We start from the raw sequence: 56222 nt of genomic DNA on the forward strand, positions 1-56222 counted from the left end.
CGTGCCCGACGTGGCCGCCTCCTTCCAGGAGGCCGTGGTCGACGTGCTCACCCGCAAGGCGCTGCAGGCGTGCAAGAAGTACGAGGTGCACGACCTGCTCATCGGCGGCGGCGTGGCGGCCAACTCACGGTTGCGCGCGCTGGCCCAGGAGCGGTGCGACGCGGCGGGCGTCCGGCTGCGGGTGCCCCGGCCCGGCCTGTGCACCGACAACGGCGCCATGGTCGCCGCGCTCGGCTCCGACCTGGTGGCGGCCGGGGTGACGCCGTCGACGCTGGAGATCCCGGCCGACTCCTCGCTGCCGATCACCACCGTCCACGTGTGAGGCTGCACTAGTGCAACTCGGGGGAATTCCCCTGCTGGGAAGGCTTTTCCGGGCCCTCTGCGTACGTTGTCAGCATGAAGTACACAGAGGGCCCGTTCGCGCCCGTCACCGAGGAAGTCACGGCCTACGACCTGCCGGTCACCGGGCGCGTGCCGGCCGAGCTCAACGGCCGCTACCTGCGCAACGGCCCCAACCCGCTGGGCATCGAGGACCCCGCCGTGCACATCTGGGGCATGGGCCAGGGCATGGTGCACGGGGTGCGGCTGCGCGACGGCCGGGCCGAGTGGTACCGCAACCGCTGGGTCCGCACGCCCGGCCACGGGCCGATGGTGCACGTGATCGAGCACGCCGCCCGCACGTTCGCGCTGGCGGAGGGCGGGCTGCCGCCGGCCGAGCTGGACGCCGAGCTCGGCACGGTGGGCGTGTGCGCGCTCGGCGGCACCCCCGAGGGCTTCACGGCCGGCGCCCACTCCAAGCACGACCCGCTCACCGGCGCGCTGCACTCGCTGTCGTACCAGGTGGGCCAGAGCTTCGTGCAGTACATTGTGACCGGCCCCGACGCCGCCGTGATGGCGAGCACGTCGATCCCGCTCACGCGGACGCCGTTCATGCACGACTTCGCGCTCACCGAGAACCACGTCGTCCTGTGGGACACGCCGCTCGGGTTCGACGGGTTCGAGTGCCGCTGGCTGCCCGGGCACCCCACCCGGGTGGGCGTCATGCCGCGCGCCGGAGGCGAGGTGCGCTGGCTGGAGATCGATCCGGTGCACGTCAGCCACACGCTCAACGCCTACGAGGACGGCGGCGCGATCGTCGTGGACCTGGTCACCGCCGACGGGCCGTTCGACCCGGCCGACCCCGGCGGCATCCGCCCCGCCCTTGACCGGTGGACGATCGAGACCGACCGGGTCGTCCAGCGGCGCCTCGACGACCGGCCGCAGGACTTCCCGCGCCTGAACGAGTCACGCACCTCCCGCCGCCACCGCTACGGCTACGCGGCGGCCACGGACCTGTACGGCATCCCGTTCACGCCCGCGGGCGCGCCTCCCGACGACGCCTTCACCAACGCCCTGGTCAAGCACGACCTGGACCGCGGCACCACCGAGGTGCACGGCTTCGGCCGGGGCGAGTCGGTCGGGGAGGCCGTGTTCGCCGCCACGGGGACCGGCGAGGACGACGGGTACCTGCTCACGTACGTGTCCGACCCGGAGCGCGGCGCGAGCGACCTGGTGATCCTGTCGGCGCAGGACTTCACCGGCGCCCCCGTCGCCAGGATCCACCTTCCCGTACGGGTGCCGCTCGGGCTGCACGGCAGCTGGCTGCCCGAGCCCGTGTGACACTGTTGGATCGTGACCGACCCCCGTCCGCCCTACCAGCGGATCGTCGCCGACATCGAGCGGCGCGTCGCCGAGGGCGAGCTGCGACCCGGTGATCCGGTCCCCACGACCCGGGCGATCATGCGGGAGTGGGGCGTGGCGATGGCGACCGCCACCAAGGCGCTGACCGCGCTCAAGCAGGCGGGCGTCATCGAGTCGGCGCCCCGGGTGGGCTCCGTGGTCGCCGCCCAGGCCGCCCCCAGGCGCTCCGCCGAGACGCTCGAACGCGACCGGATCGTCCGCGCCGCCATCGAGATCGCCGACGTCGACGGGCTGGCCTCGCTGTCCATGCGCTCGGTCGGCTCCCGGCTCGGCGTGGCGACCATGTCGCTCTACCGCCACGTCGAGTCGAAGGGCGAGCTGGCCCGGCTGATGGCCGACGCGGCGTTCGCCGAGATCGACTATCCCGAGCCGCCGCCGGGCTGGCGCTCCCACCTGCGGGTGGCCGCCCGGTTGCAGTGGGCGGCCTACCAGCGTCACCCGTGGCTGCCCCGGGTGGTGTCGGTCACCAGGCCGATCGTGCTGCCCGGCATGGTGGCCTACGCCCAGTGGTCGCTGCGGGCGCTGGACGACCTCGGGCTGCCCGCCGACACGCGGCTGCTCGTCTACGCCACCCTGGTCAACTACGTGCGCGGCACGGCGGTCAACATCGAGAGCGAGACCGACGCCGAGCGCGACACCGGGCTGACCAGCACGCAGTGGATGTCGCGGCGCCTGACGGTCGAGGGACGGCTCATCAAGCAGGTGACCGACCCCAGGGTGGCGATCGACCTGGAGACGATCTTCGCGTTCGGTCTCGAACGGGTGCTGGACGGGCTGTCGACCGTCATCACGCCGCGGCGCTGAGCGGCCGCGTCAGTCCTTGGCGCGGGTCGGCCGCAGCAGGGCCTCGGCCAGGGCCAGCATGGTCTCCTCCAGGGCTCCCAGGCGCTTGTTGAGGTCGGCTGTGGCGGGCTCGACGATGCCGGAGACCGTCTCGGCCAGCGCGTCGCGGTCGGGGCGGGAGCGGACGACCTCGGTGAGCGACGTCGCGGCCTCGGTCAGCCGCCGCAGGTGCTCGTCGCGGTGGGTGTCGAGCAGCTCGCCGATGCGCTCGTCGATGGCCAGCGCGGCCGGGAGCCTGCCGATGGTCTCGCCGACGCTCTCCAAGGCCTCGCTGGCCTGCTCGGAGCGGGTGGTGAGGCCGCTGAGGTGGGCGTCGAGGCCGTCGACCCGGGTGACCAGGTGCTCCTCGGCCGCGGCCAGGCGCTCGGCCAGCGCGTCGAACCGGTCGCCCTGGCCGCCGAGGCGCTCGGCGAGCGCGTCGAAGTGCTCGTCGTGCTCGCCGAGCCGGCTGTCGAGGCGGTCGAAGCGCTCGTCGTGGCCGCCGAGCTGCTTGGCCAGGGTGTCGAAGTGGCCGTCGTGGCCGTGGAGGCGGTCGGTGAGGGCGTCGAGGCGCTTGTCGTGGCCGGTGAGGCTCTGCGCGAGGGCGTCGAAGCGGGCGGCGTGGCCGGTGAGCTCGCCGTTCATCGAGCTGAGGCGGCCGTCGACGGAGGCCAGGCGGGTGCCGAAGCCGTCGAGGCGCGTGTCGGTGGCGGCGGCGCGGCCGTCGAGGCTCTGCAGGCGGCCCTCGATCCCGGCCAGCGTCTCGTCGGTGCTCTCGAAGCGCACGTCGACGCTCTCCAGGCGCGAGTCGATCGCGACGAGCCGCCCGTCGACCCGGTCGATCCGGCCGTCGACGCCGTCGAAGCGTCCGCCGAGCCGCTGCTCGGCGTCGTCGAGGCGGCCGAGCAGCCGCTCCTCCAGCGCGTCGACCTTGGCCGTGACCTGCTCGGTCGTGGTGGTGAGCTGCTGGGCGGCGAGGGCCAGGCGCTCGTCGAGGCTGTCGGACAGGTCGAGCATCACGCCCTCGACCCGCTCGGTGCGCGAGTGGAGCTCGGCCAGCGACTTGTCGATGCGGGTGAAGCGCCCGGCGGCGACCTCCATGCCGGCGCTGACCTGCGCCAGCTTGCTGGTGACCTCGCCCATCCGCTGGGTCACCCCGTCGGTGACCTCCAGCACCGACTGCAGCCGGCTCAGCGCCTCCTCGACGCTCTCGGACACGGTGCCGAGGTCGGCGCGCAGCTTGGGCAGCTCCAGGATCGGGTGGACCCGCTGGCTGACCGCGTCCACCCGGGTGTCGACGCCGCCGACCTGCTCGCCGACGGCGTCGACGTGGTCGCGCACCGCCTCGACGTGCTGGGCCAGCCCTTCGGCCCACATGGGCGGTTTGGCGGCGATGTCGTCGAGCCGTCCGGAGACGGTCTCCAGGGTGCCGCTCAGCCCGCCGAGCTCACGCTCGCGCACCTCGCGGAGGAGCCATTCCATGCCCTCCAGCCGCTGCCGGATCTCGTCGAGGACGGCTCCCTGCGTGCGCTGTTCGTACACGTGATCCTGGGCGGCACGCGCCAGCAGCTCCCGCATCCTGTCGGAGATGGCGGTCTGGCCGCCTGCCTGCAGAAGGGTGGTGGTGTGGTTGGAATGGTCCACCGAAAGGCTCCTTCGCTGTCGACGGTCTGCCGCGTGGCGGTGGGTTGGGTCCGATGTGCAAGTGAAAGAAGGAGAACGCGGCTCACCGCAATAGGGGGGAGAACTCCCGCCCGGCTACCTTAGCCTTTCGATCAAGGTCCGTCATCGGCGAAGGAGAAGATCGCTCTTATGATGGAATCGTCCAGATTTGTCATTCACGCAGGTCGTGACGGGCGGCAGATCAGAACGGATGGTTTATTCATAATCCTCGTCAGAATGACGACGGCGGATTCTTCACCGGAAAGCCGGAGGTCGCCGCGCAGCCGCTCGATATCCACAGCCGATCCGCGCTTTTTAATGGTGACATTTCCGACGCGGCGTGCCCGCAGCGCCGCTCTGAGCCGTTTGAGCGAGAACGGCAGCGTCTCGACCACCTCGTACCGCGCGGCCCACGGCGTGTCGACCGGCTCGTCCCCCGAGATGTAGGCGATCATCGGGTCGGCCAGCCACCCGCCCACCAGCTCGGCCACCTCGCCCACCAGATGCGCCCGCACCGCGGCCCCGTCCGGCTCGTACACATAGCGCCCCACCGGCCCGGTGCCGGCCTCGACCCCGGTGGCGGTCAGCGTGTGACCGCCCGGCAGGAGCGTCGCCCGCCGCCCGGGCTCGCCGGCGCCCGTCCAGAGCGCGGCCTCCTTCACCTCGCCCTTGTACGAGACCCACTCGGCCTGCGCCTGCGCGGGGATGAACTCGTACGGGATGCCGGGGGCGACCTTGAGGCAGGCCAGGCGCGCCCGGGAGAGCAGGTCGAGGACGACGGGCCAGGGCGGCGAGTAGGACATCGGGTCGAACGTGCGGCCCCGCGAGCCGCGCCTGGCCGGGTCGGCGAACAGCACGTCGTGGTCCTCGGGCCGCACGGTCGCGGCGTCGGCCACCCGCACGGTGACGCGCTCGCCCAGGCCGAGCGCGTCGGCGTTGGCGCGGGCGACGGCGGCGGTCAGCGGGTCGGCGTCGACGGCCTCGACCGTGCGACCGGCGCGGGCCAGCGCCAGGAAGTCGCCGCCGATGCCGCAGCAGGCGTCGGCGACGCGCGGCCCGGCGCCGCACTCGGCCAGGCGGCGGGCCCGGTGCTCGGCGACCTCGGCGCGGGTGGACTGTTCGAGGCCGTGCGGGGTGAAGAACATGCGCGCCGCGTCGGCGCCGAACTTGGCGGCGGCCCGCTCGCGCAGCCCCGCCTGGGTGAGCGCCGCCGAGGTCAGGGCGGCGTCGTAGGTGCGGCGCAGCCGGGTGGCCGCCGCGACCGGGTCGGCGCCGGCGAGCTCCTCCGCCTCGGCCAGCGCCCGCAGGCCGCGCGGTGTCAGCAGCTCGGTGAAGGCGTCCAGGTCCACGACGTACGACGGTAGTGCACGCGGCGGGCCGGCTCAGAGATCGGTGTCGCGCAGGGAGACGAGCAGCTTGCGCAGCAGCCCGGCCAGGGCGGCGCGCTCGTCGTCGTCGAGCCCGGCCAGCAGGTCGCGCTCGTTGTCGAGGTGCCCCTGCAGCACGTCGTCGACCAGGCGCAGCCCCTCGGGGGTGAGCGAGACCAGGATCATGCGGCGGTTTCCCGGCGCCGGCCGGCGGTCGACCAGGCCGCGCTCGACCAGGCGGTCCATGCGGTTGGTGAGCGCGCCGGGGCTGACCATGGCGGAGGAGGACAGGTCCTTCATGCACATGGTGTGGCTCTCGCCGCTGCGCAGCAGCGTGGCCAGCATGTCGAACTCCCAGGGCTCCAGGCCGCGCCCGGCCAGGAACTCCTTGACGCCGCGTTCGAGCAGGCGCGAGAGGCGGGAGACCCGGCCGACGACGCCCATGGGCGAGGCGTCCAGGCCGGGGCGGGCCCGCGCCCACTGTCCGAGGATCACGTCGACGGCGTCTTCCATACGCCCGACGATATCAAAAATTTCGACGTTGAAATTTCTGGGGAGCCGCGCTAGTTTCCGGAGTGTCGAAGTGTTCAATGTCGAAGTGTTCGAGGTGGAAGGCATGAAGGTGCTGGTGCTGGGCGCGACGGGCTACATCGGCGGAGTGCTGGTCGAGCGGCTGATCGAGCGCGGCCACGAGGTCGCGGCGCTGGTGCGGCCGTCGGCCGACGGGAGCAGGCGGGTGCCCGGGGCGGCCGACGAGCGCCACGGCGACCTGGCGGACCCGGCGTCGGTCGCCGCCGCGCTGACCGCCGACGTCGACGCCGTGGTGCACGCCGCCGAGCTGACCGGCGACCGGGAGACCGACCTGGCCTCCGTCGGCGCGCTCGCCGCCTCCGGGAAGCGGGTGACGTACGTGAGCGGGGTCTGGGTGCTCGGCGAGGTGGACGGCGGGGACGAGGAGAGCCCGGCCGACCCCGTCCCGCTGGTCGCCTACCGCGACCAGGTCGAGCGGCTCGTGCTCGACGGCGGCGGGGCGGTGGTCCGGCCGGGCGTCGTCCACGGCCGGGGCGGCGGCATCCCCGCGCTGCTGCGCGAGCAGGCGGCCCGGCGCGATAAGGGCGTGTACGTGACCGCCGGGGGAGTGCCCGCCTGGACGGCCGTGCACGTGGACGACCTGGCGGACCTGCTCGTCGCGGTCGTGGAGAAGGGGGAGGCGCGGATCTACCACGCCATCGCCGAGGAGGGCGTGCCCGTGGACGCCGTCGCCGAGGCGGCCGGTGTGGCGGCCGGTGTGGGCGCCGTCGCGGAGCCGTGGCCGCTCGCGGAGGCCGCCGGAGTGCTGGGCGAGGGATTCGCCCAGGCCCTCGCGCTCAGCCAGCGCATCGGCGCGTCGCGCACCCGGGCGGCCCTGGGCTGGAACCCCGGCCGGGCCGGGATCGTGGCCGACCTGGCGGAAGGCTCCTACGCCTGATCGCCCAGAGCTGACGCGTTCGTGTTGACTGTCAAGCCCCTCTTGCATATGTTTCCTGTTGGCACTCTCCCCTTGAGAGTGCCAACTGTGCGACGAGGCAGGTCTGGCACCCGCGACGGCAGGCCCCGCTGGTCGCCTCTTCTGATCATTCAAATCTGAAGGGGAGGTCCGATCGTGACGACCGCCACCAAGGTTCCCGTTAAGCCGCTCGGCGACCGCATCGTGGTTCAGCCGCTTGAGGCAGAGCAGACCACCGCTTCCGGCCTGGTCATCCCGGACACCGCCAAGGAGAAGCCGCAGGAGGGCAAGGTCCTCGCGGTGGGCCCGGGCAACTGGGACGAGGACGGCGACAAGCGGATTCCGCTCGACGTCTCCGAGGGCGACATCGTCCTCTACAGCAAGTACGGCGGCACCGAGGTCAAGTACGGCGGCGAGGAGTACCTCGTGCTCTCCGCCCGCGACGTTCTCGCGATCATCGAGAAGTAAGCCGGTCGTGTCGGGCCCCGGGCGCTCCCAAGGCGGCCGGGGCTTTCGACGCTAGGAGAGGACTTTCAGCAAAATGGCGAAGATTCTGGAGTTCGACGAGGACGCCCGCCGCGCGCTTGAGCGCGGAGTCAACGCCCTCGCGGACGCCGTGAAGGTTACCCTCGGCCCGCGTGGCCGCAACGTCGTCATCGACAAGAAGTTCGGTGCTCCGACGATCACCAACGACGGTGTCACCATCGCTCGCGAGGTCGAGCTGGAGGACCGTTACGAGAACCTCGGCGCCCAGCTCGCCAAGGAAGTTGCCACCAAGACCAACGACATCGCGGGTGACGGCACCACCACCGCGACCGTCCTGGCCCAGGCCATGGTCCGCGAGGGCCTGCGCAACGTGGCGGCCGGCGCCTCGCCGCTGTCGCTCAAGCGCGGCATCGACAAGGCCGCCAAGGACGTCAGCGACAGGCTGCTCGCCTCGGCCATCCCGGTCGAGGACAAGAAGGCCATCGCCGACGTGGCGACGATCTCCGCCCAGGACGCCAAGATCGGTGACCTGATCGCCGAGGCGTTCGACAAGGTCGGCAAGGACGGCGTGCTGACCGTCGAAGAGTCCAACGCCATGGGCATGGAGCTCGAGTTCACCGAGGGCCTGCAGTTCGACAAGGGTTACCTGTCGGCCTACATGGTGACCGACTCCGAGCGGATGGAGTCCGTCCTGGAGGACGCCTACATCCTGCTCACCCAGGGCAAGGTCTCCTCCATCGCGGACTTCCTGCCGCTGCTGGAGCAGATCGCCCAGACGAAGAAGCCGCTGCTCGTGGTCGCCGAGGACGTCGAGGGCGAGGCCCTGGCCGTCCTGGTCACCAACAAGATCCGCGGCACCTTCACCTCCGTCGCCGTCAAGGCTCCGGGCTTCGGCGACCGCCGCAAGGCGATGCTGCAGGACATGGCCATCCTCACCGGCGGCCAGGTCGTCAGCGAGGAGGTCGGCCTCAAGCTGGAGAACGTCGGCCTGGAGGTGCTCGGCACCGCCCGCCGCATCGTCGTCACCAAGGACGCCACGACCATCGTCGACGGCGCCGGCGACCCTGCCGCGATCGAGGACCGGGTCAAGGAGATCAAGCTCGCCATCGAGCAGTCCGACTCCGACTGGGACCGCGAGAAGCTCCAGGAGCGCCTGGCCAAGCTCGCGGGCGGCGTGTGCGTGCTGCGCGTCGGCGCGGCCACCGAGGTGGAGCTCAAGGAGAAGAAGCACCGCCTCGAGGACGCGATCTCCGCGACGCGCGCCGCGATCGAGGAGGGCATCGTCTCCGGCGGCGGCTCCGCGCTGATCCACGTCTCCAAGGACCTCGACGACCTCGGCCTGACGGGCGACGAGGCGACCGGTGTCAACATCGTGCGCCGCGCGCTGGTCGAGCCGGCCCGCTGGATCGCCGAGAACGCCGGCCTGGAGGGCTACGTCGTCACCCACAAGGTGGCGGAGCTGCCTGCGGGCCACGGCCTCAACGCGGCAACCGGCGAGTACGGCGACCTGCTCGCGCAGGGCGTCAACGACCCGGTCAAGGTCACCCGCTCGGCGGTGCAGAACGCGGCGTCGATCGCGGGCATGCTGCTGACCACCGAGGCCCTCGTGGTGGACAAGCCCGAGGAGGAGGCCCCGGCCGGCGGCCAGGGTCACGGCCACGGGCACGGCCACTAGGGTTCGCTGTAACGCGCTTCGGCCCGCACCGGGATTCCGGTGCGGGCCGTTTCGTTGTTTGTAGCGCTATGTCACATTTTTCTGTGAAATATTGTTTATCTGAGTAAACCTGGAGTGCGGGTTAAGCGTCCGTGGTCTGACGAATGTCGTGCCATTTGGCTTATAACGTGAAACAATCTGCCAGGCATAAAGGCTTAGTGTTGTCACTCGATTACTATCGGTTATCGTCGCTTCAATGTGACCAATCCGTAGCCGTTCGCCATGACGACAGGCCGGAGCGGGCCGGGCATCATGCCTAACGTGAGCGAGGGAAGCGTCGCCGACGCCAAAATTGGGGTAAGGCTCGCGTCGAGACTTCCGGCACGGACGGATGACTCCGACCTAAGAGAACTGACGAGCCTCGCGGTGCAGGGAGATCGCAGTGCGATCGAATCCTTGCTCGGCGAGTTGCGTCCGATGGTGGTGCGCTATTGCCGCGCCAGGCTGGGCCGCGTTTCGGGGCAATATCACATTGCCGATGACGTGGCCCAGGAGGTGTGCATCGCGGTCCTGTCCGCGCTGCCGCGATACCGCGACATGGGGCGGCCGTTCGCGTCGTTCGTCTTCGGGATCGCCTCGCACAAGGTGGCCGACGCGCTGCGCAGCTCCGTGCGCTCGGCCGTGCCGACCCAGGATCTCCCCGACGGGCCCGACGACGGGCCGGGGCCGGAGGAGACCGTCGTCCGCTACATCGAGGTCGAGCACGCCCGCAGGCTGCTCGCCCGGCTGCCGCCCAACCAGCGCGAGCTGCTGCTGTTGCGGGTGGTGTCGGGGCTGTCGGCCGAGGAGACCGGTAATGTACTCGGCATGTCACCAGGTGCCGTACGCGTCGCCCAGCACCGGGCGCTGGCCAGGCTGAGGCAGATGGCCGAGCTGGAGTCGGCTTGACCCCTGAGGAAGAGAGCGACGCGCTGCTCGACGCGCTCGCGGCCGGTGAGCTGCCCGACAGCGGCGACCCGGCCGCCCGGGTGCTCGCGGCCCTGGTCGGCGACGTGCTCGATCAGCGGCGTTCCTCCGTGTCGATGACGCCGTCGACGTAGCCTCGCGCGTACTCCCAGGTGACGTAGGCGGCCGGATCGGGCTGGAAGGCCGGCTCGTGCATCTGGGGCTGGCCCAGCTCGATCATCTGGCGCAGGTTGCCGCGCAGCAGGTCCCAGTCGAAGAAGTGCTGCTCGCCGCACTCCGGGCAGTCGAGCACCAGGCCCAGCACCCCCTGCTGCTCCAGCAGGGAGCGGAAGACCTCGACGTCGGCCAGGTCGGTGATGGCCTCGTCGCGCTCGGCGGCGGTCAGCGGCTCGGCCTCGCCGAGCTCGCCCATCGCAGCGGAAGGGTCGTTGGGGTCGTCCGCGAACGGGTCGCGGGGGACGTCTTCCAGCACCTTCCCACCATATGACCGATGCGGCGCGAGCGGTGGGCATTGACCGACCCGGCCACGCCGCACACCCTCAGCCCCGCCCTCACGGTCGCCTCGGGCCGGCCTTGGGTCAGGTCAGCCAGCCGCGGCGGGCGGCCTCCACGCCGGCGTGGAAGCGGGACTGGGCGCCGAGCTCGGCCATCGCGTCGGCGAACCTGGCCCGTACGGTGCGGACCGACAGGCCGAGCTGCCGGGCGATGGACTCGTCGCACAGGCCCTGCGCGGCCAGCCGCAGCACCTGCGCCATGCCGCCGCCGCGCTCCCAGGGCAGCGGCACGGCCCGCCCCCACCACTCCTCGAACAGCGAGCGGAGCATGCCCGCCACGATGGGGGTGCGCATCAGGTAGAAGTTGTAGGCGTGGTCGGGCAGGTTGCCGCCCCAGGTGGCGGGCAGCCCGGCGGTGTCGCTGCCGGCCGTCATGAACCAGCTGGGCACCCGGTCCAGCGTGCGCACCTGGCCGCCGGTCGCGAGCAGCCGGGTGAGCTGGTCGCGCACCCCGGGCAGGGTGAGGGTGGCGACGGGCAGCACGGCGCGCACCACGAGCAGGCCGCGGCGCTGGGCGTCGATCCACGGCTCGACGAACTTGGCGGCGAAGTCGGCCATCGTCCGCTCGTCGGGGATCGCGGTCAGCAGCGTCATCGGGGGAGCCTGCACGGCCATGCCCATGACGCTCTCGTACAGCACGTCCGCGCCGCTGGCGGACTCGACGGGGAACGGGCCGCTGCGGTGGTCGCGGCCGGCGTCGTAGTCGCGGATGAGGCCGCGGATCGAGCCGAGCACGGTGTCGATGCGGCGGCTCTCCTCGGCCAGCCGGTCGAGCCGTTCGGCCACGAGCCGCCCGAGCGCGGCCGCCGGGTGGCGGGCCAGGTACTCGCCGGACTGCTCGTCGACGACGCCGAGCCTGACGAGGTCGTCGAGCTGGTCGGCGACCTGGTCGACGGGCCCGTCGGTGGCCTCGGCCAGCTCGGTGCGGGTGGCGCGGTGGAGGCGCAGCACTGCCGTGTAAAGGGCCGTTTGCGTGGGATCGAGGCCTAGCGTTTCGAGCGGATCTGGCACAGTTTGGTGCTCGTTGCGCATGTGTCGGGCTCCGTAGGGGGGAACGCGCGGCGTGCCGCGAGGATAACCCGGCATTCCTTACTTGTCCGCTGGTTGCGCCGACTGCCCCGGCGGGGGGTGCAACTTCGTGCAATTGCACGTTTTCACATTGCGCTGTGCCGTTCCGTAACCCACGCTTAACTCAGCGTCGGCATTCCGTTACAGGGCCCGGCGCCGCCGGCCATCAGGACGCGGAGGGGGGTTCGGTGGCGTGCGCGGCGTCAGGCCCGGATGCCGGTGGCCGGGGGACGGCGCGGCTCACCGACCGCTCCGTCCCCCGGCACTTCTGCTGGATGCCGGGAGTACGACGGACCGTGGGGGTCATCGTCCTCCCGGCATCCATGCGTTTTGGAGGCAGGCCCTAGACTTGCTGCATCAGCGCAACGGCAGGAGGGGCCGCAGCATGTCCAAGTTCACACAGACGGGTCTGACGTTCGACGACGTGCTGTTGGTGCCGGCCTATTCCGACCTGCAGCCGGGCGAGGCCGAAACCGCCACCAGGCTGTCACGCCGCATCACGCTGTCGATCCCGCTCGTCTCGGCGGCGATGGACACTGTCACCGAGGCGCGCATGGCGGTCGCGATGGCCCGGCAGGGCGGCATCGGCATCCTGCACCGCAACCTGTCGGTCGAGGAGCAGGCCCAGCAGGTCGACCTGGTGAAACGGTCCGAGGCCGGCATGGTGACCAACCCGGTGACCTGCAGCCCCGACGACACCCTGGCCGACGTCGAGCGCCTGTGCGCCACGTACCGGATCTCCGGGGTGCCCGTCACCGACGCCTCCGGCATCCTCGTCGGCATCGTCACCAACCGCGACATGCGCTTCGAGACCGACCAGGCGCGGCCGGTGCGCGAGGTCATGACCAAGATGCCGCTCGTCACCGCCCCCGTGGGGGTCTCGCGTGACGACGCCTACGCGCTGCTGCGCAAGAACAAGATCGAGAAGCTGCCGCTGGTCGACCCGGACGGCAGGCTGCGCGGCCTGATCACGGTCAAGGACTTCACCAAGAGCGAGCAGTATCCGCTCGCCACCAAGGACGCCGACGGCCGCCTGGTGGTGGGCGCGGCCGTGGGCGTCGGCGGCGACGCCGAGGTGCGCGCCAAGGCGCTCATCGAGGCGGGCGTCGACACCATCGTGGTCGACGTCGCGCACGGCCACTCCAAGGGCCTGGCCGACATGATCGCCAAGGTCAAGGCCAACAGCAAGGTCGACGTCATCGGCGGCAACATCGCCACCAGGGCCGGCGCCCAGATGCTCGTCGACGCGGGCGCCGACGCGGTCAAGGTCGGCGTCGGGCCGGGCTCGATCTGCACCACCCGGGTCGTCGCCGGTGTCGGCGCGCCGCAGGTCACCGCCATCTACGAGGCGTCGCTGGCGTGCGCCCCGGCCGGCGTCCCGGTGATCGGCGACGGCGGCCTGCAGTATTCGGGCGACATCGTCAAGGCCATCGCGGCCGGCGCCGACAGCGTCATGCTCGGCTCCCTGCTGGCCGGCTGCGAGGAGTCGCCCGGCGAGCTGATCTTCATCAACGGCAAGCAGTTCAAGTCCTACCGGGGCATGGGCTCGCTCGGCGCGGTGCGCAACCGCGAGCGGGGCGGCACCTCGTTCAGCAAGGACCGCTACGCCCAGGCCGAGGTCGGCGGCGAGGACAAGTACATCCCCGAGGGCATCGAGGGTCAGGTGCCCTACCGAGGCCCGGTCGCGGCGGTCGCCCACCAGCTCGTCGGCGGTCTGCGCCAGGGCATGTGGTATTCCGGCTGCCGCACGATCCCCCAGATGCACACCGACTGCGAGCTCATGCCGATCACGGCAGCGGGCCTCAAGGAGAGCCATCCCCACGACATCCAGATGACCGTGGAAGCTCCTAACTATCACAGAAGGTAAAACCGCATGACTCAGCAGGTGGAGATCGGCCGGGGCAAGGCAGGCCGCCGGGCTTACTCGCTCGACGAGATCGGCCTCGTCCCGTCGCGGCGCACCCGCGATCCGGAAGAGGTCTCGATCGCCTGGCAGATCGACGCGTACCGGTTCGAACTGCCCGTCGTCGTCGCGCCCATGGACAGCGTCGTCTCGCCCGCCACCGCGATCGAGATCGGCCGGCTCGGCGGGCTCGCGCCGCTCGACCTCGAAGGGCTGTGGACGCGCTACGAGGACCCGTCCCCGCTGCTGGAGGAGTGCGCCTCGCTCGACGCCGAGGCGGCCACCCGCAGGCTTCAGGAGATCTACGCGGCGCCGATCAAGGAAGAGCTGATCGGCCGCCGCATCGAGGAGATCCGCGCCTCCGGCGTGACCACGGCCGTCCGGCTGTCGCCGCAGCGCACGGTGCAGTATCACAAGGCGGTCATCGACGCCGGGGTCGACATGTTCGTCATCCGGGGCACCACGGTCTCCGCCGAGCACGTCTCGGGGCGGGCCGAGCCGCTCAACCTCAAGCAGTTCATCTACGAGCTCGACGTCCCGGTGATCGTGGGCGGCTGCGCCACCTACACGGCGGCGCTCCACCTGATGCGCACCGGCGCGGCCGGCGTGCTGGTCGGCTTCGGCGGCGGCGCCTCCCACACCACCCGCAACGTGCTGGGCGTGGCGGTGCCGATGGCGACCGCGATCTCCGACGTGGCCGCGGCCCGCCGCGACTACATGGACGAGTCCGGCGGACGCTACGTGCACGTGATCGCCGACGGCGGCATGGGCACCTCCGGCGACATCGCCAAGGCCATCGCGTGCGGCGCCGACGCCGTCATGGTGGGCTCGCCGCTGGCCCGCGCCTCCGAGGCGCCCGGCCACGGCTTCCACTGGGGCTCCGAGGCGCACCACCCCGACCTGCCGCGCGGGCGGCGGGTCGAGTTCGGCACGGTGGGCACGCTGGAGCAGATCCTGCACGGCCCGTCCAGCGTGGCCGACGGCTCGATGAACCTGATGGGCGCGCTCAAGCGCACGATGGCGTCGACCGGCTATTCGGACATCAAGGAGTTCCAGCGCGTCGAGGTCGTCGTCGCGCCGATCCAGCGCTGATCTCGGGATGAGGATTTCTCCACCGCGTAGAAAGAATTTTGCTCGCGGTGGAGAATCCTCCACCCGGCCGCCAGTGTCGCCCGCGCATGATCGTCAAGATTTCCCTGGGCGGTCCCTGCCTGGTGGGAGCAGGCGAGGGCCGCCTCTCAGCCGATCACCCGCGTCGCCTCGTCCAGCCACACCCGCTGCTCCTCCGGGGTGACGGTCATGCCGAACCGCTCGTGACCGGGCTCTCCCCAACTCACCCAGGTGAAGTAGGCGTTGACCGCCTCCGCCCACACGTCGCGGTCGCCGAACCTGTAGACCTCGTAGTCGTCGCGGTGCGGCTGCCAGCTCGCGGCCGCCCACTCGTCCGGGCCGCCGATCACCCACATCCGGTAGAAGTCGTCCTCCTGGTAGACGCTGGTGCGCAGCCCGGTGAGCGCGGAGACGGCCAGGTCGGCGCCGAGCGGGGCGTAGGCCAGGGTGCGCGGGTCGACCGGGGTCCTGAACTCCAGCGCGTCCTCGCGCCGCCACGGCCCGAGCTCGGCGGGGCGCTGGGAGCGCATCATCATGTAGTGGGCGCCGCCGGAGAAGCGCCCGGCCGCCGTGCCGCCCGGCATGACCGTCAGGCGCAGCGCGTGGCCCGCCCCGAAGCCGGGGCAGTAGGGTGCGACGATCGCGCCGCCGGGCCGGGTCTGCTCGATCCACGCGTACGGCACCGTACGGACTCCGCAGGTGACGTGGACGCGGTCGTACGGGGCCCGCTCCGGGCAGCCGTAGGCGCCGTCGCCGACGATCAGGCGCGGGCCGTCGCCCAGGCGTCGCGCGGCGTCGGCGGCCACGGCGGGGTCGATCTCGATGCTCGTCACGTTCGCCGCGCCGACCAGGTGTGACAGCAGCGCGGCCGTCCACCCGGTGCCCGTGCCGATCTCCAGCACCCGGTTGCCGGGGGCGGCGTCGAGCAGGCGGAGCAGGTGCGCGACCGTCGCGGGCGCCGAGCACGACGAGGTGTAGCCGCCCTTGGCGGTCCGGAGGTCGGCGCGCCCGTCGTCGAGCTGCGTGACGATGGGGGACGCGGAGCGTACGGCCTGCCACCAGCCCTCCGGGTCGGCTTTGCGGTCGATCAGGAGTGGCGGCCCCTCCGGCTCCGGGACGTGTAAGGCCACGTCGGGCACGAACCGGTGGCGCGGCACCGCCTCCATCGCCCGCGCCACGGCGGTGGCGCTCACCTCGCGCCGCCTGCCTTCTGACGCTCGCCCACGGGACCTCCTTCGGCTCGACGGTGACGGACCGTGATCGTAGGCAGGCGGTACGGGCCGGGCAAGGGATTCGCCGAAGAGCGCTGACGGCAGGTGGAGAACTTTGTGCATCGGTGGAGAATCGTCATCCCCCGGGAGAAAGTCAGGGGCGTACGGCACGGATGTAGTAGAGCAGCGACGGCAGCGGCCCCTCCGCCTCGACCCGGAAGCCCGCGTCGGGGATCAGGGTGCCGAGCAGCTCCTGCGGGGTGTGGTCCATGGCGGGGCCCGAGATCATGGCCATGAGCCGCTTGAGCAGCGGGTGCTCCGGCGGCCTGAATTCGGCGACGAGCAGCCGCCCGCCGGGCCGCAGCACCCGGAACATCTCGCGCGCCGCCGCCGGCCGGGCCTCCGACGGGATGTGGTGCACGGCCAGCGTGGAGACGACCAGGTCGAACGAGCCGTCGGGGAAGGGCAGGTCCTCCCCTCCGGCGACGACGTACTCGCAGTTGCCCGGGGCGCGGTCGCGGGCGTAGCCGATCATCGCGGGGGACGGGTCGACGCCCGTGACCTGCCCGCCGGGGCCCGCGACGGGCGACAGGATGCGGCTGAGGTAGCCGGTGCCGCAGCCGACGTCGAGGATCCGGTCGCCGGGCCGCGGCTTGGCCTGGGTGGCGACGCGGGTGAAGGCGGCGCGGCGGCCGCCGGGGTAGCCGAGCGAGGCGACGACCTCGTAGGCGCGCGGGTGGTCGATGGTGCCGCCCGCGTCGGCGTGCTCGGCGTGGTCGTGCAGGAGCCTGCCCAATCCCATGACGTCCTCTTCTCGGTACGGAACAAGGTGTTCGGTATTGAATGGTGCGTTCACCAGCCTGAGGAGTCCAGGACAGGCGGGTGCGGCGGACCCGCCGGGCCGTGCAGGAGCGGCGGCGGCTGGTGGAGGCGCTGCTGGGCCGCCGCGGGCGCGCGGCCGTCGCCGGAGCTGGACCGGCTGGTGGTGTGCGTGGTGGGGGGCGTTCATGGCGCTGGTTCAGGGGCGGAAGAGCCGCCAGAACGCCAGGGCCAGCTCGCCGGCCGGGGTTTCGCGAGGCCCGGTCACCCAGTGGGCGATCACGCCGACGAGCGCGCCCGACAGGTAGGCGGCGTGCACTTCGGGCGGCACGTCGTCGAAGCCGGCCGGCCGGGAGCCTTGCCGGAAGCGGGCCGACAGCTCGCCGGTGAGGCGTTCGCGCAGGCGGGAGGTGCAGCGGGGGCTGCCGAGCAGGCACGCGTAGAGGGCGGCGCTGGCGGAGATGTGCGCGAACAGGGCGGTGAGCGGCTCGGGGGCGCGGTCGCGGGGCGCGTCGAGCGGGCAGAGCGCGGCGGCGCGGGCGACCTCGGCGACCGCGTCCTCCAGCGCGTCGGCGGCCAGCGCGTCGACGTCGGGATAGTGCAGGTAGACGGTGGCCCGGTTGACCTCGGCGCGCTTGGCGACCTCGGAGATCGTGATCGAGCCGGGCTCGCGTTCGGCCGCCAGGTCGAGGAGGGCGGCGTGCAGCCTGGCCCGGGTGCGCTGGGCGCGTGGGTCGTCGGGGTTCATGCCGCCCACTATACGACATGTGTTGCTTAATTGACAGTTGTCGCATAGTCTCGGTGTCATGCGAATCGAGATCTGGGCCGACGTGGTCTGCGGCTGGGCGTACATCGGCAAGCGGCGCCTGGAGAAGGCCCTCGAAGGGCTGGACGCCGAGGTGGTCTGGAGGCCGTTCCGGATCGACCCGACGGCCCCCGCCCAGGCGATCCCCTACGAGGAGGCGATGGCCGACCCCCTGGTCGACGCCGCGGTGGAGCGCTGCGCCCCCGGCCTGACCCCGGGGGAGAACCGGGTGCGGATGTCGCTCATCGCCGCCGAGGAGGGCTTCGGCTGGCGCTGGGGCCCCGCCTGGCGCGCCAGCAGCCACGACGCCCACCGGCTGATCGCGCTGGCCGCCGAGCATGGCGCCGACCAGGACGCCGTGGCCGAGCTGGTGATGAAGGCCCACTTCATCGACGGCCTCGACATCAGCGACCGCCAGGTCCTGCACCGGATCGCCGCCGAGGCCGGCTTCCCCGAGGGCGCCGCGCTGCTCGACGACGGCGCCGGGGAGCGGCTCGTCCGCGAGCTCCTGCTCCGGGGCAAGGCCATGGGCGTCGCCACCTCGCCCACGCTGGTCGTCGGCGGCCGGGCGCTGGCCGGGGCCCAGTCGCCCGAGGTCATCAGGGACTTCGTGCTGGCCGGCGACGGCCCCGGGCGGCGGCTGCCCGAGGAGGTCGAGCGCTACCGGCACGCCGAGTCGCTGCTGGACCAGCGCGACCCGCTCGGCGCGCTGGTGCTGCTCGGGCCGCTGCTCGGCGAGCACGGCGACGACCGCAACGTGCTCATGCTCGCCGGCCGGGCCTACTACGCCTCGGCGCAGCTCGGGCGCGCCCGCGCCACGCTGGAGCGCCTGGTCGAGCTGTCGCCCGACGACGCGTACGTCCACCAGCTGCTTGGACGCACGCTCCAGCGGCAGGGACGGCCCGACGAGGCCGCGCCGCACCTGCGGCTGGCCGGCGCCATGGTGCCGGACTACGCCTGACCACCTAGCATGCGAAGATGGCCGATCTCCAGGGGACGCACGCGGTCGAGGTGCGGGGCGACGTCGTCACCAAGCGCTACAAGGAGGAGAAGCCGGGCGCGGCCGAGCGCGAGTGGCGGGCACTGACCCTGCTGGCCCGCTACGCGCCCGGGCTCGCGCCCCGGCCCATCTCCAACGAGGGCGGCGTGACCATGTCCCGCATCGACGGCGTCCCGCTGCGCGGCCTGGCCGACGCGCCCGCGCACGCCGCCGACCTGGCCACCGCGCTCGCCGAGCTGCACGCCGCCGTCCCGCCGCAGGTCCTCGCCGGCGTGCCCGTACGCCGCTGGGGCCCGCAGGCGCTGGCCGGTCAGGTCGGGCAGTGGTGCGAGCAGTGGCAGCCCAGGGACCCGGCGGCCGACCGCGCCGTGAGCGAGGGCCGCCGGTGGCTGGAGCGGTGGCGGCCGAGCGAGGGCGACCCGCCGGTGCTCGGCGCCGGTGACGGCAACCTGGCCAACTTCCTGTGGGACGGCGAACGGGTGCGGATCGTCGACTTCGAGGACTCCGGCCGCAGCGACCGCGTCTACGAGCTGGCAGAGCTGTCGCAGCACGTCTCCATGTGGGTCGACGGCGAGGTCGACGTCCTGCGGCACGTCGAGCTCACCGCCGCCGAGCGGGCCCGGCTGCGCGAGTGCAGCAGGCTCCACGCGCTCACCTGGCTGTTCCTGCTGTCGGGTGAGGGCCCGCGCAACCCGCCCGGCACCTTCCGCCGCCAGGTCGAGCGGGTCCTCGCCGTGCTGGAGGCGTGAGGCGGCTCAGCCCGCGAGCACCCCGAGCAGGTGGCTGACCTCGCGCGACACCGCGTCGCGGCCGGCCTTGACGTACTTGCGCGGGTCGACGACCTTGCCGTCGTGGTCCAGGTAGTCGCGGATCGCGCCGGTGAACGCCTTGTTCAGGTGGGTGGCGATGTTGACCTTCTTCATGCCCTGGCGCACCGCCTCGCGCAGGATCTCGTCGGGCACGCCGGACGAGCCGTGCAGCACCAGCGGCACCGGCAGGGCCGCCCGCAGCTCGCCGATGAGGCCCAGGTCGAGCACGGCGTCCTTGGTGGTCATCGCATGCGAGGTGCCGACGGCCACGGCCAGCGCGTCGACGCCGGTCCTGGCCACGTAGTCGGCCGCCTCGTGCGGCTTGGTGCGGGCGCCGGGGGCGTGCACGCCGTCCTTGCCGCCGACCTCGCCGAGCTCGGCCTCCACCCAGACGCCGCGCTCGTGGCACCAGGCGGTCACCTCGGCGGTGGCGGCCACGTTCGCCTCGTCGGGCAGCGCGGAGGCGTCGTACATGACCGAGCCGATCCCCAGCGTGACGGCCTCCTCGACGAGCGTGCGGTCGGTGGCGTGGTCGAGGTGCACCGCGACCGGGACCTCCGCGCGGCGGGCGACCGCGAGCGAGGCGAGCGCGATCGGCTCCAGCGCGCCGTGGTAGCGGACGCAGTTCTCGCTGATCTGGAGCACCACCGGCAGGCCGAGGGCCTCCGCGCCCGCGACGATGGCGGTGGCGTGCTCCAGCTGGATGACGTTGAACGCGCCCACCCCGGCGGGTGACTCACGGACGATGTCGCCGATTCCGGCGAGCGGCATGACGGGCTCCTTCTACACGATCTCGATGAGGGGGTGGACGTGCGCGTACACGTCGCGGTCGAAGTCGCCCGCGACGGGCGCGGCCACGGCTGCGGCGCCCAGCGCCGCCGCCCGCCGCAGCCGCTCGGGCCACGGCGACCGTTCCACCAGGCCGAGCGCGAGCCCGGCCACCAGCGCGTCGCCGGCCCCCGTGGGGTTGCCTTCGACCTTGTACGGCATGCGCGCCCGCAGGACGCCCTCGGCGGTGACCGCCAGCAGGCCCGCCTCGCCCTGGGAGACGACGACGGCCTCGGCGCCCCGCTCGCGCAGCGCCTGGGCGCCTTCCTCGGGGGTGCCGTGCGGGACGGCCCTGGCCAGCTCCTCGGCGTTGGGCTTGACGACGGCGGGCCGGCCGCCGGGCGCGTGCCTGAGCGGCTCGCCGTCGGCGTCGACGATCGCCGGCACGCCCCGGTCGGCGGCGACGGCGGCGAGCCTGGCGTAGACGTCGGCGGGGACGCCCTGCGGCAGGCTCCCGGAGATGACCACCGCCCGCGCGCCGTCGAGCAGCGACTCATAGTGAGTCAGGAAATCTCCCAGCTCGTCCTCGGAGACCCGGGGCCCGGGCTCGTTGAACAGCGTCGCGCCGGAGGGCTGCGACACCGCGAGCGTGGTGCGCGACTCCCCGGCGATCGGCGCCAGCGCGGCGGGCAGCCCCGCCGCGCCCAGGTCGGCCTCGATCGCCCGGCCGGTCGGCCCGCCCGCCAGCCCGGTGACCAGCACCTCCTGCCCGAGCGCCGCGAGCACGCGGGCCACGTTGACGCCCTTGCCGCCCGCCCGCCGGTGCACGGCGGCCACCCGGTTGACCCCGTCCCACTCGACGGCGGGCACCTGGTAGGTCACGTCGAGGGCGGCGTTGAGCGTCACGGTGAGGATCATCGAGGCTCCGTGATCCAGACGCCGCGCTTCATCACTCCGGCCACCTCCAGCTCGTCGGTCAGCACCACCAGGTCGGCCGACTTGCCGACGGCGATCGAGCCGGCCCGGTCGGCCAGGCCGAGCACCCGGGCCGGCGTCAGCGAGGCGATCTGCGCCGCGTCGGGCAGCGACAGCCCCATGTCCTGGACGGCCCGCCGGAACGCCACGTCCATGGTCAGCGTGGAACCCGCGATCGAGCCGCCCTCGACGAGGCGGGCGACGCCGTCGAGGACGCGGACGCCCATCGGCCCGAGCCCGTACTCGCCGTCGCCGAGCCCGGCCGCCATCATCGCGTCGGTCACCAGCGCCGTGCGCCCCGGCCCGGCCACCTCGCAGGCCAGCCTCAGCATCGCCGGGTGCACGTGGACGCCGTCGTTGATCAGCTCGACCGTGACCCGCTCGTCCTCCAGCAGGGCCGCGATCGGGCCCGGGTCGCGGTGGCCGAGCTGCGGCATCGCGTTGTAGAGGTGGGTGGCGACGGTGACGCCGGCCTCGATCGTCTCGCGGGTCAGGTCGTAGTCGGCGCTGGTGTGGCCGAGCGCCGCGATCACGCCCTCGGAGACGGCCAGCCTGATCGTGTCGAGCGCGCCGGGCAGCTCGGCGGCGATGGTCAGCATGCGCACGTGCCCGCGCCCGGCCTTGAGCAGCCCGGAGAACTCCTGCGGCGAGGGCTCGCGCAGCAGCGCCGGGTTGTGCGCGCCGCAGCGCGATTTGGCGATGTAGGGGCCCTCGAAGTGGATGCCGGCCAGCAGGCCGTCGTCGCACAGGTCGGCCAGCGACGAGGCGGCGGCGGACAGCCGGTCGATCGAGTCGGTGACCAGGCTGGCCACCAGGGTCGTGGTGCCGTGGCGCTCGTGCAGCGCCACCGCCTCACGTGCTTCTTCCTGCTCGCCGGTCGGGAACGACCCGCCCGCGCCGCCGTGGTTGTGCATGTCGACGAAGCCGGGCACGACGTGCCGCCCTCCCAGGCTGTGACCCGGGCGGGGGGCGCTTCCGTGACCGACGTGCGTGATGCTGCCGTCTTCGATGGTCAGCCACCCCTCGTGCACTCCCTCGGGGGTCACGATGCGGGCGTCGGCGAGAGTAAGGCTCATGGAGAAAGGATCACAGATCGCGTGAGGTGCATGGGCTCGTCGGGGTTCAGTCCGCGGGCGAACGCGCGGGCCACCGCGACCCGCTGGGCCCGGATCAGCTCGGCCATCGGGTCGAGCCCGCTCTCCACGAACGTGCCGCCGGTGGCCTCGACCTGCGCGCGCAGGCCCTCGGGGGCGGTGCCGAGCATCCAGGTGACGCGGCCGGGCCCGGCGATGCTGATGGGGCCGTGGCGGTATTCCATCGCCGGGTACGCCTCCGTCCACGAGCGGGACGCCTCGCGCATCTTCAGCGCGGCCTCCTGCGCCAGGCCGACCGACCAGCCGGAGCCCAGGAACGTGAACTGCTCGGCGGCGACCAGCTCGTCCGGCAGCGGCTCGGCCAGGGCGAGCTCGGCGTCGGCGACGGCCTGGCTCAGGTCCTCGCCGAGGCTGGCGCGCAGCAGCGCGAGCTGGGTGGTGGCGAATCGGGTCTGCACGACCGACCGCTCGTCGGCGTAGTCGAGCACGACAAGCTCGTCCGCGGCGGTCCTGATCGGCGTCTCGGGGTCGGCGGTGATGGCCGTGGCCGGGATGTCGATCCGGTTGAGCAGGTCGAGCACCTCGGTGGTGGTGCCCGACCGGGTGAGCGCGAGCACGCGGTCGTAGCGCCGCCCGGCGGGGACCTCGGACGCGGCGAACGCGTCGGTCTCGCCCTGCCCGGCGCCTTCGCGCAGCGCGGCGTAGGCCATCGCGATGAACCAGGAGGTGCCGCAGCCGACGACGGCGACCCGCTCGCCCGGCTGGGGCAGCGCGCCCGCCGGGACGGCGGCGACGGCACGGCGCCAGCACTCGGGCTGGGACGCGATCTCGGCCTCGGTATGGGTGGACAACGCTTACCTCCGGATGTTCGTTTCTGCGTTGTTTATAGCAGAATAGAGCAGTAATGGACACCGGTGGCTCGGATCTCGCGGCTGTGCCACGCTTGCCCCCTGACGGATCTGGCGAAGGGAGGCTGATCGTGTCCCGTTACGATCGGTGGAACGCGATTCTCGAGCTGCTCAGCCAGGAAGGCCGCCTGACCGTCGAGGAGGCGGCCCAGGCGCTCGACGTCTCCACCGCGACGATCCGCCGCGACTTCGACCAGCTCGCGCAGCAGCAGATGCTCATGCGCACGCGCGGCGGCGCGGTCGCCCAGAGCGTCAGCTACGACCTCCCGCTGCGCTACAAGACGGCCAGGCACGCCGACGAGAAACAGCGCATCGCCGCTGCCGCCGCCGAGCTCGTCCGGCCAGGCGCGGTCGTCGGCATGAACGGCGGCACCACCACCTCCGAGCTGGCCCGCACCCTCGCCACGCAGGCCACGCTGGAGTCGGGCTTCACGATCGTCACCAACGCGCTCAACATCGCCGCCGAGCTGACCGTGCGCCGCCACGTCAAGATCGTCGTCACGGGCGGGGTGGCCAGGCAGCAGTCCTACGAGCTGATCGGCCCGCTCGCCTCCGGGGTGCTCGACCAGGTGACGATGGACGTGGCCTTCCTCGGCGTCGACGGCCTGGACGTGACGCTGGGCGCGTCGGCGCATCACGAGGGTGAGGCGGCGGTCAACCATCAGCTCATCAGCCGGGCCGGGCACGTCGTGGTGGTGGCGGATTCCTCGAAAATCGGAAAGAGGGCATTTTCCCGTATCTGCCCCATCGAGCAGATCGACACGCTCGTCACCGACGCCCTGCTCCCCGACGACTCCGCCGCCGCCCTCACCGAAGCCGGCGTCAAGGTGATCCGCGCCTGACCACTGACCACCCCGGGGGCAGGTGATCCGGGGTTGAACGGGTAAGTATGGGATCAATGCAGCCCATACCCAGGGGGAGTCATGGCGGCGGGAAGGGGCGTGGCCCGGCTGGGGCCCGCCGAGCGCGGCGCGGCGCTGGAGACGATGGCCGCGCGCGAGCTGGACGTGGTCGTGGTCGGCGGCGGCGTGGTCGGCGCGGGCATCGCGCTCGACGCCGCCACGCGCGGCCTGGAGGTGGGCCTGGTCGAGGCCCGCGACTTCGCCTCGGGCACCTCCTCACGCTCGTCCAAGCTGATCCACGGCGGCCTGCGCTATCTCGAACAGCTCAACTTCGAGCTGGTCAGGGAGGCCCTTCAGGAGCGCGCCCTGCTGCTCCAGCGGATCGCCCCCCACCTGGTGCGGCCGGTGCCGTTCCTGTTCCCGATGACCCACTTCGGCTGGGAGCGCCCGTACGTGGGGGCCGGGGTGGCGCTCTACGACACGCTCGGGTTCGCCACCGGGCTGACCAGGGGCGTGCCGGGACACCGGCACCTGTCGAGGAGCCGGGCGCTGCGGCTGGCCCCGGCGCTCAAGCGCACCGCGTTCACCGGCGCCGTGCAGTACTGGGACGCGCAGGTCGACGACGCCCGGTACGTGATGACGATGCTGCGCACCGCCGCCACCTACGGCGCGCAGGTGGCGCCGCGCGCCCAGGCGGTCGGGTTCCTGCGCGAGGGCGAGCGGGTGACCGGGGTGCGGGTGCGCGACCTGGAGACCGGCGACGAGCTGGACGTGCGGGCGCAGCAGGTGGTCAACGCCACCGGCGTGTGGACCGACGACATCCAGGAGCTGGTGGGCGGGCGCGGGCAGATCCACGTGCGCGCGTCCAAGGGCATCCACCTGGTGGTGCCGCGTGACCGCATCCACTCCCTGACGGGGCTCATCCTGCGTACGGAGAAGTCCGTGCTGTTCGTGATCCCGTGGGGCAGGCACTGGATCATCGGCACCACCGACACCGAGTGGACGCTCGACAAGGCGCACCCGGCGGCGTCCCGGGCCGACATCGACTATCTGCTCGACCACGTCAACGCCGTCCTGTCGGTGCCGCTGACCAGGGACGACGTGGAGGGCGTCTATGCGGGGCTGCGCCCGCTGCTGTCGGGCGAGTCGGACGAGACGTCCAAGCTGTCGCGCGAGCACGTGGTGGCGCACCCGGTGCCGGGGCTGGTGATGATCGCGGGCGGCAAGTACACGACGTACCGGGTCATGGCCAAGGACGCCGTCGACGCCGTGGCGCACGGGCTGGACCAGCGGGTGCCGCGCTCGTGCACGGACCGGATCCCGCTGGCCGGGGCGGAGGGCTACCAGGCGCTGTGGAACGCCAGGCACCGGCTCGCGCACGAGTCGGGGCTGCACGTGGCCAGGATCGAGCACCTGCTCCAGCGCTACGGCTCGCTCATCGACGAGGTGCTGGAGCTGATCGACGAGGACCCGTCGCTGGCCAGGCCGCTGTCCGGGGCCGACGACTACCTGCGCGCCGAGGTGGTGCACGCCGCCACCCACGAGGGCGCCCGGCATCTCAACGACGTGCTGACACGCCGTACGCACATCTCGATCGAGACCTTCCACCGCGGCCTGGCGGTGGCGCAGGAGGCCGCCGAGCTGCTCGCCGGGCCGCTGGGCTGGGACGGCGAGCAGGTCAAGCGGGAGGTCGAGTACTTCACCAAGCGAGTGGAGGCCGAGCGGCTGTCGCAGGAGCAGGACACCGACCACGCGGCCGACGCGATCAGGCTGGGCGCGCCCGAGATCGTGCCGGTGGCCGCGCCCGAGCGGTCATGACCCGAGCGGGATCCAGCCTCGTTCGGCGAGCGTGGCGGCGTCGTTGACCTGGACTCCCGTGGCGGAGAACGTCCAGATGGCGTCACCGATGATCATCGAGCGCTGGATGCCCGGCTGGTAGGACTCGCCGCGCGGGGCCGGGTGCTCGATCAGGCCCACCTTGGCGATCTCCGTGTCGGTGATCTTCAGCACCATCGCGCCCGACCGCTGGTCGCCCTCGGTGTAGCTGCTGAGCGGGATGACCGCGGTGCCGGTCTTGGGCCAGTAGAGGAACGCGTGCGGGTCCCATTCGGCCTCGGAGCCGGAGTTCTTCTGGAAGAACTGCGACAGCCTGGCCGGCTTGGCGGGGTCGGCCACGTCGAACAGCGAAACCTGGGTGCCGCGCGTGCGGCCCTCCTCGCTCGCCTCCTGGCCGATGCCGATCAGCCGGCCGTCGCCCGCCGGGTGCAGGTACGCCGAGTAGCCGGTGATCTTCAGCTCGCCGGTGACCTTGGGGGCGGCCGGGTCGCGCAGGTCCAGCGTGTAGAGCGGGTCCACCTGGCGGAAGGTGACGACGTAGCCGACCGGGCCGATGAACCTGACGGAGTAGATGCGCTCGCCGCCGCCCAGGCCGCCGACCTTGCCGACCTCGGCCAGGGTCGCGGCGTCGAGCACGTGCACGCTGCTGGAGCTCGTCCTGGCGTCGGCCGAGTTGAGCGTGGTGGCCACGCGCAGGCGGCCCTCGTGCTCGGAGAGTGAATACTGGTTGAGCAGCCGGCCGGGCACCTTCCCGGAGGCCACGTACGCGGGGGCGCCGGGGCCGCCGGTGTCGAAGCGGTGCACCTCGGTCTCCTCCGGCGGCAGCTTCGGCTCCGCGGGCGTCGGCTCATCGGCGGGCGGCACCGGGGTGTCGCTGAGGGCGACGGCGATGGGCGACCACCAGCGCGGGTTGCTGGCCACGTACAGGCTGCGGCCGGTGCCGTACACGATGTCGCCGTCGGCGGCGAGGCTGATCGGGTCGGTGCCGGCGGCGGTGAGCCCCTGCGCGAGGTCGAGCGTGTGCACGGTCAGCAGCGAGGTGCCGGTGTAGTCGTCCGGGTGGCTGACCCGCTCGCACGGCACCCGCTTCTTGGTCGTGGCCCCGGCGGCGTCGGTGATCTCGATCTCGGGCAGCCAGGCGTCGGCCGGGGCCTGTCGGATCGCCTGCTGGTTGACCTTGGTCCGCTCGGCCTCCGGCATGGTGTCCTTGGGCTGCGGGAACGTGATGTCGGGCTGGCTGCGGGTGATCAGCCGGACGGTCGAGCCGACCATGCGGGCGTCGACGTGGGAGCCCTCCGGCGTGACCGAGCCGAGGACCTTCGGCTGCCCGGCCAGGTCCACGAGCACGTAGCGGGTGTCGCCGACGGGGGCGAAGCCGCGGTAGAGGGCTGGGCCGCCCTGGAACATCACCAGCGCCCGGTCGCCGGAGACGAGCAGGCTGCTGGGCGCGTAGCCGCGGTCCTCGGTGTCGGCCAGGTCGAGCGTGGCGGTGACCTTCCTGGTCGCGGTGTCGATGACGCGCAGGGTGCCGCCGTTGACGGTGAAGACGCGATCGCCGTCGGTCTTGACCAGGTCCGGCTCGTCCACGCCCGCCTCGTGCACGTTCGTGGTGGAGTGGTCGGGGGTCTGGGCGACGTCGCTCTCCTGGGTGACCGCCGCCCGGTCCTCCGCCTTGAACATGACGGGACCGCCGCCGAAGCCCCACGGGCCGACGTTCTCGGCGGCCTTCTCGCGCAGGCCGGCGAGCAGGTCGTCGCAGCCGCTGTAGGCGACCAGGCGGACGGCTCCCAGCCGCGTCTTCTCGACGGTCGGCGGGCCGGCCGGGGTGGGGGTGGTGCAGGCGGCCAGGGCCGTCGCGAGGGCCGCGACGGCGATGACCGGGCGGATCGGGGTCTTCATGACCTCCTTCACGGATCGGACGCCCTGCCGGTTCACGGGTCAGCGGGGATTGACCGTGTAGATCGGGCTGAAATCGACGTCTTCGGCGATGTCGAGCAGCTTGCGCACCAGCTTGCCCCGGAAGTCGACCACCTGGACCGCGTCCCTGGCCTCGTTGTCCTGCTCCCAGCAGTAGAGGTGCTTCTCGTCGTACCAGCCGAGGACCTTGTCGCAGTCGGAGGTGAAGGCGCGCGAGCGCTTGCCCGTCTTGGAGTCCCACACGCAGTGGTCGCCGTCGCCGCCGCCGGGGCAGTTGGTGACGAACAGCGCGCCCGAGGGGGAGAACATGGCCGACGTGCCCGACGCGAGCTCGCCGATGCGGGGGACGTCGCGCAGCTTCCTGCCGGCGGCGTCGTAGAAGCGCAGGCCCTTGTTCTTGCCGCCGTAGACGTTGACCGCGCCCTGCTCCTCGCCGTCCCAGCCGAAGCCGGTCTCGCGGACCTGCCTGTCACGCACCAGCGACAGCTTGGGGAACCGGCCGGCGACGTCGACGACGGCGAAGCCGATGTAGTACCACTCGTCGCCGGTCTCCTCCTCGATGTTGAGCAGGATCTTGGTGCCGTCCTGGGACCACGACCGGATCGTGCTCTCCAGTGGCGCCTTCACCGTCGTGACCGTGGTCTTCTCGCCGGTCTTCTGGTCGATGATGTCGATGTAGTCGTAGTCGTCGGAGTTGAACTCCTTGCCGCGCGCCGCCAGGTAGCGGCCGTCGGGGGAGACCATCGACTCCTTGTTGCGCGGATATTTGGCGAATTTTCCGCGTAACGACTTTCTTGCGTAGTCCGTCCACTCCTTGCCCGACTCGTTGTAGACCTCGTACGAGGTGAGCGTGATCGCGTCGGACGGGTGCTCGTAGACCGTCGCCGAGGCGCCCGGCAGCGCCCTGGCCGTGCCCCTGGCCGGGACCGCCGTGACCGCCGTGCGCTCCGGTGTCGGCGGGTCGGTGGTCCGGGCGGAGCCGGACCGGCCGGGGGAGGGCGACTGCGTGGCGGCCACCGTGGCCCGGTCGAGCCGGATGATCGTCACGATGCCGGCCAGCAGCAGCAGCGCGCAGCCCAGCGTCACCCCCATGATCAGCGCCGTCCTGGACGAGCGGCGGCGCGGCTGCGGACGGCCGCTCGGATGGGTGACCGGCTGGTAGGGGCCCGGCGGCGCCCACGGCTGCGCATGCTGAGGGGCGGGAGCGGGGGAGGGGGCGTGGACCGGGCCGGCGGCCGAGGCCGCCGAGCCCTGCGCGAGGATGCCGGACCCCGGCGCCATCGGCCGCTGGAGCAGCCGCATGATCACCTGCTCGGCGGTGGGCCGCTGCGCCGGGTCCTTGCTCAGGCAGGCCAGCACGACCTCGCGCAGCGTGCCGTCGAGCTCGATGAGGTCGGGCGGCTGGTTGAGCACCCGATTGATCACCGCGGGCATGGTGTCGCTGCCGAACGGGGCCCGCCCCGACGCGGCGTAGGCCATCGTGCCCGCCCACGAGAACATGTCGGCCGCCGGGCCCACCTGGTGTCCCAGGACCTGCTCCGGCGGCATGTAGGACGGCGTGCCGACCGGCATGTTGCTGATCGTCGAGGTCGCGTCGAGCGCCCGCGCGATGCCGAAGTCGATCACCCGCGGCCCGTCGGCGCCCAGGATGACGTTGGCCGGCTTGAAGTCGCGGTGCACGATCCCGGCCTGGTGGATCGCGGCCAGCGCGGTCGCGGTGCCGATGGCCAGCCGGTGCAGCGCCGACCCGGCGCGCGGCCCCTCCTGCTGGACGACCCGCTGGAGCGACGGGCCCTCGATGAACTCGCTGACGATGTAGGGCCTGTCGTGCTCGACGCCGGTGCCGAGGACCGCCGCGGTGCAGAACGGCGCCACCTGCTGGGCCACCTGGACCTCGCGCAGGAACCGCCCGACGCTCACCTCGTCGCCGGCGGACTCGGGGCGCAGCCACTTGACCGCGACCTGGGTGCCCGAGGGGTCCCTGGCCAGGAAGACCTCGCCCTGCCCGCCCTCGCCCAGACGGCCCAGCAGCTCCAGTCCGCCGATTCTGGGCGGGTCTCCGGCTCTGAGCGGCGCTATGTCTGGCATGAACGAATTCTGTCCCAGGTCAGGAGAGGGCAAAAACTACCCGCCGGTAGGTTCACCGAATATCCTTTCGCCATGCACCTGACGACCAGCGGCGGCACCCAGCGGATCACTGCCCCCTTCACCGGTGAGACCCTCGCCGAGCTGAGCCTGTCCGGCGCCGACGACGTGCGCGAGGCGTACCGGCGGGCCAGGGAGGCGCAGGCGGAGTGGGCCGCGCGGCCGGTCGCCGAGCGGGCGCGGCCGTTCCTGCTGCTGCATGACGCCCTGCTGGACCGGCGCGACGAGATCCTCGACCTGCTCCAGGACGAGACCGGCAAGGCCCGCAAGCACGCCTTCGAGGAGGTGCTCGACGTCGCCGGCTGCACGCTCTACTACGCGCGCCGCGCCGCCGGGCTGCTCGCGCCGCAGCGGCGCAAAGGCATCTTCCCCGTCGCGACGAGGGTCGCCGAGCTGCGCCGGCCCAAGGGCGTGGTCGCGCTGATCACCCCGTGGAACTACCCGCTGGCCCTCGGCGTCACCGACGCGGTGCCCGCGCTGCTGGCCGGCAACGCGCTGGTGCACAAGCCCGACACGCAGACCGCGCTGTCCACCCGGTGGGCCGTCGACCTGCTCGTGGAGCTCGGCATGCCGCGCGAGATCTGGCAGATCGTGCTCGGCGAGCCCGACGTCATCGGTGACGCGCTGTTCGACGGCGCCGACTACGTGGCCTTCACCGGCTCCACGCGCGGCGGCAGGAAGGTCGCCGAGGAGGCGGCCAAGCGGCTCATCGGCTGCTCGCTGGAGCTCGGCGGCAAGAACCCGATGGTGGTCCTCGACGACGCCGACCTGGACCAGGCCGTGCTGGGCGCGGTGCGGGCGAGCTTCGCCAACGCCGGGCAGTTCTGCATGTCGATCGAGCGGATCTACGTGCCCTCGTCCATGTTCGAGGCGTTCGCCTCCCGGTTCGCCCGGCAGGTCGGCAACCTGAAGGTGGGGCCGGGGCGCGACTGGTCGGTCCAGATGGGCTCGCTCACCTTCCGGCGGCAGCTCGACGCGGTCGCCGCGCACGTCGACGACGCGGTGGCGCGCGGCGCGACCGTGCTGGCCGGCGGCCGGGCCAGGCCCGACCTGGGACCGCTGTTCTACGAGCCGACCGTGCTGACCGGCGTCACCGAGGACATGGAGCTGTGCCGCAACGAGACGTTCGGCCCGGTGGTCGCGCTCTACCCGTACGACACCGACGACCAGGCGGTCGAGCTGGCCAACGACACCGTCTACGGGCTGAACGCCGCCGTGTGGACCGGCGACCCGGCGCGCGGCCGCGCGTTCGCCGCCCGCCTCGACGCGGGCACGGTCAACATCAACGAGGGGCACGGGGCCGCGTACGCCTCCTATGACGCGCCGATGGGCGGGATGAAGGCGTCCGGCCTGGGGCGCAGGCACGGGGCCGAGGGGCTGCTGCGCTACACCGAGGCGCAGACCGTGGCCTCGCAGGCGAGCTGGCTGGGGTTCGAGCCGCCGTTCGACCTGACGTACGAGAAGTGGTCCGAGGTGCTGGTGACGACGCTCAAGACGATGAAGCGGCTGCGGCTGAAGTGAGCCGCCTGAGTCACAGGGACTCGATCTCGTCCAGCAGCGCCACGAGCGCGCGGTCGTCCGTCGCCGGGGACATCACGGTGATCCTCAGGTGGCGGACGCCGTCCAGCTCGGTGGAGCTCAGGTGGAAGGAGCCGCCGCGCATCAGCCGCTCCCGGATCGCCGCCTGGTCGCCGTCGCCGTGGCGGAAACAGACGATGTTGCTCTGCGGCTCGTACGGCGCCGTGAAGCCGGGCCGGTCGCGGGCCAGCTCCCAGAACCGGTGCGCGGTGTCGTACCGCCCGGCCACGTACTCGCCCAGGCCGCGCTCGCCGCGCCAGGCCAGGTTCAGGAAGATCTTCAGCCCGAGCTCGGCCTTGGTGCACTCGACCGTGCGGGTGATGAGGTCGAAGCCCTGGTCGCCGTAGAAGAGGTAGCTGGCCTCCTGCTTGAAGGCGGCGTCCAGATCGGCCTCGCGCCGCACGAGCACGGCGGCGGCCAGTGACGAGGTGCGCAGCATCTTGTGCGCGTCCCAGACGGCCGAGTCGGCCAGCTCGATCCCGTCGAGCAGGTGCGCGTGGCGGTCCGACAGCAGGGCCGAGGCGCCGTGCGCCGCGTCCACGTGGAACCAGACGCCGCGCTCGCGGCACCAGGCGCCGATGGCGCGCAGGTCGTCGTACAGGCCGGTGCCGGTGGCGCAGGCCGACGCGACCAGGGCCATCACCCTCTTCCCCGAGAGGTCGGGCAGCTTGGCGGGGTCGATCCGCCCCAGCGCGTCCGTCTCCAGCGGGACCAGCGCCCGCTGCCCCAGCCCGAGGATCGACGCCGCCCGCGCGATCGAGTAGTGCGCCGCCGGCGGGGCCAGGATCACCAGGTCGCCCGGCACGCCGTCGTCCCAGGCGTCCGGCACCGCCCGCGCCCGCGCCGCCAGCAGCGCGGTCAGGTTCGCCAGCGAGCCGCCGTGCGTCAGCACGCCGCCGCCCGCCGGGAAGCCCACCTTGCCCAGCATCCAGCGCAGCACCTCGAACTCCACCGTGGCCGCCGCCGCGCCCATCTCGTAGACGGCCATCGGGTTGTTCGTGGCGCCGTGCACGAAGTCGGCGAGCGCGGCCGGGAAGTCCGGCGAGGCGACCTGATGGGCGAGAAAGCCGGGATGGTGAAGCCTGGTGCCCTCCTCCAGGAACGTCCGCAGGAAGCCCCGGTAGGCGTCGGGCGTCAGGCCGCCCTTCGCGATCAGGTCCCGCAGGCCCAGCCGCTCGGCCAGCTCGCGTGGCGGCGTGCGCCGCAGCACCGGGGCCTCGCCCCGCTGGCTTACGTCGACGTACGCGGCCAGCTCGCCGACCGTGATGCCGGCTGCTTCAGTGAACTCCTCAATGTTCCACATATTTCGGGATATTGATGACTTCGTCGGTCTGCGGCTAGCCTGACCGAATCGAAGGGCGATATCCATGCAGAACGCCGAACTGGATACGGTCGATCTGGCGATCCTCGCCGAATTGCAGAGGGACGCGCGGCTGCCCAACAAGGATCTGGCCGCGCGGCTCGGCGTCGCGCCCTCCACCGCGCTCGAACGCGTTCGCTCGCTGCGCCGCCGGGGCATCATCACCGGGTTCCGCGCCTCGGTCGACACCGCCAGGCTCGGCCGCCCGCTCCAGGCGCTGCTCGCGCTGCGGGTGCGCCCGCACACCAGCCAGCTCGTGGACCCGTTGCGCTCGTTCGTGCTCGGCCTGCCGGAGACGATCACGCTCTTCCACGTGGCGGGCGCGGAGGACTTCCTGGTGCACGTGGCCGTGGCCGACGCCGACCACCTGCACCGGCTCTGCCTGGAACGGTTCCTGATCCGGCCGGAAATCGTCCACCTGCACACCACGCTGATCTTCAAGGCCGAGCATCAGCCGATCCAGCGGCCGTCCGATATGTAACATTCATCCCCATGACCCTCCGGATCACGACGCTGGCCGAGCGTCCCGAGTTCGCCGAGTCGCTGTGGAACATGGACAGCTCCTGGCAGGAGTTCGTGCTGAACGACCCCATCGCGGACCTCTACTACGGGATCTGCGTGCGCGCCTACCCGGACTACGTCCTGGTGGCCGACAGCGACGAGGAGCCGGGGCGGCTGGCGGCGCGGGGCTGCATGGTGCCGTTCGCGCTCGGCGAGTCCGCCGAGCTGCCCGACGACGGCTGGGACGGCGTGATCCGGCGCGCCTGGCTGGGCCGCGAGCGCGGCACGACGCCCACCCGGATCTCCGCCCTGGAGATCACCGTCCGCAGCGACCTGCTCGGCACCGGCCTGTCCCCGCGCATGGTCGCCGCCATGCGCAGGCACGCCGCCGAACGCGGCTTCACCGAGCTCGTCGCCCCCGTCCGGCCCAACCGGAAGCACCTCGAACCGCACACCCCCATGTCCGAGTACGCCTTCCGCACCCGCCCCGACGGCCTCCCGTACGACGCCTGGCTGCGTGTCCACGTACGCGCGGGCGGGAAGATCGTCAAGGTGGCGCCGCGCTCGATGGTCGTCCCGGGCACGCTCGCCGAGTGGCGCGGCTGGACCGGCCTGCCGTTCGACCGCACCGGCGCGATCGAGGTCCCCGGCGCGCTGAGCCCCGTCCACTGCGTCGTGGAGCAGGACTACGCCGTCTACGTCGAGCCGAACGTCTGGGTCAGCCACCCATTGGGGTGAGTCCCGTACGGTCGCGCAGGCGCTCCTCGAAGCCCCGGACGTCCAGGCCCTTGGCGGCGGCCCACCCGTCGTCATGAAACGTCGCCAGATGCCGCTCCTGGGCGTCGCCGAGCACCGACACCACCGTCCCGCTCTCGCCCCGCCCGCGCATCCGCTCCGCCAGCTCCAGCGCCGCCCACAGCGCCGTGCCCGACGACCCGCCCACCGGCAGCCCGGTCACCTCGCGGATGAGCCGCGCCGCCGCCACGCTCGCCGCGTCGGGCACCGGGATGACCAGGTCGACGAGGTCGGGCCGGAACCCCGGCTCGATCCTGGGCCGCCCGATCCCCTCGATCCGCGACGGCATCCCGGTGGCGTAGTCGGGCACGTCCAGCGTCCATCCGGGGAAATAGGCGGAGTTCTCCGGATCCGCCACGGCCACCCGGGGCCCCTCGCCCCCGGCGCTCTCCCGGCGCACACGGCCCAGCGTCGCCGACGTCGCTCCCGTCCCGGCCCCCACCACCACCCAGTCCGGACGTACCTGGGCGCACAGCTCGATGGCGAGGTCATGCTCGGCGGCCCGCCCGAACTGGTCGAGGAAGTGCCCCGGCACCTCCCGTGCCACGTCGTAGATCGCCGCGGGCGGCGACACGAACCGGCACTCCCCGCCGAGCTCCTCCACCGGCCGCGCCCGCTCCTCCGACCGCTTCCCCGGCATGATCACCACGTACGGCAGCGCGAGCCGCCGGGCGAACCACGCCTGCGCCACGGCGGCGTTCCCGCCCGTGGCCTCCACCACGGTCGTCCCCCGGGTGATCAGCCCGTCGAGCACCCCCTGCCGGAACAGCGCACGGGCATGCCGGTGCCGCAGGCTCCCGGTCGGCTGCGCGGACTCGTCCTTGAGCAGCAGGCGGACCCCCGGCGCCCCGGCGGGGAACTCGATCAGCGGTGTGGGCGGCCCCGCCTGCAACAGGTCGAGTGCCCGGACATCCCAGCTCACGTCCACCATGTGCCCCATCGGCGGATGTTCATCCGGCTTGTCCTCCCTTATCCTCCCGAGGCATGACCGAACTCCAGCCCAGACTCCGCGCGATCACCGATCTGATCATGGCCGAAGCCCGTGAGGCCGGCGGCAGGCACGAGTACGACGGCGCCGTCCAGGACCTGTCGCCCGAGGGCGTCCGAACCGGGCTGGCGCGCCTCGGCCAGGGCGACGCCCCCGCCGACCCGTACGACGCGCGGCACCTGGGCGTGTTCGAGGAGAGCCTGCGCGTCCAGCTCGGCGAGCTGGAGCTGCACCGCAAGAACCCGCTCATCCATCTGTCCAACCTCGACCTGGCCTGCTACGACCGCGACTACGCCCCCGAGGCCGAACGCGCCGCCGCGAGGGCCGCCCACCTCGCGCTGTGGCCCGAGGCCGTCTCCCACGCGATCGCCTCCCTCGACCAGGTCAGCGCCCCCGTCGCGCGCTCCCTGCTCGGCGCCGTCAAGGGCCTGGCCGCCGGCGTCACCCATGAGGCCGCCCTGAAGGCCCACGCCGACCTCGTCGCGCACGTCGAGCGCGCCGCCGGGGCCGGCGACCCCGACGCCGCGCTCGGCGGGCCCGCCCTGGCCCGCCTGATGGGCGCCGCCGAGGGCCTGGACGTGGACCTGGGCAAGCTCGCCGAACGCGCCGACGCCGAACGCGACAGGCTGCTCGCCCGGCTCGCCGACGCCTGCGCCCGCCTCGGCCAGGCCGGCCGCCCGCCGCTCGACGTCGTACGCGAGCTCGTCAAGCAGCACCCCGACGCCGACGGCGTGATCGAGGCGGCCAGGATCGGCACCGAGAAGGCGATAGCGTTCACCCGCGAGAAGGACCTCGTGCCCTACCACGACGGCGAGTGCCTGGTCGGCCTCGCGCCCGAGTCGCGCCGGTGGGCGATGGCGATGATGTCGTGGAACGCCCCCGGCGAGCCCGCGGGCCCCTCCTGGTACCACATCACCCCGCCCGACCCGTCCTGGCCGGCCCGGGACGCGGAGGAGTGGCTGGAGGTCTTCAGCGACACCACGCTGCCCGCCATCAACGTGCACGAGGTCGCGCCCGGCCACTTCTCCCACGGCCTGGCCCTGCGCGCCGCCGGCTCCGACGTCAGGCGGCTGCTGCAGTCGCTGTCGTTCATCGAGGGCTGGGCCCACTACGCCGAGGAGCTCTGCGTCGAGGAGGGCTTCGAGGCCGAGGACCCGCGCTTCGAGATCGGCGTCTGGGTGGAGGCGCTCATCCGCGTCACCCGGCTCGCCTGCGCGATCGGCGTGCACACCGGCGCCATGACCGTGGAGGACGCCGCCGCGCGCTTCGAGGCCGACACCCACCTCGCCGGGCCCGCCGCGCTGTCGGAGGCCCGCCGCGCCTCGTTCGACCCGACCTACGGCCGCTACACCTGGGGCAAGCTGGTCATCCTCGACCTGCGCGAGCGGGCGCGGCAGGAGTGGGGCGCCGCCTTCACGCTGCAGCGCTTCCACAAGGCGATGTTCGATCTCGGCTCGCCGCCGCTGGGCCTCCTCGACGCCATTCTCTGAGGCCGGGGCCGATACACTGGGATTACCGCATTCGCCTTTGGGGGGTCTCTTTCGGTGTCTGAATTCGACACGGTACTGGTCGTCGACTTCGGCGCGCAGTACGCGCAGCTCATCGCGAGGCGGGTGCGCGAGTGCCACGTCTACTCCGAGGTCGTCCCGTCGACGATGCCGGTCGAGGAGATGCTGGCCAAGAGGCCCAAGGCCATCATCCTGTCCGGCGGCCCCTCCTCGGTCTACGCCGAGAACGCCCCCGCCGTCCCCCACGGCCTGTTCGACACCGGGGTGCCGACGTTCGGCATCTGCTACGGGTTCCAGGCCATGGCCCAGGCGCTCGGCGGCGAGGTGGCGCGCACCGGCGTGGCCGAGTACGGCGGCACCGCCCTCGACGTCCTCGACGAAGGCGTCATCTTCGCGGGCCTGCCGGCCACCCAGCAGGTCTGGATGTCCCACGGCGACAGCGTCGCGGCGGCCCCCGACGGCTTCGCCGTGACCGCCTCGACCAGCGAGACCCCGGTGGCCGCGTTCGAAAACCCCGAGCGCGGCCTCTACGGCGTCCAGTTCCACCCCGAGGTGCTCCACTCCGAGCACGGCCAGGCCGTGCTCAAGCACTTCCTCGACGCGGCGGGCTGCCGACCCACCTGGACGATGCTCAACATCGTCGAAGACTCCGTCGAAGCCGTGCGCCGGCAGGTCGGCGACGGCCGCGCCATCTGCGCCCTGTCCGGCGGCGTCGACTCCGCCGTGGCCGCCGCGCTCGTCCAGCGCGCCATCGGCGACCGCCTCACCTGCGTCTTCGTCGACCACGGCCTGCTGCGCAAGGGCGAGGCCGAGCAGGTCGAGCGCGACTTCGTCGCCGCCACCGGCGTCAACCTGCGCGTCGTCGACGCCGCCGACCGCTTCCTCAAGGCCCTCGAAGGCGTCAGCGACCCCGAGGAGAAGCGCAAGATCATCGGCCGCGAGTTCATCCGCGTCTTCGAGGACGAGCAGCGCGCCATCATGGCCGACGGCCCCGTCGAGTTCCTCGTCCAGGGCACCCTCTACCCCGACGTCGTCGAGTCCGGCGGCGGCACCGGCACCGCCAACATCAAGTCCCACCACAACGTCGGCGGCCTGCCGGAAGACCTCCAGTTCACGCTCGTCGAGCCGCTGCGCACCCTGTTCAAGGACGAAGTGCGCCGCGCCGGCGAGGAGCTCGGCCTGCCGGCCGCGATGGTCTGGCGCCAGCCGTTCCCCGGCCCCGGCCTCGCCATCCGCATCGTCGGCGAAGTCACCCGCGACCGCCTCGACCTGCTGCGCGAGGCCGACGCCATCGCCCGCGAGGAGCTGTCGCGCGCCGGGCTCGACCGGGAGATCTGGCAGTGCCCGGTCGTCCTGCTCGCCGACGTCCGCTCGGTCGGCGTCCAGGGCGACGGCCGCACCTACGGCCACCCGGTCGTCCTGCGACCGGTCACCTCCGAGGACGCGATGACCGCCGACTGGGCCCGGGTCCCGTACGACGTGCTGTCGCGCATCTCGACGCGCATCACCAACGAGGTCCGCGAGGTCAACCGGGTCGTCGTCGACGTGACCAGCAAGCCCCCGGGCACCATCGAGTGGGAGTAGCCACCTCCCGCTGAAAAGCCCGGTCCCCCGGGAGTCGGCAGGGCTCCCGAGGCCCGTCAGGTCGCCGGGGCGTTCACCGGAGTCGTTCCTCCAGGTGGACGGTGATGGTGTCGCCGGGCCCCTTGCCGAGCAGTTCGCGGAGGGCGGCCTTCACCGGCAGTTTGTGGGTGCCGTCGCCGAGGGCCATGAACGAGCTGCGGAACGGCTGCCCGTCGATGGTGCCGCGCACCTTGACGAGCCCGCGGGTGCCGAAGAACTCCGCTGACCCGGGCATCACCACGTACGTCCAGCCGCCCTCGTTCGGGCTCTTGAGCAGGGTGGCGGTGAATTCCTTGTCCAGGGTGGTCATCGGCCGGCCTCCTGTTCGACGATCTCGAGGCCGTTGCCGTCGGGGTCGCGCAGCGTGAACATGGCCGGGACGCCGGGCCAGCGCAGCAGCTCGCCCACGTCGGCGCCGTGCCCGGTCAGCTCCTGGTGCAGGGCCGCGGCGTCGGGGGTGGTGAGCCGGATGCCGGTCTCGACGCCGGGGGCGCCGCCGGGCAGGAGCGCGATGGTGGTCGCGGAGCCGGGCGGGGCCACCTCGATCCATCGGCCGCCGAGCTGCTCGACCGGCGCGTCCAGGCGCTTGTCCAGCCCCAGGGTGCCGACGTAGAAGTCCAGTGCCCGGTCCTGGTCGCCGACGGGGACGCCTACGGTGTGTATGCCGGTGATGCTCATGCGGGGCCTCCTGGCGTTTGGATTCGTCGGGTATGACTCGCGTGCGGGAGAGAACTCATCGCTCGCCGCTTCCTTCACAGCGAGATCATCCCCACATAAGAGGATCTTTCGCTCAGCCCCCGCGACCCTTATGCTGCAACTGACAAGAATCTTTACAATAACGTCACCTCACCGGATCACGGGGGACCCGCCATGACACCGGTCGTCGCAGTGCTGCATTCCGAAGACGTCGCCCTGGATTTCCTGTCCGTCCTGACCCGTCACGCCGCCGACGACGTCCACGTGCTGATCGGCACGCAGGCGGAGCACGTCGTCCTGCCGGGCGGAACCCCGCTCGCCGAACGGCTGGCGCTGCTCGCGCCGTACGTGGACCCGGGCCGCAACACCGCCCCGCTCCCCACTCCGGACACGGTCGCGGACCGGCTGCGCGAGCTGCCGGAGCCGCAGGTGTGGACGCATTCGCCCGCCGACCACCGGGCCCGCCGGGCCCGCTACGGCAGGAGTGTCGTCCAGGCCGCCGGGACCGCCGCCTGCGCGGTCGGCGACAACCCGCACCTCCAGCTCGTCGCCGAGCGCGCCGAGGCGCTGGACGGGGCCGAGGTCGCGGCCAAGGTCGGCTTCGTCGTCGCGCACGCCGGGGCGCTGCTCAACAGCCGGGTGCCCGACCGGCTCGTCACCACCGAACGGGTGCCCGCCGTCGAGCGGTTCGCCCGCCTGGAGCGGGAGCCGGCCGACCGACTGTACGCGCTGACCGCCAGCCTGAGCGACGACGCCGCCCAGGTGACCGATCCGTGGGAGTTCGAGACCTCCGCGTACGAGGTCGCCCGGCTGGACGCGACCGCCGCTTGGGTCGCCCGCTGGTGGTTCCCTGGCGACGGCCCCCTGGTTGAAGTCGGGCCCTGCGAGGGAGCGCTCTCCCGGCGGCTGGCCGACAAGGGCTACACCGTGCACGCCGCCGAGCCGAACCCCGCCTTCCGCGCCCGCCTGGAGACCGTGCCGGGCGTCCTGGCCACGCCCGACGGCCTGGAGGAGCTGGCCAAGGCCGGCCCATCCGGCGCGTACCTGCTGAGCGAGATGCTCTACTACGGCCAGGACCTCGACCTGCTGCACCGGCTGCCCACGGACCTGCTGCTGATCTCGCTGGCCGCCGAGCGGCTCAACGACACCGTGTGGCCGTGGGTGCGCGAGCAGTCGGAGTGGACCGTCGCCGAACGCTGCGAGCTGGCCGCGCCCGCGCTGGAGTTCGTCTGCGACGGCCGCGCCTACCTGCGCAAACGCGGCAGCCGCGGGCTGGTCCTGACGCGGGGCGGGAGGCGGGCATGAGCTTCCGGACGCTGGTGGTCTCCCCGCACTTCGACGACGCCGCGCTGTCCGTCGCGGGCGTGCTGGCCACGCTGCCGCGACCGGCCGCGATCGTCACCGTCTTCGGCGGACCGGCCGCCGAGGAGGGCGACGACCGGGGCCCGTCGGCGTGGGACCGGCTGTGCGGGTTCACCTCGACGGGCGAGGCCGTACGCGAGCGCCGCGCGGAGGACGCCCGCGCCTGCGCGGCGCTCGGCGTGGAGCAGATCGCGCTCGACCACCCCGACGCGCCCGCCGCGGGGACGTGGCTGGACGGCCTGGAGGACTGCCTGGCCGCGCACGCCGGGCCCGCCACCCAGGTCCTGCTGCCGATGGGCATCGGCAACAGCGCCCACCTCCAGGTCCGCGACCAGGCGCTGAAGACGCTGGCGAGCACCGGCGGCCCGGCCCCGTGGATCTACGCCGACCTGCCGTACGCGTCGATCGTGCGCGAGTGGGGCACCGGGGCGGCGTCGCGGGCGCTCACCGAGCACCCGCGCGCCGGCGCGCCGCTGCGCGCGCTGGAGTCGATCAGCCCGCACCGGGCCGAGCGGCTGGACGCGCAGGCGTGGGGCGCCAAACGGCGGGCCGTGCTCTGCTACGCCTCCCAGCTCGCGCCCCTGGCCAGCGAGTTCGGCGACATCCTGGCGGTGCCGGGCCCGCTCAACCACGAGCTGGTCTGGACCCTCAGCCCGGCCGGCTGAACACGGCGACTCCCGGGACCGGACGGCCCCGGGAGTCAAGGTGAGGCCGGTCAGAAGTCCGTCGTCACCGCCGCGCCCGAGAACGCCTTGGCCCCGTACAGGCTGACGTAGTGGTAGCCGGGCGCCGGGTTGACGACCGTCAGCGTGTGCGCGTTGCCCGCGCCCGTCGCCCGCTGCGTGTAGGACGACGTGGTGGCCCAGGAGCTGCCGCTGTAGTACAGGTCCGCGTCACCGGTGCCGCCCGACGAGGTCAGGGTGAGCCTCGCCGTGCCCGCCGGCACGTACAGGTACAGATAGGCGTAGTTCCCCGCGGACGCCGACAGGCCGCTGCGCCGGCAGTCCTGGCCGAGCTGCCTCGGGTCCGTGCCGGTGCACTCCGCCGCCGCCGTGACCGTGACCTGCTTGCTCGTGGTGTCGGTGCGGCCGCCCTCGCCGGTGACCGTCAGGCTGACCGAGTACGTGCCCGCCGAGGCGTACGTGTGGGACGGGTTGGCCGACGTGGCCGAGCCACCGTCGCCGAAGTCCCAGCGCCGGGCGGCGATCGTCCCGGTCGAGGTGTCGGTGAACGACGCCGTCAGCCCGCTCGCCGCGTACGTGAACCCCGCCGACGGCGTCGAGCCGCCGTTGCCGAGCGAGCCCAGCCAGGTGTTCCAGTCAGCGTCGTACCGGCTGCCGATCGTGCTGGTCAGGAACGTCCGCGCGGTGCTCCACGCGCCCGTCCGGTACGAGCCCAGCACGGTGGCCACGTCGGCCGGATGCCGCTCGAACATGTAGCGGACGGCCAGGTAGCCCCACCGGTACACGCGGGTCGAATCGTGCGAATAGGTGGTGTTCCACAGCGTCGACAGCCCGTACGTGCGCTTGGCCGCCTCCGCGATCGCCGCGTCGTAGGCCAGGTTCCGGTACGAGTACGACACGTACTCGGCGAAGCCCTCGATCCACCAGATCGTCGGCGTGCTGACCCCGGCCGAGAAGTCGCCGTGCATGTTGAAGCGGCCGTCGAGGTAGTGGGTGTACTCGTGGTTGAGGTTCCAGATCTGGAAGTCGGGGCGCAGCCACTCGGCCTCGTAGGCGATGAACCGCGGCTGGTTGCCCGTCGCCGACGGGTCGCCCTCCAGGTACATGCCGCCGTTGTCGGTGTCGATGCCGAACATCGCGCCCGCGTACGTCTGGTAGTCGGCGCTGGAGTCGAACACCACGACCTCCAGCGTGGTGTTGCGGTCACCGGCGACCGGGCCGTTGTCGCGCGCCACGTCGTGGAAGAACGCGTCCTGCCCGGCCAGGCTGGAGCAGCTGCCGTCGAGCTGCGCGGAGGTCATCTGCTGGGCGCGGATCCTGATGCTGGGGCTGCAGGCGTGGGTGACGGGCAGCACCTCGGCCGCCAGCCGCTCCTGCAGGTTGCAGACGCCGTAGTAGGAGCAGTTCGGCCCGTCGTAGAAGTCGGCCATCTCGGCGACGCCGACCCACAGGGGAGCGGTGGCGCCGGTGATGGAGCTGCGCGTGAGCAGGTCGCGCGCCAGCGGCCGGACCGTGGCCCGCAGGTCGGCGTGCTGGAGGAACCGGGCCAGCTCGCGGCCCGCGTTCGAGGTCAGGTAGCCGTTGTCGGTGCCGAGCAGCGCCAGGTGGCGCGTCGCGAACGAGGTCAGCGTGTCGAGCACCCCGCGATCCGCCCGCACCGCCGCGACGAACGCCGGGAGCTGGTGCCCACGGAACAGCACGGTGTAGACGCTGTTGACCGCGTTCAGCATCGACCACGACCCGTCGTACGAGCTGTCGTAGTCGTTGAGCAGGCGCTCGACCACGTACAGGTAGCGGTCGTTCTCGGCGGCGCTGTCGATCAGCGTGACCGCCTCCGACAGCACGTCGCCGTTGGCGTCGCTGACCGTGCCCGATCGGGGGTTGCCGAAGAACGCGTCCAGACCGGCCTGGATGGCGGTCTTCAGCGTCTGGCCGTACGCGCCGACGTCGCCGGGGTAGTACCACTGGACGTAGTAGCCGGCCCGCAGGTAGAGCACGAGCTGGGCGGTGGCGGTGCTGTTGTCGCCGGGGTAGCTCGCGCCGCTGTCGCGCAGCGCGTACGCGACGCTGACCATCTGCGACTCGCGGAAGGCCAGGTTCGCGTCCCGGCCCGTCAGGCTGAACAGGGTGCCGACGCACTCGGTGGTGGACGCCTTGATCTGCTGGACGAGCGCGCTGCCGGTACGGCTGGTGAAGTCGCTCACCGAGCAGGCGGCGGCCTTGGCGGTCCTGGCGTCGGGCGCGGCGGGTTCGTCGTAGTCGCGCCGCAGCGCGTCCTTGGAGGCGGGGAGCGGGGCCCGGTCCTTGAGGGCCAGAGGCTCCTTGCGTACGTGGTCGTCGATCGTGGCCGCGGCAGCGGTCGCGGCGGGCGGCGGCTCGGCCGCGGCCACGGCCGGAGCCGCGACCGCGAAGGGCACGAGCAGGGCGGTTAACAGGAGCAGCTTGCGCACACGAACCTCCGGGGGGGGGGTATCCGCATGGATGCGAGGTCGGTCCGAGTGTGAAAGTCATCGGTCAAAGTGGGTCATACACCCGGGCATAAGTGTTGCGTATGCCCTAATTTCTGGTCATGGACCTCGACCTCAGGCACCTCCGGATGGTCTGTGCGATCGCCGAGACGGGCAGCGTGACCCGAGCCGCCGCCCGCCTCGGCCTGTCGCAGCCCGCCATGACCAATCAGCTCAGGAAGGTCGAGGAGAGCGTCGGGGGAGAGCTCTTCGTCCGCAGCCACGCCGGTGTCGAGCCGACGCCGCTGGGCCGCCAGGTCATCGCGCGGGCCAGAATCGTCCTGTCCGAAATCGACGCGCTCTTCGGCGACCTGCGCGACACCGGCGCCGCCACCGCCGGGCTCCAGCTCGGCTGCGTCCACCTGGCCTGCGTGGGCAGCGTCGTGGACCGGGTCACCGAGGCGCTGCCCGGCCGGCCCATCTCGCTGCGGATCGAGCCGTCCGCCGTCCTGCTCGCCGACGCCCTGGCCCACGGCAAGCTCGACGCCGCGCTCATGGGCATGATCGAGGGCTTCGACGTGCCGCTGACCGTGCCCGTCGTCACCCGGACGCTCGTCCCGCGCTATCCGATCTTCGTCGCGCTGTCGGCGGAGCACCCGCTGGCCTCGCAGCCTGAGATCGACCTCGCCGACCTCAGGAACGAGCGCTGGATCAGCCCGCCCGGTGCCGACGACGGCTCGCTGGCCGCGCTGCGCGCCTCCTGCCGCGCCGCCGGGTTCGAGCCCGACGTCCGCTACGACGCCCCCAGCGGCGCGGGCCGCCCCCTGGTCGCGGCCGGGCACGGCATCCGTCTGGTCGACCCCACCTGGCCCGAGCCCGAAGGCACGGTCGTCCGCCCGCTCGCCGGGGAGCCCCAGGTCGCCCGCCTCATCCTGGCCTGGCGCCGCGACCGGCTCAGCGCCACCGCCGCAGCCGCCGTCTACCGGGGCCTGGCCCGCGCCTTCGAGGATCACGTGGAGGACAATCCGGCCTTCACCCGCTGGTGGCGCACCCACCCGGAAGTCCATCCTCTCCTCTGACCGATCTCACCAAGACGAGACGTACCGTCTCACCAAGGTGGTAGCCTGACCCCATGCCCGAGTCCAAGAAGCCGAACCCCGCCCGCCGCAGCGAGCGCTCCCGGCAGGCGATCCTCCAGGCCGCCCGCGAGCTGATCTCCGAGCTGGGCTACGCCAAGGTCTCGATCGAGGCCATCGCGGCGCGGGCGGGCGTCGGCAAGCAGACCATCTACCGCTGGTGGCCGTCGAAGGGCGCCGTGGTCTTCGACTCCTTCCTGGCCCTCAGCCAGGACCCGGCCGGCGAGAACATGGCGCTGCCCGACACCGGCGACCTGGCGGCCGATCTCAAGCTCGTCATGCGGGCCACGGTCGCCGAGCTGGCCGACCCCGCCTTCGACGCGCCGATCCGGGCGCTCAACCAGGAGATCATCGGCGACCCCGGCCTCGCCGCCCAGTATCGGGAGAAACTCGCCCACCCCGTGGACGAGATCAAGAAGGAACGGCTCCGCAGCGCCCAGCGGGCCGGCCAGCTCGATGCCGACGCCGACCTCGACCTGGTGCTGGAGATCCTCTACGCCCCCCTGTATCACCGCTGGCTGCACCGCTCCGGCCCGCTGACGGACGACTACGCCGACGCCCTCGTCGAGGCCACGCTGCGCGCCTTCGCCCCGGGTCAGGACGGGTAGCTGGCGCCCGGCTCCGGCTTCTTGCCGCGCAGCAGCGCCGGCACCGTGACCAGGTGGTAGCCGCGCTTCTTCAGCTCCTTGACGATCCCCGGCATGGCCTTGACCGTCGCCGGGACCGTGTCGTGCATGAGGATCACGCCGTCGCGCTTGGCCAGCCGGAGCACCGCGGCCTTGATCTTCCTGGCGTCGCGCAGGTCCCAGTCGAGGGTGGTGCCGGTCCACATCACCTGCGCCAGGTCGTGCTGGGAGGCCAGGTGGAGCACCCGGTCGTCGGTGTGCCCGTAGGGCGGCCGGAACATCGACGGCGCCCGGCCGGTGGCCTTCTCGATGGCCTCCTGGGTGGCGCCGAGCTCGTCGAGGACGTCGTCGTCGAACAGCGTCGGCAGCGACGGGTGCGAGTAGGTGTGGTTGCCGATCGCGTGACCCTCTCGGGCGGTGCGCCTGGCGATGGCCGGACGCTCCTCCACCTTGTTGCCGACCAGGAAGAACGTGGCCTTGACCCGTTCCTTCTTGAGCAGGTCGAGCAGGGCCGGCGTGGTCTTGCCGGGCCCGTCGTCGAACGTGAGCGCCAGGCACTTGACCCTGGCACAGTCGATCTTCGCCTGTGAGGCGCCGGCGGGGGCGCCGGAGACCAGCAAGGAGACGGAGAGCAAGCCGTGGATCAGCACATGCTCCACTGTATCGCCGGGATCATCCGCCCAGCCGGGCCCGTAGGAACAGTGTTACGCCTTTGCATGATTTGACCGGAAGGTACCGTTCTGCGATCACGACCGCCGACAGCCCCGCGTTCACCAGGAACGGCAGCTTGCGCAGGTCACTGCCCGTCGATCCGCGCCGGTGCCGGGCGACCAGCGGGCGCAGCAGCACGTTCCAGCTCCACACCCGCTCCACCCGCAGCCCCGCCTTCTCCACGACGGTGGTCAACGAGGCGCGGTCGTAGCGGCGCAGGTGCCCGACGGCGTCGTCGTGCTCCGACCACAGCGACATGTCGCACGGCACCGCGATCAGCGCGTGCCCGCCCGGCCGCAGCACCCGCGCCATCTGCTCGGTGACCAGGTAGTCCTCCTCGACGTGTTCGAGCACGTCGAACGCCGTCACCAGGTCGACGCTGGCCGACTCCACCGGAGGCCACCGGGCGTCGGCGACCATCGCCCGCAGCCCGCGCTGCCTGGCGACCTCCACGGCCTCCTCCGAGCAGTCGGCCGCGGTCGCGTCCCAGCCCTCCTCCACGAGCACGCGCGTGTTGCCGCCGCCCGCCGCGCCCAGGTCGAGCGCCCGCCCGGGACGGCCGTGGCGGGCCAGCCGCCGCAGCTCGGCGCGCAGGATCGCCCGCCGCTCCCGGTACCACCAGTGGGTCTGCTCCAGCGCGACGAGCTGCCGGATCTCGGTGACGTCCACAATGCATCAACTCCGTGTGCGGGCGAAAACCCAGCGGTCGAGGGCGATGAAACGCAACAGGGTGAGCACGCCGTAGGTGGCGACGACCGCGGCGACCTCGAACAGCCGCCCCGCCGCCGGGGCCAGCCCCACCACCACCGCGGTGGTGACGGCGTAGTTCGACAGGAACACCGCCGCCGCCCGCAGATGCATCCCGGTACGCTTGCCGCCCCGCCTGCCGAACGTCCAGCGGCGATTGGCCTCGGTGTTGACCACCCCGGTGAGCACGAGCGCCGCCAGGTTGCACAGCGCGGGCTCCAGCACCTCCCTGAGCGGCAGGTAGAGCAGCGCGTACAGGACCGAGGTGAACGCTCCGACGGCGGCGAACTTGACCAGCTTGGCCACCTTCGGCTCGGCCACCACGGCGTCCGGGTGGACGGGCGCGAGCTCGGCGGGCCCGGCCACGTCGACGGTGGCCCGCCCGGTGGACATCGACCAGGTCAGCCGGGCCAGCCCCTTCAGGTCGGCCACGGCCGTGCGGACCACCCGGACCCGCGAGTCCAGGTCCTCCACCCAGTCGACCGGCACCTCGTGCACGCGCAGCCCGTTGTGCTCGGCGAGCAGGAGCAGCTCGGTGTCGAAGAACCAGGCGTCGTCCTCGACCCGGTCCATCAGCGGCCTGATCACGTCGGCCCGCGCCGCCTTGAACCCGCACTGCGCGTCGCTGAACCGGGCCCCGAAGCCGACCCGCAGCAGCGCGTTGTAGACGCGCGAGATCACCTCCCGCTTGACCGAGCGGCGGGTGCGGGCGGTGTGCGCGAGCCGGGTGCCGATGGCGATCTCGGAGTGGCCGCTGGCCAGCGACGCCACCATCGGGAACAGCGCGCCGAGCCCGGTGGACAGGTCCACGTCCATGTACGCGACGATGTCGGCCGGGCTGTCACGCCAGGCCGCCTTCAGCGCCGCGCCCCGCCCGGCGATCTCCAGCCGCCTGGCGTGCACCCGGCTGTGCCCCGAGGCGAGCGCCTGGGCGATCTGCCAGGTGGCGTCGGTGCTGCCGTTGTCCACGATCGTGATGCGCCACGGCATCGGGAAGGAGTCGTCCAGGAACGCGGTGAGCGTGCGCACGCAGCCGGGCAGCGCGCGTTCCTCGTTGTAGACGGGAATGACGATGTCGACGGTCGCGAGCCGGGCGGGCGCGTCGACGACGGTGCCTGCGCGCAAGCGCGTGTCCATGGGTTCCCCTCGTCGCTGGTCCTGGGGAAAATGGTGGGCGGGCGGAACGGGCCGGGCCGGTTGATTTCCGCGCACCGGGCACGGACCAGGCCAGGTCTTTACCCGCCGATCACCTCATAGACCGCGCAGTCCCCCTTGTGGAAACGCAACCGGGCGAACCTCCCGACATCCGGCGACTCCCGGACCCCCTCCACGAACAGCCACCTGACCCCGTATTTCTGGGCCAGCCGCCCGATGGTGTGTTCCGAGGGCGTCTGGAAGGCCGCGTCGTTCACCGCCAGTCGCAACGGATCGGCGAACCCGATCCGCAGATAGGACTCCCTCGTCTCGGGCGCCCGCCGGAGCGTGCTCATCGCGTACGCCCACCCCTCGACCAGCACCCGCCGCTCGCTGTAGCCCGACACCCAGTAGTGCCGGGCGTCGCAGTGCCGCCGCACGGTCGGCCGGCAGTGCAGGTTGGTGGCCACCACGTCGCCCGGCCCGGAGTGGTCGCGCAGCCACCGCGCCGCCTCCATGCCCCCTTCGGGCATCATCTGCCGGAACTGCCCGCCCGGCCCGACCTGCCGCACCGCCTTGACCGCCGCCGCCGGCACCGTGTAGCCGCACGCCAGCGCCGCCACCACCACCGCCGCGACCGGCCTGCGCCACACCGCCACCGCCGCCCCGGCGACGACCAGCACACCCCCCAGCACCAGGTACGGCAGCGCGACGTCGGCGAGCCGCAGCTCCCGCGCCGGAATCTCGACGCCGAGCGTCTCCGCCACCAGCACCGCCAGCCCCGCCCCGGCGGCCAGCGCGCCCGCCGCGACCCGCCACGCCCCGGGGAAGGCCCGCAGCAGCGCCCCGGCCCCCGCGACCGCCAGGATCGCCAGGTAGGGCTTCGCGCTGGTCAGGAAGTAGAGCTGGGAGGCGGCCGGATGCCCGAACACCAGCACGGCCCCCACCCCGGCGGCCCCGATGCCGCCGAGCAACAACACCCCCGGGTCCCACCCCCGCCACAGCGCGAGCCCCGCGATGCCCGACCACACGCACGCCAGCGCGCCCACGTGGAGTCCCGCGAGCGCCAGCGCCGGCCCCACGGGGAGCTGCGCCATCTCCGGGTCGCTCAGCTCGGCCGCCGCCCGCCACAGCCGCAGCATCGTGTCGAACGGCGTCACCGTCATGCCCTGGGTCCCGTGCGCGAACAGCACGAACTGCGCCACCAGCAGCCCGCCCACGGCCAGCCCCGCGGCGGCCAGCGCGGGCCGGTGCACCCGCCGGTCCACCAGCAGCCGCACCCCCAGCACCACCGCCAGCCCGGCCACCAGCAGCGGCAGGTAGGTCGCCTTGGCCCCGGTGAGCGCGAGCAGCAGCACCCCCACGACCAGCCACCGCCCGCGCCCGTCGCGCAGGTAGGCGATCAGCGCGAGCACCACCGGCGCGAACAGCAACGCCCCGAACGTCTGCGTGGGGCTCAGCCAGGCGCTGAACGGCGACATCGCCGGGAACAGCTCCACGCTCCCGGCCGGCAGCGCCGGCGAGCACGCCAGACAGGCGGCCACCACGGACGCCACCCCCGCCCAGGCCCGCCCGGCCAGCCGCCACCCGGTCACCCCGAGCAGCACCATCGTCGCCGCCAGCATCGGCAGCACGCTCAGCCGGTAGAGCAGCGTCTGCGGCTCGATCCCGGTCAGCCAGCTCGTCGCGGCCATCTCCGCGTAGACGAACCAGTGGTAGGACAGCGGCTCACCCAGCACCGACGGGAACTGCGGCGGCACGTGATGCCGGACCTCGCCGAGAAGCGCCAGGTGGTAGTGCATGTCGACGTAGGGGCCGGCGTTGCCCGGCCAGGTCAGCCCATGCACCGCGTAGAACTGCCGGGCGCTCCAGGCGAGCAGATAGCCGACGACGCCCGACATGGCCCACGCCCACCACAGCGGCACCCGTACGCCCGAGCCGCGCCAGTGGCGCCGCAGCTTCGGCACCGCCAGGAACGCCACGACGGTCAGCACCGGCCAGGCGGCCACCGCGAGCGGCGCCCCGAGCGCCCGCGCCGGCAGGTAGACCAGCACCTCGATCGCGTAGCCGAGCGCCAGCCCGGCGGCCAGGTCGGCGGGCAGCGACCCGCCCCCGGGCCCCAGCGCCCGCCAGAGCAGCGTCCCGGGCAGCATCACCCCGAGCCCGACGTAGCCGGCGAAAGCGCCGAGGTCCTGCAGTGGCACGCCGTGGTGCCACAGCACCACCACGGCGGCCACGGCCACCAGCACCGCCGGCACCCACCCGTAGCCACGCCGCGCCCGCGCGGCAGGCAACACCGGCACCCTGGACAGCGCGACCGTCATGGCGCCCTCAGTCCCCTCAGCCTCCTCAGCCCCTGAACCCGCTGGTCAGGCCGACACCATGACCAGCCGGGTGAACTCGGCGGCCAGATCGACGCCGTCCCACACCCGGTGGAAGCTCAGCGCGTCACCGAACGGCACCATCCGGTCGACCCCGCGCCCGGCGAGCACCTGGGCCAGCTCCATCAGCTCGTCCCTGGCGAACCCGAAGTGCGTCATCGTCTGGTCGCGCCGCCCCACCAGCGGCACCAGCTCGGTCAGCGTGCCGAGCCTGGCGTGGGCGAACGTGCCGGTGCCGAGCCAGCGGCGGGGGGCGGCCACGGCGGTCGACAGCGTGACGTTGGCCAGCGCGTTGCCGTGGAAGTCGATCGTCCCGGCCGACCCGTCGGCGGCCATGCCGTAGGTGGCGACCCGCTTCTCCACGGCCATCGCCGCGTCGACCGCCCAGCCCCGCTGGGAGACGGCCTGCGACAGGTGGGCGGTGAAGTCGGCGCGGGCGGCGTCGGACTCGTCGCGCGGCCCCACCCAGAAGACGGTCCGCGGCGAGGAGCAGGCGGCCTGGTCGAACCAGTAGGAGTCGTTGACGAACCCCTCGGCCATCGCCACCCGGGTGGCGGGCGGCGCGGCCAACCAGGCCGACGAGCGCACGGCCGCGAACGACGAGCGGTCGGGGAAGGTCAGGTCGCGCGCGTGCGGGGCCAGCGGATGCTTGCGGATCTCGTCGACGGTCCGGTCGCCGCCCCAGATGACCCGCAGGTCACAGCCCGAGGAGAGCGCGGCGGTGATGGAGTCGGAGCGGTCGTAGCAGACGATCCGCTGGGTCGCGGCCACCACCGGGTCGGCCCCGTCGAGCGACTCCAGCAGCGTTCCGACGATGGTCGAGGCGACCGTGCCGGCCCGGGGCGACAGGCGCACCACGTTGCGGTTGCCCATCAGCGCCGACAGCGCCCACGAGTAGACGAACACGGTGTCGACGTTGGCAGGCGGGATGTGGAACACCAGGCCGCGCGGCACCCGTACGTGATCGCCGCGCAGGCCCTCGACGGTGCGCAGCAGCTCGCTGCGGCGCAGGAAGAAGCCGAGCGAGCCCAGCTCGGGATGGCGGCGCGACAGCGTGGGCCGCAGCAGGCGGCGGCCGAACCCGGTGAGGAAGTCGCGCACCCGCTCGTCGCCCACAGCCAGGCCGCCGCCCGCGGTGATCTGGTCGAGCAGGGTGCCGACCGGGACCGGCGGGCCGTCGGGGAACCTCACGTCGAGCATTACGCGGCCGCCTGCCCGTAGGTGTCGCTGCACCCGCGCGCCTCGGCCCGGGGCAGCCGGCCCAGCACCGAGAAGCGCTTGCCGGGCCACACGCCGTCGTCGACGCCGTGGACCACGCCCAGGTCCTCGGTCAGCAGCACGTGGCCGGGATAGGAGGTCGGCAGCGTGCTCACCACCTCGATCAGCCCCGGCGCCCCCGGCGGCGCCTCCTGCCAGGTGTCGGGGTCGCGGATCACCACGTCGGCGAAGTCGGGGCAGTAGAGGCCGCCGCCGTCGGGGCCTTCGAGGAAGACCGTGCCGATCTGCTCGACCATGCCGTAGAAGTTGTGGACACGGCGCAGCCCGCACTCCTCGGCCAGGCGCCTGCGGAACTCCTGGTTGTCGACCGACTGCTCGGCCAGCTTCTTCCAGCCGCCGGAGTGGACGAGCACGCCCTGCGACAGGTCCATGCCCAGCTCGCGCAGGTGGAGCCAGGCCAGGTAGGTGAAGCCGAAGATCAGGTAGGGCTCGGCGCCGTGCCTGGCCAGGAAGCCCTTGACCGCCTCGGCGTCGAGCTCGCCCCGCTCGTCGAGGGCGAAGGTGTGGTCCCGGCCGAAGTTCATCATGCCGAGGACGCCCGCGCCCCGGGCGCTCAGCGCCGGGTCGCGCACCACCGCGCGGCTATCGACGATCAGCATGGGCAGCCGCCGCTCGCCCAGCACCGCCCGCAGCGTCGCCGCGAGCATGCGCGGCTGAGCCGCGGCGGCCTCCCGGTCGAGGTAGACGCGGCTGGGCCGCTGCCCGGTCGTGCCGCTGGAGGTGAGCACCCGGAACACCTGGTCCTCGGGAACGCTGCGCAGCTCGTGGGTCTTGAACAGCCGCACCGGCAGCCACGGCAGCGCCGCCACCCGGTCGTAGGGCGGCCTGGCGCCGATCGCGTCGAGGATGCGCCGGTAAGGAGGGCAAGCCAGGCGGTGCCGCTCGGTGAGCGCGGTCAGCTCGGGCAGCAGCGCGGCCTCACGCTCGGCTGCCGACAGGGTGAAGACGGTCACGTCCGGGCCTCCAGGGCGCGGTAGTCGATCTTGCCGGTGGTGAGCAGCGGCAACCGGTCGACGCCGCGCACGTCGAAGCCGCTCCAGTGCAGCCGCAGCTCGGTGCCGAGCCGCCGGGCCAGCGTCGAGCAGCCCTTGGCGTCGACGCCCTCGGCCCACACCGTGACCCGGTCGTCGCCGCCGGTGGCCGCGATCGGGCCGCAGTCGCGCAGCAGCCGCTCCACGTCGTCGAGGTTGACCCGCACGCCGAAGATCTTGGCGATGCGCTTGACCCGGCCGGTGAGGTGCAGGAACCCCTCCTCGTCGAGGTGGCCCAGGTCGCCGGTGCGCAGCACGCCGCCCAGCTCGTCGCCCTTGGCCAGGTCGGCGGCCTCGTCGGCATAGCCCATCATCACGTTGGGGCCGTGGTAGACGACCTCGCCGTCGACGATCTCCAGCCGGCCGCCGGGCACCGCGACCCCCGCCGAGCCCGGCTTGCCGGCCAGCCGGTCGGGGGGCAGCACCGCGATCCGGGCCGTCGCCTCGGTCTGGCCGTACATGACGTAGAGGGTCGTGGGCAGGGCGGCGAACTCGGTGACCAGGTCGGGCCTGAGCCGGCCGCCCGCCTGGGTGAGCGTGGTGAGCGACGGGTGGTCGGCGGGGTCGAAGCGGAGCCTGCGCAGCATCTCGTACTGATAGGGCACCGCGGCGAGCGAGGTGCAGCGGTGCTCGTCGAGCGAGGCCCAGAAGGAGCGTTCGAGCAGCCCGGCGTCGGTCAGCAGGACGCTCGCGCCGGCCACCAGGTGGCTGTTGAGCACCGACAGGCCGTAGCTGTAGTGCAGCGGCAGGCTGGTGGGCGCGATCTCGGCGGGCCCGATGGCCAGCGCCTCGGCGATGGCCCGCGCGTTGGCGAGCACGGCGGCGCGCGAGAGCCGCACCAGCTTGGGGCTGCCGGTCGAGCCGGAGGTCGCCAGCAGCACGGCCAGGTCGGGATGGGTCGGGCTGCCCGCGCTGCGTGCCGTCGCGCCGTGCGGCGCGTGGGCGAAGCCGAGCAGGGCGGCGGGCTTGAACCGGCCCGCGAGCTCGGCCAGCGCGGCGGCGGGCAGGTCGGGGTCGAGCAGCGCCACCGCCCGCCGGGCCCGCCAGGCGGCCAGGTAGCGCACCACCGAGGGCAGGTCGTTGCGCATGCCGCAGAAGATCGGACCGGCCGGCAGCCCGTCCAGGGTGGCGGCGGCGCGCTCGACGCGGGTGGCGAGGGCGTCGCCGCCGAGACCGCCCGGCTCCTCGTCGGAGACGAGCCGCGCGCCCGGGTGCGGGAGATCAACCATGACTCACGGCACCAGCCCGCCGTCGACGCCGATGACCTGCCCGGTGATGAAGCAGGCGTCACTGGAGAGCAGGAAGGCGGCCAGCGCGGCCACGTCGTCGGCGGTGCCCAGGCGGCCGAGCGGCGTGGCGGCCACGGTGGCGGCGCTCGCCTCGGCGTCGAGCGTGGACAGCATCGCGGTCTGGATGTAGCCGGGAGTGACGGCGTTGACCCGGATGCCCGCCGGGCCGAGCTCCTTGGCCGCGGCCTTGGCCAGGCCCAGCAGGGACGCCTTGGTGGCGGAGTAGACCGCCTGGCCGGGGCCGCCGTCGCGGCCCATGACCGAGGAGACCAGCACGACCGACGGGCTGATGCCCCGGCGCAGCAGCCGGACCGCGCCCTGAAGGGTGTGGACCGCGCCCACCGCGTTGACCGCGAACAGGTCACTGACTCCGGCGCTGGGCAGCATGCCGAGCAGGGCCGCGGCGTGGACGCCCGCGTTGATCACCAGGCCGTCGAGGCGGCCGTGACGCTGGTGGATCTCGCGCATCATCGCGGAGATCGCGGTGGGGTCGGACACGTCGCCGTGGACGCCGCCGACCCGGCCGCCGGTGAGCGCGGCCAGCTCGCCCGCCGCCTTGGCGGTGCGGGCCTGGTCGCGGCCGTGGACGACGACCTCGCGGTGGGTGGTGGCCAGCCGCGTGGCGATGGCCCGGCCGATGCCCGAGGTGGAGCCGGTGACCAGGACGACGCGGGGGTCAGCGGGCCGCTGCGCCGATGCCATGCTTCTCCAGGAGCGCCGCCGCCTTGGCGAACGAGCTCATGTCGATCATCTCGTCGGTGTCGATCGTGACGGCGAACTCGTCCTCCATCGCCGCGATCAGCGACATGTGGGCCAGGGAGTCCCACTGGGGGATGGCGCGGTATTCGAGGCCGTCGACGTCGGCGGCGGCCGGGAGGTTAAGCGAGCTGCGGAAGACCTCACGCAGCCGGTCGAGATGACTCATGCTTCACTCACTCTCTGTCTTCAAGCCAGAACTGAGTGTAGCGGTGATCCCCGTTCAACAGAAACCAAGCACCCGTCGCGAGTAATGGAAGCGTATAACTCCGAGTGGCCCGCGCCTGGGGCTGGGAATGTCGGATGGGGCCTGCCAACCGCGCGAGGGGAAACAATGGACGAATCCAACCACTGGTACGGTCATTCCCGCATACTCGGACGATATTGCGGAATGGCAGACGAAGCGCCCAGGCGTATCCAGGGGTTCCTCCAGCACGGATGGAATTATCTGCATGGATTTCCACCTAATGATCACTGGTGCAGCCCCGGTTACCCCCGTTTCGTATGGTCTGACGTGCTGCGTCGCCGGGGCTGGTCGATGGGGCGGCGCGGCCACTACCTCATCGGCGCGCCCTGGATCTACCTGCTCGACCTCGAACCGGACCTCGGCGTCAAGCCCAAACGCACGGGCACGATCTGGTACCCCTTTCACGGCTGGGAGAAAGCCTCCGTAACGGGCGACCACGCCCGGCTGGCCGATGAGATCCGGGATACGGAAACCGAACCGGTCACCATATGCCTTTATTGGCTGGAATTTGCGAATCCCGGCATCCGGCAGGCGTACGAATCGCGCGGGTTTCGGGTGATATGCCACGGCGAGCGCGGATCGCGCTGGGACCCGAGCGGGCGTGACTTCCTGCGCAAGCAGCTCGTCGAGCTCCGGCGGCACCGCCGCGTGGCCTCCAACCGGCTCGGCAGCGCCCTGTTCTACGGCGCGTCCGTCGGCTGCGAGATCGGCGTGTACGGCGACCCGATGCAGTTCGACGACGAGCGGCCCGAGTACGGCGGCACCGCGCGCCGGATGCGGCTGTGGCCCGAGCTGCACGGCGTCCGCGTCGACCCGGAGGTGGCCGGCGAGGCCGCGCGGAGCGAGCTGGGATTCGAGTATCAGGCGACACCTGAGGAGCTACGGCGAATGTTCGGCTGGAAGCGGGTGCGATGCGCATGACCGAGGCGCCCGAGAACGTCCGGTTGATCGGCGGCGAGATGCTGCTGTGGTCAGACATGTCCGACGGGTCGAGCATCACGGACTGGCGCGGCGTGGCACGGGAGCTGATCGGCCGGCTGCTCCCGGCCGCCGGCTCCGTCCTGTTGGTCGGGCCGCACCCTAGAGAGCTGATCGACGAGGTGGCCGGGCGCGCCTCCTCGGTGGCGGTGCTCGTGCGGTCCTACCCCGACGCGTGCGCGCTGGGCGACCGCCACCCCGGCCTCGACGTGCACTGCGGGCGGCTGGCCGCGTTCTGCTGCGACAGGCCGTACGACCTGGTCCTGGCGCTGGACGGGCTCCAGCGCACCCACTCGGCCGAGGCCCCGGCGGCGGCCTGGCGCGAGTCGATGGCCGCGCTGGCCGCGCTCGTCGCGCCCGGCGGCCGGCTCGTCCTCGGCGTGCGCAACGACCTCGGCGTGGACCGGTTCCTCGAAGCGC

The 56222-nt window shown here is 72.5% G+C and carries 53 protein-coding genes (2 of these 53 only partly in view); 25 read left to right on the forward strand and 28 right to left on the reverse strand.

What is annotated here, in order from left to right:
* The 3 genes from tsaD to KME80_RS52580 all read left to right on the forward strand — a co-directional run.
* On the forward strand, positions 1–322 hold the final stretch of the coding sequence (gene tsaD / locus KME80_RS04335) for a tRNA (adenosine(37)-N6)-threonylcarbamoyltransferase complex transferase subunit TsaD (protein ID WP_219500491.1). It extends 710 nt beyond the left edge of the window; 322 of the gene's 1032 nt are visible here — the last part of the coding sequence; its start codon lies off the left edge, out of view; it ends in the stop codon at positions 320–322.
* Between the two features lie 74 nt (positions 323–396).
* Positions 397–1659 carry a carotenoid oxygenase family protein gene (locus KME80_RS04340; protein ID WP_219500493.1) on the forward strand — a complete coding sequence of 421 codons (1263 nt, stop codon included), beginning with the start codon at positions 397–399 and terminating at the stop codon, positions 1657–1659.
* 12 nt (positions 1660–1671) lie between these two features.
* A complete protein-coding gene (locus KME80_RS52580; RefSeq protein WP_219500495.1) occupies positions 1672–2544 on the forward strand; it encodes a GntR family transcriptional regulator in 873 nt (290 codons plus the stop codon).
* Between the two features lie 9 nt (positions 2545–2553).
* Here the strand turns inward: KME80_RS52580 and KME80_RS04350 are convergent, their stop codons facing one another.
* From KME80_RS04350 to KME80_RS04360, 3 genes are all read right to left on the reverse strand, one after another.
* Positions 2554–4206: a coiled-coil domain-containing protein gene (locus KME80_RS04350; protein ID WP_219500496.1), complete on the reverse strand. Its 1653-nt coding sequence runs from the start codon at positions 4204–4206 to the stop codon at positions 2554–2556.
* Positions 4207–4400: 194 nt separating this feature from the next.
* A complete protein-coding gene (locus tag KME80_RS04355; protein ID WP_219500498.1) occupies positions 4401–5573 on the reverse strand; it encodes a THUMP-like domain-containing protein in 1173 nt (390 codons plus the stop codon).
* Between the two features lie 33 nt (positions 5574–5606).
* Positions 5607–6104, reverse strand: coding sequence for a MarR family winged helix-turn-helix transcriptional regulator (locus KME80_RS04360; protein WP_219500499.1), 498 nt, complete (start codon positions 6102–6104; stop codon positions 5607–5609).
* An 85-nt stretch (positions 6105–6189) separates the two neighbouring features.
* Here KME80_RS04360 and KME80_RS04365 point away from each other — a divergent pair, with 85 nt between their 5' ends.
* The 5 genes from KME80_RS04365 (at position 6190) to KME80_RS04385 (ending at position 10317) form a co-directional block, all read left to right on the forward strand.
* Entirely contained in the window at positions 6190–7059 is an 870-nt protein-coding gene (locus KME80_RS04365) for an NAD-dependent epimerase/dehydratase family protein (protein ID WP_219500501.1), read from the forward strand.
* A 174-nt stretch (positions 7060–7233) separates the two neighbouring features.
* Positions 7234–7545 carry a co-chaperone GroES gene (groES, locus tag KME80_RS04370; RefSeq protein ID WP_043623565.1) on the forward strand — a complete coding sequence of 104 codons (312 nt, stop codon included), beginning with the start codon at positions 7234–7236 and terminating at the stop codon, positions 7543–7545.
* 73 nt (positions 7546–7618) lie between these two features.
* On the forward strand, positions 7619–9238 hold the full coding sequence (gene groL, locus KME80_RS04375; protein ID WP_219500502.1) for a chaperonin GroEL: 1620 nt from the start codon (positions 7619–7621) through the stop codon (positions 9236–9238).
* A gap of 291 nt (positions 9239–9529) precedes the next feature.
* Positions 9530–10165 (forward strand): sigma-70 family RNA polymerase sigma factor, encoded by a 636-nt coding sequence (locus KME80_RS04380; protein ID WP_156325505.1) that lies wholly within the window; start codon positions 9530–9532, stop codon positions 10163–10165.
* Entirely contained in the window at positions 10162–10317 is a 156-nt protein-coding gene (locus KME80_RS04385; RefSeq protein ID WP_156325503.1) for a hypothetical protein, read from the forward strand. Before KME80_RS04380 ends, KME80_RS04385 begins: the two co-directional genes overlap by 4 nt.
* Here KME80_RS04385 and KME80_RS04390 read toward each other — a convergent pair.
* Together KME80_RS04390 and KME80_RS04395 are read right to left on the reverse strand one after the other, a co-directional pair.
* Positions 10278–10655, reverse strand: coding sequence for a DUF5319 domain-containing protein (locus KME80_RS04390; RefSeq protein ID WP_219500503.1), 378 nt, complete (start codon positions 10653–10655; stop codon positions 10278–10280). The two genes, KME80_RS04385 and KME80_RS04390, sit on opposite strands and share 40 nt — an antisense overlap.
* Positions 10656–10761: 106 nt before the next feature.
* Positions 10762–11688, reverse strand: a complete 927-nt coding sequence (locus tag KME80_RS04395) for a response regulator transcription factor (protein ID WP_308125611.1) — start codon at positions 11686–11688, stop codon at positions 10762–10764.
* Positions 11689–12190: 502 nt separating this feature from the next.
* Here KME80_RS04395 and guaB point away from each other — a divergent pair.
* Entirely contained in the window at positions 12191–13672 is a 1482-nt protein-coding gene (guaB, locus tag KME80_RS04400) for an IMP dehydrogenase (protein ID WP_219500507.1), read from the forward strand.
* A 6-nt stretch (positions 13673–13678) separates the two neighbouring features.
* Positions 13679–14800 (forward strand): GuaB3 family IMP dehydrogenase-related protein, encoded by a 1122-nt coding sequence (locus KME80_RS04405; RefSeq protein ID WP_219500509.1) that lies wholly within the window; start codon positions 13679–13681, stop codon positions 14798–14800.
* Between the two features lie 146 nt (positions 14801–14946).
* Here KME80_RS04405 and KME80_RS04410 read toward each other — a convergent pair whose 3' ends face one another.
* The 3 genes from KME80_RS04410 to KME80_RS04420 all read right to left on the reverse strand — a co-directional run bounded on the left by KME80_RS04410 (position 14947) and on the right by KME80_RS04420 (position 17596).
* Entirely contained in the window at positions 14947–16011 is a 1065-nt protein-coding gene (locus KME80_RS04410) for a methyltransferase domain-containing protein (RefSeq protein WP_308125612.1), read from the reverse strand.
* Positions 16012–16183: 172 nt separating this feature from the next.
* Positions 16184–16831, reverse strand: a complete 648-nt coding sequence (locus KME80_RS04415; protein ID WP_219500513.1) for a class I SAM-dependent methyltransferase — start codon at positions 16829–16831, stop codon at positions 16184–16186.
* A gap of 216 nt (positions 16832–17047) precedes the next feature.
* Positions 17048–17596 (reverse strand): TetR family transcriptional regulator, encoded by a 549-nt coding sequence (locus tag KME80_RS04420; protein WP_219500516.1) that lies wholly within the window; start codon positions 17594–17596, stop codon positions 17048–17050.
* Positions 17597–17654: 58 nt separating this feature from the next.
* On the opposite strand from KME80_RS04420, the gene KME80_RS04425 reads away from it, so the two are divergent.
* Together KME80_RS04425 and KME80_RS04430 are read left to right on the forward strand one after the other, a co-directional pair.
* On the forward strand, positions 17655–18614 hold the full coding sequence (locus tag KME80_RS04425; RefSeq protein WP_219500518.1) for a DsbA family oxidoreductase: 960 nt from the start codon (positions 17655–17657) through the stop codon (positions 18612–18614).
* A 17-nt stretch (positions 18615–18631) separates the two neighbouring features.
* Entirely contained in the window at positions 18632–19402 is a 771-nt protein-coding gene (locus KME80_RS04430) for a phosphotransferase family protein (protein WP_219500521.1), read from the forward strand.
* 6 nt (positions 19403–19408) lie between these two features.
* Here KME80_RS04430 and KME80_RS04435 read toward each other — a convergent pair whose 3' ends face one another.
* From KME80_RS04435 to KME80_RS04450, 4 genes are read right to left on the reverse strand one after another with little or no spacing between them, the layout of a single operon-like run.
* Positions 19409–20233 (reverse strand): class II fructose-bisphosphate aldolase, encoded by an 825-nt coding sequence (locus KME80_RS04435; protein ID WP_219500523.1) that lies wholly within the window; start codon positions 20231–20233, stop codon positions 19409–19411.
* Positions 20234–20245: 12 nt separating this feature from the next.
* A complete protein-coding gene (locus tag KME80_RS04440) occupies positions 20246–21148 on the reverse strand; it encodes a 1-phosphofructokinase family hexose kinase (RefSeq protein ID WP_219500525.1) in 903 nt (300 codons plus the stop codon).
* Complete coding sequence (gene nagA / locus KME80_RS04445; RefSeq protein WP_219500527.1) at positions 21145–22281, reverse strand: N-acetylglucosamine-6-phosphate deacetylase; 1137 nt, start codon at positions 22279–22281, stop codon at positions 21145–21147. The genes KME80_RS04440 and nagA overlap by 4 nt, the downstream gene beginning before the upstream one ends.
* Positions 22278–23150 (reverse strand): SIS domain-containing protein, encoded by an 873-nt coding sequence (locus KME80_RS04450; protein WP_219500529.1) that lies wholly within the window; start codon positions 23148–23150, stop codon positions 22278–22280. Before KME80_RS04450 ends, nagA begins: the two co-directional genes overlap by 4 nt.
* Positions 23151–23278: 128 nt before the next feature.
* Between KME80_RS04450 and KME80_RS04455 the strand changes: the two genes are divergently transcribed.
* A complete protein-coding gene (locus KME80_RS04455) occupies positions 23279–24049 on the forward strand; it encodes a DeoR/GlpR family DNA-binding transcription regulator (RefSeq protein WP_219500531.1) in 771 nt (256 codons plus the stop codon).
* Positions 24050–24130: 81 nt separating this feature from the next.
* Entirely contained in the window at positions 24131–25867 is a 1737-nt protein-coding gene (locus KME80_RS04460; RefSeq protein ID WP_219500533.1) for a glycerol-3-phosphate dehydrogenase/oxidase, read from the forward strand.
* Here KME80_RS04460 and KME80_RS04465 read toward each other — a convergent pair.
* Positions 25862–27784 (reverse strand): beta-propeller domain-containing protein, encoded by a 1923-nt coding sequence (locus KME80_RS04465; protein WP_219500535.1) that lies wholly within the window; start codon positions 27782–27784, stop codon positions 25862–25864. The genes KME80_RS04460 and KME80_RS04465 overlap by 6 nt on opposite strands.
* Before the next feature lie 39 nt (positions 27785–27823).
* Positions 27824–29890: a serine/threonine protein kinase gene (locus KME80_RS04470; protein ID WP_219500538.1), complete on the reverse strand. Its 2067-nt coding sequence runs from the start codon at positions 29888–29890 to the stop codon at positions 27824–27826.
* Between the two features lie 72 nt (positions 29891–29962).
* Here KME80_RS04470 and KME80_RS04475 point away from each other — a divergent pair, with 72 nt between their 5' ends.
* Positions 29963–31468: a succinic semialdehyde dehydrogenase gene (locus KME80_RS04475; RefSeq protein WP_219500539.1), complete on the forward strand. Its 1506-nt coding sequence runs from the start codon at positions 29963–29965 to the stop codon at positions 31466–31468.
* A gap of 10 nt (positions 31469–31478) precedes the next feature.
* On the opposite strand, the gene KME80_RS04480 is transcribed toward KME80_RS04475, so the two are convergent.
* Positions 31479–32828, reverse strand: a complete 1350-nt coding sequence (locus KME80_RS04480) for a pyridoxal phosphate-dependent decarboxylase family protein (RefSeq protein ID WP_219500541.1) — start codon at positions 32826–32828, stop codon at positions 31479–31481.
* A gap of 64 nt (positions 32829–32892) precedes the next feature.
* On the opposite strand from KME80_RS04480, the gene KME80_RS04485 reads away from it, so the two are divergent.
* Positions 32893–33366, forward strand: coding sequence for an Lrp/AsnC family transcriptional regulator (locus KME80_RS04485; RefSeq protein WP_219500543.1), 474 nt, complete (start codon positions 32893–32895; stop codon positions 33364–33366).
* 11 nt (positions 33367–33377) lie between these two features.
* On the forward strand, positions 33378–34124 hold the full coding sequence (locus tag KME80_RS04490) for an N-acetyltransferase (protein ID WP_219500545.1): 747 nt from the start codon (positions 33378–33380) through the stop codon (positions 34122–34124).
* On the opposite strand, the gene KME80_RS04495 is transcribed toward KME80_RS04490, so the two are convergent.
* Positions 34105–35121 carry a PLP-dependent cysteine synthase family protein gene (locus KME80_RS04495; protein ID WP_246643998.1) on the reverse strand — a complete coding sequence of 339 codons (1017 nt, stop codon included), beginning with the start codon at positions 35119–35121 and terminating at the stop codon, positions 34105–34107. The genes KME80_RS04490 and KME80_RS04495 overlap by 20 nt on opposite strands.
* 44 nt (positions 35122–35165) lie before the next feature.
* Between KME80_RS04495 and KME80_RS04500 the strand changes: the two genes are divergently transcribed.
* Positions 35166–36659, forward strand: coding sequence for a DUF885 family protein (locus KME80_RS04500; protein WP_219500547.1), 1494 nt, complete (start codon positions 35166–35168; stop codon positions 36657–36659).
* Positions 36660–36713: 54 nt separating this feature from the next.
* Positions 36714–38261 (forward strand): glutamine-hydrolyzing GMP synthase, encoded by a 1548-nt coding sequence (gene guaA / locus KME80_RS04505; RefSeq protein ID WP_219500549.1) that lies wholly within the window; start codon positions 36714–36716, stop codon positions 38259–38261.
* Positions 38262–38334: 73 nt separating this feature from the next.
* Here guaA and KME80_RS04510 read toward each other — a convergent pair whose 3' ends face one another.
* Both KME80_RS04510 and KME80_RS04515 read right to left on the reverse strand, forming a co-directional pair.
* On the reverse strand, positions 38335–38610 hold the full coding sequence (locus KME80_RS04510) for a DUF1905 domain-containing protein (protein WP_219500551.1): 276 nt from the start codon (positions 38608–38610) through the stop codon (positions 38335–38337).
* Entirely contained in the window at positions 38607–38978 is a 372-nt protein-coding gene (locus tag KME80_RS04515) for a VOC family protein (RefSeq protein ID WP_219500553.1), read from the reverse strand. Before KME80_RS04515 ends, KME80_RS04510 begins: the two co-directional genes overlap by 4 nt.
* A 192-nt stretch (positions 38979–39170) precedes the next feature.
* Here KME80_RS04515 and KME80_RS04520 point away from each other — a divergent pair, with 192 nt between their 5' ends.
* Positions 39171–40301, forward strand: coding sequence for a hypothetical protein (locus KME80_RS04520; RefSeq protein WP_219500555.1), 1131 nt, complete (start codon positions 39171–39173; stop codon positions 40299–40301).
* Complete coding sequence (locus KME80_RS04525; RefSeq protein ID WP_219500558.1) at positions 40298–41023, forward strand: PIG-L deacetylase family protein; 726 nt, start codon at positions 40298–40300, stop codon at positions 41021–41023. The genes KME80_RS04520 and KME80_RS04525 overlap by 4 nt, the downstream gene beginning before the upstream one ends.
* A 50-nt stretch (positions 41024–41073) precedes the next feature.
* Here KME80_RS04525 and KME80_RS04530 read toward each other — a convergent pair whose 3' ends face one another.
* Complete coding sequence (locus KME80_RS04530; RefSeq protein WP_308125613.1) at positions 41074–43491, reverse strand: collagenase; 2418 nt, start codon at positions 43489–43491, stop codon at positions 41074–41076.
* Positions 43492–43610: 119 nt separating this feature from the next.
* Here KME80_RS04530 and KME80_RS04535 point away from each other — a divergent pair, with 119 nt between their 5' ends.
* Together KME80_RS04535 and KME80_RS04540 are read left to right on the forward strand one after the other, a co-directional pair.
* On the forward strand, positions 43611–44567 hold the full coding sequence (locus KME80_RS04535; RefSeq protein WP_219500560.1) for a LysR family transcriptional regulator: 957 nt from the start codon (positions 43611–43613) through the stop codon (positions 44565–44567).
* A 53-nt stretch (positions 44568–44620) separates the two neighbouring features.
* The gene (locus KME80_RS04540; RefSeq protein WP_219500563.1) at positions 44621–45232 is read left to right on the forward strand and encodes a TetR/AcrR family transcriptional regulator; all 612 of its coding nucleotides are present in this window, start codon (positions 44621–44623) and stop codon (positions 45230–45232) included.
* On the opposite strand, the gene KME80_RS04545 is transcribed toward KME80_RS04540, so the two are convergent.
* From KME80_RS04545 to KME80_RS04585, 9 genes are all read right to left on the reverse strand, one after another.
* Positions 45220–45900 carry a polysaccharide deacetylase family protein gene (locus tag KME80_RS04545; protein ID WP_219500565.1) on the reverse strand — a complete coding sequence of 227 codons (681 nt, stop codon included), beginning with the start codon at positions 45898–45900 and terminating at the stop codon, positions 45220–45222. The two genes, KME80_RS04540 and KME80_RS04545, sit on opposite strands and share 13 nt — an antisense overlap.
* 22 nt (positions 45901–45922) lie before the next feature.
* A complete protein-coding gene (locus tag KME80_RS04550) occupies positions 45923–46630 on the reverse strand; it encodes a class I SAM-dependent methyltransferase (RefSeq protein ID WP_219500567.1) in 708 nt (235 codons plus the stop codon).
* 6 nt (positions 46631–46636) lie between these two features.
* Complete coding sequence (locus tag KME80_RS04555) at positions 46637–47845, reverse strand: glycosyltransferase (RefSeq protein WP_219500569.1); 1209 nt, start codon at positions 47843–47845, stop codon at positions 46637–46639.
* Positions 47846–47943: 98 nt separating this feature from the next.
* Positions 47944–50166, reverse strand: a complete 2223-nt coding sequence (locus KME80_RS04560; protein ID WP_219500570.1) for a hypothetical protein — start codon at positions 50164–50166, stop codon at positions 47944–47946.
* Positions 50167–50211: 45 nt separating this feature from the next.
* Positions 50212–51423, reverse strand: coding sequence for an acyl-CoA reductase (locus KME80_RS04565; protein ID WP_219500572.1), 1212 nt, complete (start codon positions 51421–51423; stop codon positions 50212–50214).
* Positions 51423–52454 (reverse strand): LuxE/PaaK family acyltransferase, encoded by a 1032-nt coding sequence (locus KME80_RS04570; protein WP_308125614.1) that lies wholly within the window; start codon positions 52452–52454, stop codon positions 51423–51425. Before KME80_RS04570 ends, KME80_RS04565 begins: the two co-directional genes overlap by 1 nt.
* Complete coding sequence (locus KME80_RS04575) at positions 52451–53761, reverse strand: AMP-binding protein (protein WP_219500574.1); 1311 nt, start codon at positions 53759–53761, stop codon at positions 52451–52453. The genes KME80_RS04570 and KME80_RS04575 overlap by 4 nt, the downstream gene beginning before the upstream one ends.
* A 3-nt stretch (positions 53762–53764) precedes the next feature.
* On the reverse strand, positions 53765–54523 hold the full coding sequence (locus KME80_RS04580; protein WP_219500576.1) for an SDR family NAD(P)-dependent oxidoreductase: 759 nt from the start codon (positions 54521–54523) through the stop codon (positions 53765–53767).
* Positions 54498–54746 carry an acyl carrier protein gene (locus KME80_RS04585; RefSeq protein ID WP_219500578.1) on the reverse strand — a complete coding sequence of 83 codons (249 nt, stop codon included), beginning with the start codon at positions 54744–54746 and terminating at the stop codon, positions 54498–54500. Before KME80_RS04585 ends, KME80_RS04580 begins: the two co-directional genes overlap by 26 nt.
* A 369-nt stretch (positions 54747–55115) precedes the next feature.
* Between KME80_RS04585 and KME80_RS04590 the strand changes: the two genes are divergently transcribed.
* Together KME80_RS04590 and KME80_RS04595 are read left to right on the forward strand one after the other, a co-directional pair.
* Positions 55116–55745: a hypothetical protein gene (locus tag KME80_RS04590; RefSeq protein WP_246643999.1), complete on the forward strand. Its 630-nt coding sequence runs from the start codon at positions 55116–55118 to the stop codon at positions 55743–55745.
* On the forward strand, positions 55742–56222 hold the 5' end (the start) of the coding sequence (locus KME80_RS04595) for a hypothetical protein (RefSeq protein ID WP_219500583.1). The gene runs 1127 nt beyond the window's last position; only the first 481 of its 1608 coding nucleotides appear in the window; its start codon is at positions 55742–55744; its stop codon lies beyond the right edge, outside the window. The genes KME80_RS04590 and KME80_RS04595 overlap by 4 nt, the downstream gene beginning before the upstream one ends.

The sequence above is a fragment of the Nonomuraea ceibae genome (genome assembly GCF_019396325.1).
In the GTDB taxonomy this organism is placed as follows: Bacteria; Actinomycetota; Actinomycetes; order Streptosporangiales; family Streptosporangiaceae; genus Nonomuraea; species Nonomuraea ceibae.

Bases quoted from the DNA above. Each gene is read 5' to 3' on its own strand.
- KME80_RS04440 (WP_219500525.1), bottom strand. From the start codon at position 21,148: ATGATCCTCACCGTGACGCTCAACGCCGCCCTCGACGTGACCTACCAG.
- KME80_RS04535 (WP_219500560.1), top strand. From the start codon at position 43,611: ATGGACCTCGACCTCAGGCACCTCCGGATGGTCTGTGCGATCGCCGAG.
- KME80_RS04405 (WP_219500509.1), top strand. From the start codon at position 13,679: ATGACTCAGCAGGTGGAGATCGGCCGGGGCAAGGCAGGCCGCCGGGCT.
- KME80_RS04590 (WP_246643999.1), top strand. From the start codon at position 55,116: ATGGGGCGGCGCGGCCACTACCTCATCGGCGCGCCCTGGATCTACCTG.
- KME80_RS04525 (WP_219500558.1), top strand. From the start codon at position 40,298: ATGAGCTTCCGGACGCTGGTGGTCTCCCCGCACTTCGACGACGCCGCG.
- KME80_RS04380 (WP_156325505.1), top strand. From the start codon at position 9,530: ATGCCTAACGTGAGCGAGGGAAGCGTCGCCGACGCCAAAATTGGGGTA.
- KME80_RS04580 (WP_219500576.1), bottom strand. From the start codon at position 54,523: ATGGCATCGGCGCAGCGGCCCGCTGACCCCCGCGTCGTCCTGGTCACC.
- KME80_RS04460 (WP_219500533.1), top strand. From the start codon at position 24,131: ATGGCGGCGGGAAGGGGCGTGGCCCGGCTGGGGCCCGCCGAGCGCGGC.
- KME80_RS04470 (WP_219500538.1), bottom strand. From the start codon at position 29,890: ATGCCAGACATAGCGCCGCTCAGAGCCGGAGACCCGCCCAGAATCGGC.
- KME80_RS04585 (WP_219500578.1), bottom strand. From the start codon at position 54,746: ATGAGTCATCTCGACCGGCTGCGTGAGGTCTTCCGCAGCTCGCTTAAC.
- groL (WP_219500502.1), top strand. From the start codon at position 7,619: ATGGCGAAGATTCTGGAGTTCGACGAGGACGCCCGCCGCGCGCTTGAG.
- KME80_RS04520 (WP_219500555.1), top strand. From the start codon at position 39,171: ATGACACCGGTCGTCGCAGTGCTGCATTCCGAAGACGTCGCCCTGGAT.
- KME80_RS04435 (WP_219500523.1), bottom strand. From the start codon at position 20,233: ATGCCGCTCGCCGGAATCGGCGACATCGTCCGTGAGTCACCCGCCGGG.
- KME80_RS04575 (WP_219500574.1), bottom strand. From the start codon at position 53,761: ATGGTTGATCTCCCGCACCCGGGCGCGCGGCTCGTCTCCGACGAGGAG.
- guaB (WP_219500507.1), top strand. From the start codon at position 12,191: ATGTCCAAGTTCACACAGACGGGTCTGACGTTCGACGACGTGCTGTTG.
- KME80_RS04430 (WP_219500521.1), top strand. From the start codon at position 18,632: ATGGCCGATCTCCAGGGGACGCACGCGGTCGAGGTGCGGGGCGACGTC.
- KME80_RS04485 (WP_219500543.1), top strand. From the start codon at position 32,893: ATGCAGAACGCCGAACTGGATACGGTCGATCTGGCGATCCTCGCCGAA.
- KME80_RS04340 (WP_219500493.1), top strand. From the start codon at position 397: ATGAAGTACACAGAGGGCCCGTTCGCGCCCGTCACCGAGGAAGTCACG.
- KME80_RS04490 (WP_219500545.1), top strand. From the start codon at position 33,378: ATGACCCTCCGGATCACGACGCTGGCCGAGCGTCCCGAGTTCGCCGAG.
- KME80_RS04475 (WP_219500539.1), top strand. From the start codon at position 29,963: ATGCACCTGACGACCAGCGGCGGCACCCAGCGGATCACTGCCCCCTTC.
- KME80_RS04565 (WP_219500572.1), bottom strand. From the start codon at position 51,423: ATGCTCGACGTGAGGTTCCCCGACGGCCCGCCGGTCCCGGTCGGCACC.
- KME80_RS04480 (WP_219500541.1), bottom strand. From the start codon at position 32,828: ATGTGGAACATTGAGGAGTTCACTGAAGCAGCCGGCATCACGGTCGGC.
- KME80_RS04510 (WP_219500551.1), bottom strand. From the start codon at position 38,610: ATGACCACCCTGGACAAGGAATTCACCGCCACCCTGCTCAAGAGCCCG.
- KME80_RS04425 (WP_219500518.1), top strand. From the start codon at position 17,655: ATGCGAATCGAGATCTGGGCCGACGTGGTCTGCGGCTGGGCGTACATC.
- KME80_RS04415 (WP_219500513.1), bottom strand. From the start codon at position 16,831: ATGGGATTGGGCAGGCTCCTGCACGACCACGCCGAGCACGCCGACGCG.
- KME80_RS04555 (WP_219500569.1), bottom strand. From the start codon at position 47,845: ATGGACACGCGCTTGCGCGCAGGCACCGTCGTCGACGCGCCCGCCCGG.
- KME80_RS04420 (WP_219500516.1), bottom strand. From the start codon at position 17,596: ATGAACCCCGACGACCCACGCGCCCAGCGCACCCGGGCCAGGCTGCAC.
- nagA (WP_219500527.1), bottom strand. From the start codon at position 22,281: ATGAGCCTTACTCTCGCCGACGCCCGCATCGTGACCCCCGAGGGAGTG.
- KME80_RS04465 (WP_219500535.1), bottom strand. From the start codon at position 27,784: ATGAAGACCCCGATCCGCCCGGTCATCGCCGTCGCGGCCCTCGCGACG.
- KME80_RS04560 (WP_219500570.1), bottom strand. From the start codon at position 50,166: ATGACGGTCGCGCTGTCCAGGGTGCCGGTGTTGCCTGCCGCGCGGGCG.
- KME80_RS04360 (WP_219500499.1), bottom strand. From the start codon at position 6,104: ATGGAAGACGCCGTCGACGTGATCCTCGGACAGTGGGCGCGGGCCCGC.
- KME80_RS04500 (WP_219500547.1), top strand. From the start codon at position 35,166: ATGACCGAACTCCAGCCCAGACTCCGCGCGATCACCGATCTGATCATG.
- KME80_RS04515 (WP_219500553.1), bottom strand. From the start codon at position 38,978: ATGAGCATCACCGGCATACACACCGTAGGCGTCCCCGTCGGCGACCAG.
- KME80_RS04495 (WP_246643998.1), bottom strand. From the start codon at position 35,121: ATGGGGCACATGGTGGACGTGAGCTGGGATGTCCGGGCACTCGACCTG.
- KME80_RS04540 (WP_219500563.1), top strand. From the start codon at position 44,621: ATGCCCGAGTCCAAGAAGCCGAACCCCGCCCGCCGCAGCGAGCGCTCC.